Source organism: Komagataeibacter xylinus, from assembly GCF_009834365.1.
GTDB classification, from domain to species: domain Bacteria; phylum Pseudomonadota; class Alphaproteobacteria; order Acetobacterales; family Acetobacteraceae; genus Komagataeibacter; species Komagataeibacter xylinus_D.
Window position 1 is genome coordinate 1,198,778 of the sequence record NZ_CP041348.1, and the last position, 55,792, is coordinate 1,254,569.

Below are 55,792 nucleotides of genomic sequence, written 5' to 3' on the forward strand. Positions count from 1 at the left end.
CACCTTGGTGGTGACCTTCTGCTTGAGGTTGCCCTTCAGCGTGGCGAGCGAGAAGGTATTGCCATTGCCGGTATCAAGAACGCCGTTCTGACCGTTGGAATACTGGCTGCTCGAGGTATCGAGCCCGGCCTTCTGCTTGAGAGAGGACAGCAGGGTGGAGGGGCTGTTGCCCTGCAGGTAGTTGTTCTGCACGCAGTAGCTCAGCAGGCCCGTGACGTTGGAAGGAGCCAGCGAGGACACGGAGGGCATGCTCATGCCACTGCCCGACAGCAGGCTGGATGCGTTACCACCCAGGCCACCGAGCCCGCCAAAGCCTTCTGCATGTGCCGGGGCGGCTGCGAGGGCTGCGGTCAGGGGCAGGGCGGCGAGAAGTGCCAGGAAACGGTTCGATTTTTTCATGTGAATATTAACTCCTGAAAATGCGGTCCGAGTAAAAAAGCAGGGCCCGTGCTCTCATTATAGGCCGCACGGCGGTGGCGGGGATAGCCTGCTTACATCGGTGAGGTGAGCAGCATGTACTCAAGCTGTCGCATGAGTGGCACCACCACGTACTGGATCAGCAGCAGCAGGACCAGCGGGCTGAAATCCATGTTGCCAAAATCGGGCAGCACCCTGCGGATGGGGCGCAGCACCGGTTCGGTCATGCGATACAGGAAATTGCCGATATTCCATACGATCTGGTTGCGCTGGTCGAGAATGCCGAAGGCCAGCAGGAAGCTGAACAGGCACGAGACCAGCACCACATAGGTATAAAGCTGTATCAGTTCAGCCAGCAGGCTAAAGATTATGGGGATCAACGGGCCAACTTTCATAGGTGACGACACACGGGAATCTAGTGTTGTCAGGGGGCGCATACAACTGCCGTGAACCGCCAGTTCATTGCACGAAATGATATGGGGCCCCAAATTTGGCCTTGACTTGCGCCCGTTGCAGGTTATCTATCGCGCGAGGATTGTGGGGCTGTAGCTCAGATGGGAGAGCGCCTCGTTCGCAATGAGGAGGTCAGGGGTTCGATTCCCCTCAGCTCCACCACGATCCCCCCTGATTTCATGAAAATTGCAGTAACCCGTTCAGGCCTCCGTGTCGCCCAGTCCGGCTGTGGCGAGCAGTTCGATCTCGGCCAGCTGGCCCGGCTGTTCAAACTCCTTGACCAGGCGCAGCGTTGTGGCGGGGCAGGTGCGGCCGAAGAGGTCGTTGAGTAGTGGAAAACAGGCGGCAAATCCTGCCGTGTCGTGCAGCATGAAGATGATGCGCGTGACGTTCTGCGCCCCCATGCCCTGACTGGCCAGCTGCTCCATGCCCATCACCAGTGCCTGGCGGATCTGGCCGAACAGTTCAGGGGGGAAGCCACCGGTCTGCGCGTTGATCCCGGTCAGATGCCGGAGGTGAAGTTCGGGCTGCGGGCGCAACGACGTGTTTTCTTCCATATGTAAAAGAATCATGAAGTCGCCATGTTTTGTCCATAAAAATTTTTCCTTTCCCGAAACAACGCCCTGTCCGGTAAAGCACGGACATGAACGCTGCCCTCCACATCCATGCCTCCTGTGCCGCGCGCGGTGCGCAGGGCGTCATGCTCATGGGGCCATCGGGGTCGGGCAAGTCGGACCTGCTGCTGCGCCTGATCGATGCGGGCTATGCCCTTGTAGCCGATGACCAGGTCTGCCTGCACGCGGGGTGGGCCAGCCCGCCTCCCGCCCTTGCGGGCTTGCTCGAGGTGCGCGGCATCGGCATCATCCGCATGGCGTGGCAGAAGCGGGTGCGGGTGGTGGCCCTTGCAAGGCTGGTGGCGCCGCCCGATTATGCACCCCGCCTGCCACCGGCACCCGAACCCGATGCGCTGACCGGCGTGCCCGCGTTCCGCCTCGACCCGGCCCAGCCCTCGGCCGTGGCGCGCGTGGGGCTGATCCTTGACTGCGTTGCCGGACGCAGCCAATTGCTGGATGAAAGACAGATGTGATGCGGCTGCCACTTTCCATGATTGCCCTTTCGGGGGAGAATGGGTTCAGGAAAAGGTTTCGATCCCGCCATGATACAGCGATCTGTCACCCGGCAAATGGCTGAGAGAAGTCAGGGTTTTGCGTGACTGACACCATGCATGAAGACACACCTCTCCCCCGTCGCATCCTGCTTGTGACCGGCCTGTCCGGGGCAGGAAAATCCTCGATTCTGCGCATTCTGGAGGATCTGGGCCACGAGGTGATCGACAATCCGCCGCTGGGCATGCTCGATGAGATCGTGGCCCGTGCCGAACGCCCGGTCGCCATTGGCGTGGATTCGCGCACGCGCGGTTTCGATGCTTCCGCCGTGCTGGCAGCCCTGGCCCGGCTGCGCGTCAACCCCGCCCTTAATGCCGAACTGATCTACGCCACGGCGGAGGAAAGCGTGCTGCTCAGCCGCTATACCGCCACCCGCAGGCGCCACCCGCAGGCCGTGCATGGCACGGTCAAGGAAGGGATCGAGGCCGAGATCCGCCTCACCTCCTCCCTGCGTGAGGCCGCCGATGTGGTGATCGACACCTCCGACCTGCCCCCGCCCGAGCTGCGCCAGCTTGTCGAGGCCCGGTTTGGCGAATGGTCGGCAGGCGGCCTCGACGGGCTGACCGTCGCCCTGATGTCCTTCGCCTTTCCCGCTGGTCTCCCGCGGGAGGCAGACATGGTGTTCGATGCCCGTTTCCTCACCAACCCGTATTACGACCCGGCCCTGTCGGCCATGACCGGGCTTGATGCGGCCGTGGCGGATTATGTGGGCAATGACCCCGATTACGCCGAATTCCTTGATCGTATGGCCGGCCTGCTCGAACTCGTGCTGCCGCGCTTCGTGCGTGAGGGCAAGAAATACGCCACCATCGCCATTGGCTGCTCGGGCGGGCGGCACCGCTCGGTTACCCTTGTCGAGGCACTGGCGCAGCGGCTGGCGCAGCGTGCCGACAGTGCCCACCCCCAGGATGCATGGCCCGTCGTGATCATGCACCGTGAACTGGCCCGCCAGGGTCGCAGCAGCTGGCGCTGGGCAAACCGCCCGCGCGGGCTGGCCGAACCAACGGAGCAGGCGGACCCCAAATGATCGGTCTTGTATTCGTGATGCATGGCGTTCTGGGCGAGACCCTGAAGGCGGAACTCGAACATGTGGTAGGCCCGCAGGCGCAGGCTACGGTGTTCAATGTTACGGCGGCTTCGCTGCCCGGTACCTGCCACGCGGCATTGCGCGCGGCCATCGACTCGGTTGATAGCGGGCAGGGCGTGATCCTGCTGACCGACATGTTCGGCAGCACGCCGTCCAATGTTGCGATTTCGGTGTTGGAGAACAACCGCGTGGAGGTGCTCGCCGGCGTCAACATGCCCATGCTGGTCAAGCTGGCGCAGATGCGCGGCCAGGCGGCACTGCAGGAGTGCCTGCACGGCGCGGAAGAGGCAGGCAGGCGCTATATTTCGGTCGCATCCCACCTGCCTGCCGCCTGCCTGTCCGGCGTGGGGGCCTGCACGGGCGAGGCGGCGGATAGCGTGGTGGGCCATGGTGGCTGAGCCCGTGGCGCAGGCGGCACCCCGGCGGGCGGATGTGGGCATTGTCAACCAGCGCGGGCTGCATGCGCGGGCAGCGGCCAAATTCGTCACGGTGGCGGAAAAATTTGATGCCAGCATCGACGTGACCCATGCGGGCATGACCGTTTCGGGCCATTCCATCATGGGGCTCATGATGCTGGGGGCCGGAAAAGGCGAGACAATCGGCATCGCGGCCCAGGGACCGCAGGCGGCACCAGCACTTGCGGCCCTCGTGCGGCTGGTCGGGGCCGGGTTTGATGAAGACGACTGAACGCAAGCCCCCCCGTCGCCCCCGTCCTGGTGAGGTGCGGCTGGAGGGCCAGCCCGTTTCATCGGGCGTGGCCATCGGGTATGCCGCCATCGCGCATGATCCGGCACTCCCCGCCATCGATACCACGCGGCGCGATTGCGACCCCGCCCATGAACGTGCCCGCCTGCATGAGGCCATAACCCGCTCCACCGCCCAGCTACGCCGCCTGCATGACCGCCTGGCCCTGCTGCCGGAAGATGGGCAGGTGGAAATCGGTTCCCTGCTTGAAGTCTATCGCCGCATGCTCGGCCCCTCGCGCCTGCGGCGTGGCATCGAGGCACGGCTTGGGCTGGGCATGCTGGCCGAGGCCGCCGTGCAGCTTGAAACCGAGACCCTGGCCGCCTTCATGCTCAGCCCCCCCGGACGCCCCGCGCCCGAAGGGGAGGATGCGGTGGCGGCAAGACGGCGCGCGGGTGAGTTCCGCGAGATCGGGCGCAGGCTGGTGCGCAACCTCAGTGGCACGCCTTACCGGTCGTTCTCCGCCATTCCTGATGGCGCGATCCTTGTGGCCGAGCAGTTGCGCCCCGCCGATGCCGCCCTGATCGATCCCTCGCGCATCGCCGCCGTGGTGACGGAAGAGGGCGGCAGCACCGGCCATACCGCCATCCTGCTGCGTGCCCTTGGCATTCCCGCCGTGCTGGCCACCCATGGGCTTCTGGCCCAGATAGGGCGGCGCACGCGGCTGGTGGTCGATGGCTCGACCGGGCATGTCATCATCCGACCTTCCACCCGCACGGCGGCGGCAGCCCGGGTGGAGGTGGCGGCCTATGCGCGTGAACGCCAGGCGCTGGGCCGCCTGCGCCGCCTGCCGGCCCGCCTGTCGAGCGGAGAGGTGCTGACATTGCAGGCCAATCTGGAAATCCCGGCCGAACTGCCCATGATCGCGCAGTCAGGTGCGGCCGGCATCGGGCTGCTGCGCAGCGAGTTCCTGTTCATGAATGCCGAGACCCTGCCCGATGAAGCGCGGCAGGAAGCGCTCTACCGCCCCCTTGTCGAGGCCATGGCAGGCGACCCGGTCACGATCCGCGTGGTGGACTGGGGCAGCGAGAAGAACAGCGATGCCCTGACACAGGCAGGCATTGGCACCGGCAGCGATGTCAATCCGGCGCTGGGCCTGCGCGGCATCAGGCTGCTCCTGCGGCATCGCGCCCTGCTGGAGATGCAGTTCGCCGCCATCCTGCGCGCGGCCACCGCAGGCCCGGTGCGGGTGCTGCTGCCCATGGTGTCAGACCCGGCGGAACTGCATGAGGCGCGTGAAATCTATGCCCGCGTGGGGCGCAGGCTGCGGCGCAGGGGGGTGGACATACCCGATCCGCTGCCGCCGCTTGGCATCATGATCGAAACGCCGGCCGCCGCCCTCATGGCCGATGTGCTGGCGCAGGAGGCCGAATTCCTCGCCATCGGCACCAATGACCTGACCATGTACACCCTTGCGGCAGACCGGGCGGCAACGGATGTGGCGGGGCTGTATGACCCGCTGCACCCTGCCGTGCTGCGGCTTGTGCGGCTGGCGGCGGATGCGGGGCTGCGCCAGCGCAGGCCGGTCTCGCTATGCGGCGAGATGGCATCCGACCCGCTGGCCGTGCCGTTGCTGGTGGGGCTGGGGGTGCGGTCGTTTTCCATGCATGCCTCCGCCGTGCCGCGTGTGAAGCGCGCCGTGCGGGCAGCGGCGATGGATGACTGCCGCCGCATGGCCTGCCGCGCGCTTGAAGCGGCTGGCGGGCCGGAAGTCAGCGCCATGCTCATGGCTTATGCCGCTACCCTGCATCATGCCGGTGATGGTTAGCAGCACCTGCCTGCCTGTGGCCTGGCGGAATGTGGATGACGTGCTGGCCGCATGGGGCGACCGCCCGGGCTTTGCCTGCCTTGACAGTGGCGGCCCGGTCGGCCCGCGCGCGCGCTGGACCATCATCTGCCGCGACCCCGTGCACTGGATCGAGCAGAATGATGGCGCGTGCTGGCTGGATGGCACGCAGGTGGCGCAGGACCTGCCCAACCTGCTGCGGCAGTGCGTGCCGGGTGGTGGCTGCCCGCCCGAGGTGCCTTTTGCCGGGGGGGCGATCGGTTTTATCGGCTATGGCGCGGGTCAGCGCATGGAGGGGATCATCTCGCGCCATGAAGCAGGCGGTGATGGCCTGGAGGCTGCTTTCGGCCTGTATGACCATGCCTTTGTGCTTGATCGCGAGATGGGCCACGCCTGGCTGGCGGGTATGGGCCTTGATGGCCCGCGCATGGTGGCACTGGCGGCGCAGTGGACGGCGATTGGCCCGGCAGGAAAACCCTCTCCGCTGCCTGCGTTGCGTTTTTGGCCCGATCAGGATGCGGCAGCGTATCGCGCCGCCGTGGCGCAGGCCGTGGCCCGGATCGCGGCGGGTGAAGTATTTCAGGTCAACATCACCGGGCGCATGCAGGCTGCCCGTCCGTCCGGGCTTTCGGCGGTTGATGCCTACCGCACGCTGCGCGTCACATCGCCCGCGCCATTCGGGGCCTTTTTGGTGGGTGCGGGCGGGTTTGCGCTGCTCGGTGCCTCGCCCGAGCGTTTTTTGAGCCTTGATGGCACCGGCCGGGTCAGCACCCGGCCCATAAAGGGCACCGCCCCGCGTGGCGACACGGCGCAGGACGATGTCCGACTGGCCCACGCCCTGCGCCATGACCCCAAGGAGCAGGCCGAGAACCTGATGATCGTTGACCTCATGCGCAACGATATCGGGCGCGTGGCACAGTTGGGCAGCATTGCGGTGCCGGAACTTTTTGCGGTCGAGCAATTTGCGCATGTGCATCATCTGGTATCCGAAATAACGGGGCGGCTGGCACCGGGGCGCGATGCGTGTGACCTGCTGGCCGCCACCCTCCCGCCCGGCTCGGTCACCGGCGCGCCCAAGCACCGCGCCATGCAGGTGATCGATGCGCTCGAGGCTTCGCCCCGGGGAGCCTATTGCGGCACCGTGGTGCGGATCGGCTGCGATGGCGCGATGGATAGCGCCGTCATCATCCGCACGCTGGTGCTTACGAGCGAGCACGTTACAGCGGCGGCAGGGGGCGGCATTACCGTGGAGTCCGACCCGGAGCGCGAATACCGCGAAATGCAGCTTAAAATCGCAGCCCTGCTGGCCCTGTTCGGACCGCAGGCCGGTGAAGGAAACACGGCATGACCCTTGCCACCCTGCCCGTGTGGTTCAATGGCCGAATCATCAATCAGGCCGAAACCCGCATCGACCCGGCGGACCGGGGGCTGCTGCTCGGCGATGGCCTGTTCGAGACCATGCGTGTGGCGAACGGTGCGGTCCGGCATTTCGCGCTTCATATGGACCGACTGGCGCACGGCGCCGGCGTGCTCATGCTGCCATCACCCGACAGGAACCTGATCGCGCAGGCGGTGCGTGACCTGCTGGCTGCCTGCGGGCTGCAAAGTGGTTCGCTGCGGCTCACGCTCACCCGTGGTCCCGGCCCGCGCGGGCTGCTGCCTCCAGCTCAGGTGCGACCCACCCTGCTGCTCACCGCCGCCGCCAGCCTGCCGCCAGCAACTCCCATGCGGCTGGTAACGGCCAGCCACCGGCGCGATGAGGACAGCGTGCTCTCGCGCATCAAGAGCCTGAACTATCTGCCGTCCATCCTCGCGTGGATGGAGGCGGCAGGCCTGGGCGCGGATGATGCGCTGCTGCTCAACCGGGCGGGGCATGTGGCCGAGATGAGTGCCAGCACGCTTGTTGCCATCATCGGTGGGGAGGCGCTTACCCCCCCTGTGAGCGATGGCGCCTTGCCCGGCATCGCCCGTGGCGTGCTGCTGGCGGCAGGCATGCTACGTGAGGGCCGCCTCAGCCCCGCCATGCTGCGCGGCGCCGAGGCGGTTTTTGCCCTGAACAGCCTGTGCGCGCGTGAAGTGGTGGCGATTGACGGCCACGAACTGCCGCGCCAGCCCGCTTTGCTGTCCCGGCTGGTGGCGCATCTTGATGGCTGATTTTGCGCCCGTCTGAAAGAAAGTGATAAAAGTTTTCAGGTGCTGCATTTTTTCAAAAAAGTGGTGTTCTTTACGAAGCTTTTTGAAAAAAGCTGCGTCAGAAACTTTTCGATGTTTTCTGGACGGTCTGTTTCAGACAGCTTTTTAAAGAGCCAGCCATAACATTTCGCTTATTGCCCATTCCGGCACGGTTGGACTAATCCAACCCGCATTGGCTCATTTCCAGCTTGCGTGAAAGGTCACTTGCAGATGACCCCCCCCACCACCGTGCCGGTCCGGCGTGCCCTGATTTCCGTGTCTGACAAAAAGGGGCTGCTTGATCTGGCCCGCGCGCTTGTCGCCCACGGGGCCGAGATCCTTTCCACCGGCGGCTCCGCCCGCGCCCTGCGCGAGGCGGGCATTGCCGTGCGCGACGTGTCCGAGCATACCGGCTTCCCGGAAATTCTTGATGGCCGCGTCAAGACGCTGGTGCCGCAGGTGCATGGGGGCATTCTCGGCCGGCGCGACCTGCCCGCCCATGTGCAGCAGATGGAAGAGCACAAGATCACCCCGATCGACCTCGTGGCCGTCAACCTCTACCCGTTCGAGGCTACCGTGGCCTCTGGCGCGGGGCCGGAGGACTGCATCGAGAACATCGATATCGGCGGCCCTGCCCTGATCCGCGCCGCTGCCAAGAATCACGCCCACGTGGCTATCGTGACCGACCCCGCCCAGTATGGCGAGGTGATCACCGCACTCGAAAACGGCGGCACGACGCTGGGCCAGCGCACCAAGCTGGCAGGCGCGGCCTACGCCCGCACCGCTGCTTACGATGCGGCCATCGCTGCATGGTTTGCAGGCCAGGAAGGCGAGGTGCTGCCCCCCCGCATGATCATTGCGGGCGAAAAGCGCGAAAGCCTGCGCTATGGCGAGAACCCGCACCAGAAGGCGGCCTTCTACACCGATGGCTCGACCCGCCCCGGTGTTGCCACGGCCACGCAGATACAGGGCAAGGCGCTGTCCTACAACAACATCAACGACACCGATGCGGCCTTCGAGGCGGTGGCGGAATTCGATGAGCCTGCCGTGGTCATCGTCAAGCATGCCAACCCCTGTGGCGTGGCCACTGCTCCCACACAGGCCGAAGCCTGGGACCGCGCCCTGCGCTGCGACCCGGTCTCGGCCTTTGGCGGCATTGTCGCACTCAACCGCACGCTGGAAGCTGAAGCGGCGGCGCGCATCGCCAGCATCTTCACCGAGGTGATCGTGGCCCCTGACGCAACGGTCGAAGCACGCGAGATCCTGTCGCGCAAGAAAAACCTGCGCCTGCTGCTGACCGGAGCATTGCCTGACCCCGCAGCCGGTGGCGTGGTGGTGCGCTCGGTGGCCGGTGGCTTCCTGGCCCAGACGCGTGATAGCGGCCGCATCACTCCCGATGCGCTGAAGGTCGTGACCAGGCGCGCGCCCACTCCCGCCGAGATGGCGGACCTCATCTTCGCCTTCCGCGTGGCCAAGCACGTCAAGTCGAACGCGATCGTGTACGTGAAGGACCAGAGCACGGTGGGCATTGGCGCGGGCCAGATGAGCCGGGTTGATTCCGCGCGCATCGCCGCCACCAAGAGTGCGGATGCCGCGAAGGAAGCGGGCATCGACCATCCGCTGACCCGGGGCAGTGTCGTGGCATCCGATGCGTTCTTCCCGTTTGCCGACGGGCTTGAGGCCGCGATTGCCGCAGGCGCCACCGCCGTGATCCAGCCCGGCGGCTCGATCCGTGATGATGAGGTGATCGCCGCTGCCGACAAGGCGGGCATTGCCATGGTCTTCACAGGTATGCGCCATTTCCGGCACTGATCCGTCGTCAAGCCCCCTTGTCTGCGGGGCGGGGATGGAATGAGATGGCACGCCCGGCAGCGTGCCGGTCAAGACAGACGAAAGACGGGTACCCGCATGGACATTCATCGACGTTCCTCCTGCCGCCTGCTCGCGGGCGTGCTTGTTGCTGGCAGCCTGGCGGCGGGTAGTGCCCATGCGGCAGGCAAGACGGGCGTGCAGCCCACGGCCCAGGCTCCTGCGGCAACGCAGGTCGCCCCCGTGTTCGACCTTGCCCCGCTACCTGTAACCAGCGGGCAGCTGGTGCAGTACATCCTCAGCCCGGCAGGGCAGATTGCGGGGCTGCTGCTGGCCGATGGCACGCAGGTTTTCTGCCCGCAGGACCTTGGTGAGAACCTGCCCGCCATCGTTCGCCCTGGTGAGCAGGTCTCGATCAGCGGACTCAAGGGTATTGGCCACCCCATCGTGCGGGCCTATGCCATAACCGGCCCGCGCGGGCAGCGGATTGCCGATGTGCGCCCAGCAAGTGCGCCCGCACCCTATGATTCGCCCTCCATCGGTCCCGACGTGCCGGTGGATGGCACCGTGCTCGCCCCGCTCTATGACATGCAGGGCAAGGTGCAGGGCGCCATCATGCGCGATCACAGCGTGGTATATGTAGGCGAGGCCAACGCCACCCGCCTTGCCGCCTGGATCAAGCCGGGTGCCAGCCTGCATGCCATCGGCATTGGCGTGAGCGGGGAGCGCGGCACCGCCATCAACGCGCGTGAAATCGGGCCGGACGTGAACCAGGCCATTCACATCGAGCCCGCCGATGCGCCGCCGCCGGGCGCTTTTCCCGGCAGCGCGGGTTATGACGTGATTCCGGGCAGTGCCACGGCGCAATAAAGGTGCGCCGAACGCACAGAAGGTAAAAAAGATGCGGCGGGAAACGCTTTGTTTGCTCCCCCTTGCTTGACAGGTTATTGCAGCCCCGTTAGCTACCGCCTGCACCCTCAAGGAGGTGCGAGAAGTGGATAAGGATAACGATCCTTCCGGCGAGTCCTTCAACCGGCGACTGGAAGCGGCCCGCGAGCGCATGAAGCCCCGTAAGGCCGCTGAACGCGATACGGGGGGGACAATGTCCGATCTGGGCCTGGTCATCAGGTCGGGAACGGAACTGGTGTCGGCTCTTGTGGTCGGGGTTGGCATTGGCTGGGGTCTTGACCACTGGCTGGGCACGAAGCCCTGGTTCCTCATCGTCTTTTCGCTTCTTGGCGGTGTGGCAGGTGTACTTAATGTCTGGCGTCTTGTCAGGCCCGATGCCATAAGCACTAAGGCAGACGGGCCGGATGGCGGCTCCGGACGGTTATAGGGAAGAACGAAGTTGGCGGCCGGATCATCTATCGACGCGCTCGGTCAGTTCGAGCTCCATCCAGTTCTGGGTGCATTGGGCGAATCCCTGCGGTTCAGCCAGTCCCCCATGATGATGATTGTCGCCGCCTTGCTGGTTCTGGCGTTCCTGTATATGGGCATGCGCCCTGCTGCAGTGGTGCCGGGTCGCCTGCAGGCCGCAGCCGAGATGTGCTACGACTTCATCTACAACATGGCGGTCGACACGATCGGCGTGGAGGGCAAGGCCTTCTTCCCCTTCGTGTTCACGCTGTTCTTCTTCATCCTGGCCGGTAACTACCTTGGCCTGCTGCCTTTCTCCTTCGCCTTCACCAGCCATATCGCCGTGACCCTGGCGCTGGCGCTGATGGTGTTCTGTCTCTCGATCATCGTATCGCTCAAAGTGCAGGGGGCGAAGTTTTTCGCTCACTTCATGCCCGCGGGCGCCCCCAAGGCGCTGGCTCCGCTGCTGATTCCGATCGAGATCCTTTCTTTTCTTTCGCGTCCCGTGAGCCTGTCGATCCGTCTGTTCGCCAATATGGTGGCGGGTCACGTGATGTTCGATATGTTTGCCGCCTTCACGATCATGCTGGCCGGTCTGGGCTTCTTCGGTGATATCATCGCCGTTGGTCCCGTGGTCATCAATATCGCGCTGATGGCACTCGAATTGCTGGTTGGTGCCTTGCAGGCCTATGTGTTTGCAATCCTGACCTGCATCTATCTGAGGGAGGCGGTGGCCCACTAACAGGCCGCATCCGCTTCCATCTATTTCAATCCAGAACGTCTGAAACAAGGAAAACAAGACATGGATATCGCAGCAGCCCGTGAAATTGGTGCCGGTATCGCCGTTATCGCCCTCGCTGGCGTTGGCATTGGCCTGGGTAACATCTTCTCTACGCTGGTCAGCAGCATCGCGCGCAACCCGTCCGCACGCCCGCACGTGTTCGGCCTTGGCATGCTGGGCTTCGCCCTGACGGAAGCCGTGGCCCTGTATGCGCTGCTGATCGCGTTCCTGATCCTGTTCGTCTGATACGCTGGAGGCGAACATGGCGCGCGCCGTGATGTATAACAACATCCGAAGGGCGAAGTCTTTCCTGGCTTCGTCCGCGCTGGCTCTGCCGCTGATGGCCATGGCAGCCCCTGGCGCGCGCGCCGAGGGCATGCCCCAGCTTGATTTTGGCAATCCTTATGTCATCGGTCAGGTGATATGGGGCGCTGGCATTTTTCTGGTTCTCTACCTGCTGCTGAGCCGTTCGGCCCTGCCCAAGGTGGAGAAGGTTCTCTCGCTGCGTCGTCAGACCATCGAGACCGACCTTGGCATCGCGCACAAGGCCAAGACCCGCGCTGATGAAGCCGTGGCCGACCTGCACGCCGCACGCCGCAAGGCGCTGGCCGATGCACAGGCCAATGTGGACAAGGTTGTCGAGGAGGCCCGTCTGGCCGCCGCCCGGCAGACCGAGGAAATGAACGCACGCCTTGCTGCCGAGATCAGTGATGCCGAGACCCGCATCGCGCAGGCCCGGACACAGGCACTGGCATCCGTTCGCGAGATTTCCACAAACACGGCGGAAACGCTGATCAATCAGTTATCTGGCATTGCCGCCCCGGCCGATTTCGTGACGGCAAAGGTCGGTTCTGCTGCGGCAGCACGTGGTCTCTGACCCGCTGCCCAAGACAGACAGGTCATAATCATGTTTCATGATCCCCGTTTCTGGTCGGCTGTTGCCTTTGTCCTGTTTTTCGTCCTGTTCGGGCGTTCACTGTGGAAACCCCTGGTGAGCGCGCTGGACGGGCGGGCAGAGCGCATTCGTGCCGAGCTTGATGAGGCAGCCCGCCTGCGCCGCGAGGCCGAGCAGATGCTGGAGGACGCAACGCGAGACCGCGAGGCGGCTCTCGCCGAAGCCAAGGAACTGGTCGAGCACTCCCTGCGTGAAGCCGCGAACATCGCAGAAAAAGCCCGCAAGGACGCCGATGATATCGCCGCACGACGTGAGCAGATGGCCAAGGACCGGATCGCATCGGCCGAGCGTTCCGCCCTGCGCGAAGTGCGCGAGACGGCAGTTGACATCGCCATCCAGGCCGCCCGCGAGACGCTGGCTGCCAGCCTGCCTGCGGATGCTGATGGAAAGATCATCGACAAGGCGATCGGCGATCTGCCGGCAGCCCTTTCCCAGCGCGCTGCCTGATTGCCTTTGCAGCCGCCCGTCATGCAGGACAGTGATAACGGGGCGTCTTCACGCCCCGTTTTGTCCATTATCGCCGCTGTTCTGAACGAGGGCGGCAATATCCGCCCGCTCTGTCAGGAAATCGCGGCCGTGCTCGACCGCCTGCCCCCGGCTGAAATCATCTTTGTGGATGATGGCAGCACGGATGGCACCATGGCGGAACTTGAAACAGTCAGGCGCGATGGTATCCTGCCGCATCTGCGTATTCTCAGCCATGAGGCAGCCTACGGCAAATCCGCAGGGCTGCGTACCGGCATTGAGGCTGCGCGTGGCGAGTGGGTCATCGTGCTTGATGGCGACGGGCAGGATAATCCCATCGACTTCATCAACATGCTCGCACTGTGCCAGGAGGCAAGCGGGCGTGCACCCCTGGTGGTGGGCGTGCGTACCAAACGGCGCGATACCCTGTCGCGCAGGCTGGCCTCGCGTTTTGCCAATGGCCTGCGCCGCCGCCTGCTTGATGATGGCTGCCCCGATACGGGGGCCTCGCTCAAGGCGTTCCGGCGGGAGGATTTCCTGCAACTGCCGCAATTCGAGGGCCTGCACCGTTTCCTGCCTTCTTTAATGGGGCAGCGCGGTGTGCCGCTGGTGTGCATGCCGGTGCATCATCGCAACCGGCTGCATGGTTCCTCCAAATACACCAATTTCAACCGGGCGATTGTTGGCATCCGCGATATACTGGGTGTCATGTGGCTCAATAACCGCGCCAGGATACCGAAACGCGTTACCGAACGCTGAAGGGACCGTGCCATGACGCGCCTGACACTGCGCCACTATGTTTTTGTGGCGCTGTCCGTGTTTGTCCTGTTCCTGCCCGGACGGGCCTCGCTGCCGCCGCTGGACCGTGACGAACCCCGCTACATGGAAGCCACGACCCAGATGCTGCATAGCGGCAACTACGTCGATGTGCGGTTTCTTGATCAGCCCCGCTACCATCAGCCTGCAGGTATTTACTGGCTGGAGGCGGCTGCCGTAAGGCTGACCGGCATGCAGGACCAGCATGCAACTTGGCCGTACCGTATTCCCTCGCTTCTTGCTGTAACCGCTGCGGCCGTGTTGACGGCCTGGATCGGCGCTGCCCTGTTCGGCCCGCAATGTGGCCTGCTGGCGGCAGCCCTGCTGGCTGTCTCGGTGCTGATGACGGCCGAAGGCCGCATGGCCACGATCGACACCACCCTGCTTTTGTTTGTGCTGCTGGCGCAATGCGGCCTGCTGCGTGCCTATCTTGACCGCGAGCGCGATCTGGCCACGCCGCTGGCGGCGGCGCTGTTATACTGGATCGCGCTGGGTTGTGGGCTCATGCTCAAGGGGCCGGTGGTACTGATTCCCGGCTTTGGCACGCCGCTGGCGCTGGCGCTGGTGGAGCGGCGCATTGACTGGTGGCGCCGGCTGCGCCCGGCCTGGGGCTGGCTGCTCATGCTGGCTATCGTGCTGCCGTGGTGCATTGCCATCGGGGTCATCAGCCATGGTGATTTCTTCTCGCGCGCGGTGGGGCGCAATTTTCTGGGCAAGGTGGCGAGCGGGCAGGAAACGCATGGCCTGCCGCCGGGCTATCATCTGGCCGTGTTCGCGCTTGCCTTCTGGCCCGGCTCGCTTTTTGCGGCCATGAGCCTGCCCTTTGTGTGGGCGCAGCGTTTTCAGCCGCATGTGCGCTACCTGCTGTGCTGGATCGTGCCGCACTGGCTGGTGTTCGAGGCTATCGCGACCAAACTGCCGCATTATGTGCTGCCGACCTACCCGGCCATTGCCATCCTGACGGCTGCGGCCGTGGTCTCTTTTCCCACGGAGTGGGCATGGCCCCGCGCCTTGTGGGCGCGTGGCCTGCTCGCGGCCTATGCGCTGATCTGGTTTACGGTGGGTTCCATACTGGCTTTTGCCGGGCCGGTGCTGCTGTGGCGCATGGAAGGTACGCTGTCACCCGCCGCCATGCTGATCCCGGTTGGAGCGCTGCCGGTGCTGGGGCTGTCGGCCTATCTCATTTTGCATCGTGAGGTGCTGCGGGCGGTCATGGCGGCGGTTGCTGCGGCGGTCATCATCCATGTCGGCCTGTTTACAACCGTCATTCCGCACTTGCAGACCATATGGCTCAGCCCACGCCTGGCCGCCATGGTGGATGATCACCGCCGCTGCGGGCGCGAGAGCATTGTTGCCTCGACATCGGATTCAGAACCCAGCCTTGTCTTTCTGCTTGGTGAAAACACCCGGTTGATTACGCCTGCGGCGGCAGCTGATTTCCTGCAGCAGAACCAGAAATGCGGCATGGTTCTGGTGGGTGCGCATGAGCTTGCGGCTTTCAGCACCCGGGCGCTGCAAGATGGCCTGGACCTGCATGAACTCGGGCAGCAGACGGGGTTGAACTATTCAAACGGCAAGCATCTGGAAATCGGGCTGTATGTGGTGATGCCGCCTACGGCACCGTAATAAATAAAAGTTTTTGGGTGCTGCCTTTTTCAAAAAAGATAGCACCCAAAACTTTTTACACTTCAGAACTTTTTGCTTCAGGCATCATTACAAAAAAGGCGCTGCGCGGGTTCTGCCCGGCAGCGCCTTTTGCTTTTGGAGGGATGGCCTCAGAACAGCAGGATCATACCACCCGAGGCACTGTTGTCGCTTTCCTTGTAGGGGCCGTGGGCTGCGGAACTGGTATGGGCGTATTCGGCCACAAGGTTCAGCCAGTCGGTCATCTTGTAGTAAGCAGCACCCACTTCGGATTCGTTGCGGCGCACGAGGTCAGGATCTTTCTCGCCCGGTGCCAGATACAGGTTACTGACACCATAGCTGCCCACGAGTTTGAACTTCTTGGTGAAGTTATACATCATCTGGACATAGTAGCCTTCCGATGCGCGCTTGCGGCCGTTACTGGCCACGCCATCAAAGAACAGGCCGGTCGTGCCAAGGCCGCTGCCGCGATAGTAGTAGCCCACAAACTGCGCCGGGCCATAGGTCAGCTTCGTGCCGATTTCGCCCGCTTCCGCCGTGACACCATGCTTCTGGCCCGGAATGACGGAAACATCCGCAGTACTGGTAGTAGAGTAGGGAAATGCCGTTACGCCATCTGCTTCAAGTAATTGGGTGGTGACCGTTGTCGTCTTGCTGACCGTCAGGTCCTGCTGGTGCTGCGTCAGGAAGCTGGCCCAGATGCGGGCACTCAGGCCGCCAATCTTGAAGTCATATGTCACCTTGCCCTGGATCATGGGCGAGCTGTGCTGCGTGGAGGCTGCCGAATAGGCATTGCCATTGCCATCCGCGCCCGAGAAATCGAACTCATCAAGCGGCTGCAGGATGCCGATCGTGCCCTGGAAGCCCTTGATGGTGGGCGACTGGTAGGAAATCTGCGGAATCCAGTCGGCATAGACATAACCGACGCCAATACGGCCAAGCGAGGTGTTGCCCGGCGCCGAGTTGCTGCCGGTCGAGCCCACGCTGAGCAGCGTGGCGTCATCAAGGATGGCGTCGCCACCAAAGATGCCAAGGTCACGACCAATCTTGAACGTGCCCCATTTCTTGTTGCCCGCCGTCACGTAAACCTGACGAAAATCGATGCCGGCCGTGCCAAGGCCCACCGGGCTGCCGCCGGTATTGGCGTTGAAGGCGCCGTTCTTGGCATTGTTGATGCCGGGATACATGCCCATCACGGCGGCAAGGTCGATGCCGTTCTGCGTGGTCGAGAGCTTGAGAATCAGGCCCGCGGGCAGCAGGCCGTTACGCAGCGCCGAGGAATCGAACCCGCTCGACCCCGTCGAGACACCACCAGCCACCGGCATGCCGCCAGCAGGGCTGTTATAGGTATAGAAACCGTTGATGAAGCCCGACAGGTTGATGTCGATCGGCCCGGCCTTGAAGGTCAGGCCCTTGCCGGGCACGTATTTTTCCATCCGCACAAGCGACATGCCGCCGCCAAGGCCCATGGAATGCTGGGCGGCAAGCCAGGTGGACTCAGCCGAGGCCGCGCTGGCCTGCGCGCTGGCCGCTGCCTGCTGCGCCTGGGCAAGAACATAGTCGGGATCCATGCCGTTGCCGCCAATCTCGATCTGGCCGGGGGGCTGGACCGCCTGGCCCATCGCGGTGCGCATGGGCGCATGGGCGGCTGTCGTGCCCATGTGGCGCGCGGCGGGCACGTATTGCTGCGTGCGGGCCGCACTGGTTGCGGCCTCGTGCACATGCTGCAGGTGATGGGCGAGCAGGCCGCGATATTCACCCTGCGTCAGGCTGCCCTTCGCCTTCAGGATATCGAGAAGTTCACTATAATCGTCAGCCCATGCGTCATCGACGCAGACAAGCGACGCCCCTCCGCTTGCCATAACAACCACCGCGCCAATACGCGCCAATTTTCCTGCCGACATAGTATTAAACTCCCTATGCGCATTCCTGTTGTATAAAACCCGGCGGGTCAATGGCCCCCAATGGCCGCAGCAGGGGCCAGGGCAGGGGCCGCAGGGCGCGGAACTGTGCAGGGATTCCTCCCCTCAGGGTGGGAGGAACAGGAGGCGCAGGGTGGGTTGCGTTATGGATTCGTTGGTTAATCTTCCTTTTTTTTCATACAATGTTCAAAAAATGGTCATAACACAACACATGTGCGTTTTTGGTCTTGTGGTGTGCGACAGGGCAGTACGTCATGGTGCCCGGCAGACTGGAATGGTCCGGTTTCGCAAAGAACGTAAAGATCCATCAAACAATCGTGTGCGGCGCAATTCGTGGTTTCTGTTCAATAAAACGGCATGAGCAGGTCGATTGCCGCCGCAGCAATACACAGTAGAGCCTCACAAAGCTGTGTTTGTATTTTATTAACTTAGTTCTTGACCGTCTCTTCCATGCCAGTCGGGGTTCAGGCCAGCAGGGTGCGGGCCTGCCGCCAGGCCTGCTCCAGCGCATCGACCATGGTGGGCGCGGGCGCGGTCCATTCCTGTGCACCCTGTCCGGGAACGTCGAGGCGCGCGAGCCAGCGCTCGGCATCAGGCGATCCGGGCAGGCGCTCGATATTGATCCCCCAGGGGGCGGGAATGCGCGACAGCACGCGGGCCAGCCTTTTCTCGGGCGTAAGCGGCGTTGCGTAATTATGGGACATGGGTGCCTCCTTTTTTCAAAAAGCGTTCCGCACAAACGTCCTTATGATTGCTTGATGTTTGTGGAACGGGCTTTTCAACCAGCCTTCAGGGCGTAAGTCTGCCCCTTGACGGAGCAGCGGATAACCCCAAAAAACGCACGGTTGCCCGCAGCCAAGGATATGCCTGCCCGTGTCGCCTTTTCCCGGCCTTGTGCCTGATGAATCTGTTGATGGCGTTGCCCATCTGATCCAGACGGCGCTGACGCCGGTGTTCATGCTGTCAGGCATCGGCACGTTGCTCAACATGTTCAACACGCGGCTTGCACGGGTCAGCGATCATATCGAGACCGTGCGCGACAAGCTGGAAAATGCCGATGACAAGGGCAGCAACAGCGCCGCCGTGCTGCTGCGCCGGCTGACCCACCTGCATTACCGCACCCTGCTGCTTGATGCCGCCATACTGTTTGGCGGGGTGGGCGGCGCTTCGGCCTGCGGGTCGGCTTTCGCGCTCTTTCTGGGCAGCGTGCGTGACTCTGCCATAGCGTGGTGGCTGGTGCTCATGTTTGGCAATGCGCTGGTGTGCACGGTCATTGCGCTGGGCATGTTTTTAGGTGACAGCATCGTTGCGTGGCATGGCCTGCGCGTGACCACCTTCCTGCCGCACAAGCAGGAAATGCTTGAAAGCCAGGTAGACTGAAAACAAAGAAGTTTTTTTCAAAAAGCTTCGAGGAATGCCGCCTTTTTAAAAAAGGGCGGCGCCCGAAAACTTTTATTATCAGGGCGCGGCAGCACTGAACGGATCGAGCGCGTACTGCCCTAACGCAATGTCATGCGTCATCAGCCCATGGGCGTGCAGGAAGGCGGCGAAGGCCTCGTAGCGCGGCCGGTTGAGCAGGGCAGGCTGCTTGCACAGGCGCGGCAGCGTGGCCTGCCAGGCCGCGCGGTTGAGCGGCGTGTCGAGTTCCGGATGGTCATGAATGGCCTGCGCCAGAATGGCGTCGGGGTGATTGATAAGCGTGTTCGTGCCCTCGGCCAGCGCCTCCATGAAGGCTTTGACCCAGGCATCATGCCCATGGGCGCGCGCGGCGAGAAAGATCAGTTCATCGGAGATCGGCACGCCGTGTTCCTCGGGGTAGAAGGCCGAAACCCTGATCCCCTTCTGCTGCAGGTCGAGCAGTTCATAGGTGCGCACGGCACCGATCACGCCATCTACCGCATGGCTGATCAGGGCCTGTTCAAGCTGGAAATTGACATTCACCTGCCTGACATCATTCACACCAAGGCCCACCGAATGCAGCATGGCGTCAAGCGAGGCATCATCCACGCCTGGCATGGAAATGCCGATGGTTTTGCCTTTCAGGTCTGCAAGGCCGTGAATATCAGCGCCAGTAATCAGCACGTTCAGCGGCGTGTCGATCAGCGTGCCCACGCGCACCAGCGGAATATCTTGGTCAGCCAGCATGCCAAGCTGCGCCTGATAGGACACGGCAAGGTCAGCCTGCCCCGCCGCGACGAGGCGCGGGGGCGAGCCGGGATCGGCAGGGGCAATGAGTTTGACATCCAGCCCGTGGCGGGTAAACGCCCCGCTGTACTGCGCGGCCAGAAGGCTGGCATGGTCGGCATTGAGGAACCAGTCCAGCACGACCGTGACCTGTTGCCCCGCAGCCAGGGCAGGGCGGGTCATGAGCATACAGGCCACAATGGCTATCATGCCCGGCGCGCGCCTGAAGATTTGCATGGTAGGAAAGCCCCCCTGGCCAGCATGGACGTGGAGCACGCGGCAGGCAGGGAGCGGCATCATGGCCCGTGGCGGGGCCGTGCTGTCTCCCTTCGCTGGCATGACCCAGATCAGGTTCAACGGGTGTGATCTCAGCCCATCAATGATGGGCACCCCGGTCAGGCGGCACAGTGTGGGCAGGTGAGCCCTGCGTCAAGTCACGGATGCAGGACCGCGCGGGCTTATGCGCTGGGCTGGCTCATTTCACGCCGCGCGCACAGCGGCAGCAGCACGAGGAAGTAGCTGAAGTAGTAAAGGGCCGCGATCCGTCCTGCGATCATCCAGCCCCCTTCGGCATGGTGGCGGCCGACCAGCCCCATCATCACGAAGGCGATGACCAGCCCCGCCATGCCAATGCGGCAGGCCGGGCGTTCGCGTGCCGAGCGGATGGGCGAGCGGTCAAGCCACGGCACGATGAACAGGATGAGGATGGAGCCCGCCGCCGCCAGCAGCCCGCCGAATTTGGAGGGCACGGATTGCAGCAGCCCGTAAAACGGCAGGAAATACCATTCCGGTTCGATATCGGCAGGCGTGTGCATGGGGTTGGCGGGGCGGTAGTTTTCCGGCTCGCTCAGCAGGTCGGGCCACAGGAAGGCAAGGGCCACGAACACCAGCGCGAACAGTACGAGCCCGGTCAGGTCCTTGGTGGTGTAATAGGGGTGGAAGGGCACGCTTTCCTTCGCGGGCACGGGCCGGCCGCTGGGGTTGTTCGGCCCGCTGACATGGAGCGCTGCCACATGCAGCGCCACCACCGCCACGATCGCGAACGCCATGAGGAAGTGCAGTACGAAGAAGCGGTGGATGAAGATATCCCCCAGCGTGTCGCTGCCTTCCATGATGTGTTCAAGCGTGGGGCCGATCGATGGTACGGCGCCCACCGCCTTGCCCGCCACGTCAGCGCCCCAGTACGACATCTGTCCCCATGGCAGCACATAGCCCGCAAACGCCGTGACCATGACCATGAGCAGCAGCCCCAGCCCGCTGAGCCACAAAATCTCGCGCGGCTGCTTGTACGAGCCGTAATACAGCCCCCGGAAGAGGTGGATATAAAGCGCTGCCATGAACAGGCTTGCCCCCGTCATGTGCATCGCGCGCAGCATCCACCCGCCGGGGAGCTGGCGCTCGATCATCTCGACCGAGGCGAAGGCCCCGCTGGCCGTGGGCGTGTAGTTCATGGCCAGGAAGATGCCGGTGGCCAGCATGAGCACCAGCACCGCAGTCAGGATCGCCCCGAAATTCCACAGCGCGTTGAGGTTCGCGGGCATAAGGAAATCGATATATTCCTTGCGAAACCCGCTGATGACGGGAAGCCTGCGGTCAATCCATGAAAGGACGCCACCCGATGCAGGCTGCGCAGGGGGGGGGCTGTGTTCGGGGAGGCTGGGCCCGCTCATTCTCGGTTCCTGAATCAGACAACGGAAAAATCAGCCCGCAGCATAGCAGCCCGGTGAGGGGCGGGCACGCTCTCTTTTTCATCAGGTGGCAGGCGGGCCGCGTGATTTTACGGCCCGCGGGTCATTACGCGCCCATACCGGCTTTCTGCACGGCCTGCGCGCACAGGTCGCGGCGCTGGGGTATGTCGAGATCCGTCAGCCGTGCCCGCTCGGGCGTGCCGGGGTGCAGCACGCCCGCCGTGCCATAGGCGTAATCCATGTTGCCTTTTTCATCGGGCGGCACGGCATGGGTCTTTTCAATCAGCGTAACAAGCAGGGGTGTTGCCTCATCATGCTGCGCAAGCCCGTTGCCAATGCAGAAATTGAGATACCCCGCCAGCCGCGCGCCGGGTGTCACCGCCAGGATCGCCTGCGGGCTGAATGCTGCGGGATTCTGCGCCATGGCCACGGGCAGGCCACCCATCAGGCCAAAACCGGTGAGTGCGCCCATCATGACTGAACGGTAGCCCATTGCCTTCATCCTTCATGCCAGAGCGCAGGCATGACCTGCCCTGCGCCACGCCGTAGAACCGCGCGTGGCGGGTGAAGTTGCATGACGCAAGGATGGAATGACACAGGCGATCCGGGCTGTTGGCCCATGCTGCATCAGGTCTTGATAATTTTTAAGGAAAGTGGCGCACCCGAAAGGACTCGAACCTCTAACCCCCAGATTCGTAGTCTGGTGCTCTATCCAGTTGAGCTACGGGTGCGCTGTGAGGCGGTTTCTAGCCGAGGCGCCTGCACCCCGCAAGCCCCTTTTTTCGCTTTGGGAAAATTTTTTTGGGCGGCCTGAAATGCTCCCGCAGAAACCACGCTGCGCCAAGGAAAAAGTTTTTGGTGAAGCTTTTTTCTAAAAGCTTCAAAGAACGCTGCCTTTTTGAAAAAAGGCAGCACCCGAAAACTTTCAATTTTCAAACAGCAGCCTATAACCGCATCCGCGCGCGCAGGCGCTGGCCCAGTCGCCGCGTTCCCAAGCGGATGCGCTCCATGTACAGATAGATGACCGGCGTGGTGTAAAGTGTCAGCAACTGGCTCATCATCAGCCCGCCCACCACCGTAATGCCCAGCGGGCGGCGCATTTCCATGCCGTAGCCGCTATTGGTGATCAGCGGCACGGCGCCAAGGGCTGCGGCAAGCGAGGTCATGAGAATGGGGCGGAAGCGCTGGATGCACGCCTCGCGTATGGCGGAGGCGGGGTCCATGTTCCGGTCACGCTCGGCATGCAGTGCAAAATCCACGATCAGGATGGCGTTCTTCTTCACGATGCCCACGAGCAGGATCATCCCGATCATGGTGATGAGCGAGAACTCCTGCCCCAGTGCCCAAAGCGCAAGTACCGCTCCCACCCCCGCCGAGGGCAGGGTGGACATGATGGTCAGCGGGTGGATGTAGCTTTCATACAATATGCCCAAGGTCACGTAGATCGTGACAAGGGCCGCGATGAAGATCAGCACCTCGTTGATGATGGCAGATCTGAACTGCGCGGCCTGCCCGCTGAAGCCCCCATGGATGGAGGGCGGCACATGCAGCCGGATCATGGTGTCCGCAATGGCGGCCGAGGCATCGCTCAGCGCCATGCCGGGTGCAAGGTCGAAGGAGATGGCCGCCGAGACGAACCCGTCCTGATGCGAGACGGTGATGGGCGTGACCTTTGGCTCAAGGCGCGCCACATCGGAGAGCGGGATCATGGTCTCGGTGCTTGATGAGACGGCCGACCCGTTCGAGGCCCCGGTGCCGCCTGCCAGCCGGTTGGCGATCTGGTTGCGGAAGGACTGCTGGCTGAGCTGCGTGCTGCGGCTGGCCTGCGTGGTGGTGGCCGCGCGCGCGCGCACCGTGTTTGACACCGTGCCACCGCCAGCACTCCCGCCGGAGGTGGAAATGCGCATGGAATTGAGGATCTCGGGGCTGGTGCGGTACGCATCCGCCACCTCCATCACGACATGATAGGTGGTGAGCGAGGTGGATATGTTCGAGGCCGTGCGCTGGCCAAAGGCATCATACAGCGTGTTGCTGACCAGTTGCGGCGTAATCAGGTAACGCGCGGCAAGGTCGCGGATGATGTCGGCATGGATTGCGGCGCCATTGTTCATCACATCGGTGGTGACATCACGCAGCACCGGGTTCTTGCGCAGTGCCGCGGTCAGGATCGGGGCCCATTTATACAGGTCATCGGCGTTGTCGCTGGTCAGCTGGTAGCGGTAGGCGCCCTCCTTCTGCCGCCCGCCGCCACCGCTGATGTCACCAGCCGAGAACAGCGACATGTCCAGCCCCGGTATGGCGGCAAGGCGCTCATGCACGCGCGTGATCATGTCATCTATGGTGTCGCGGCGCTTTGCGCGGTCATGCAACTGCGCGAAGGCCTGTCCCTCGATGTTGGTATCGCCGGAAAAGGCCACGACTTCCTCCGTGTCCGGGTCGGTCGAGAGCGCGTTGCTGATGGCGCGGATCTTCTCCTTCATGGCGGGGAAGGAGGTGGTCTGGTCAGCGCGGAAGAAGCTCATGACCATGGCCACGTCCTCCTTGGGCAGGATGCCCTTGGGCATGAGCACGATCACGCCGATCATCACCGCAAGGCTTGCCGGCAGGGTCAGGGCGGTGAGCACATGGTGGCGGAGTGCGACGTCAAGCGTGCGTTCGTAAAAGCGCAGCAGGTGCCCGTAGCCCACCTCAAGCGTATCGCCCGCCTGGCGCGGCCACCGGCGCCACCACGGTGCCGTGGGGGGCAGGGGGGCGATCTCGCCCACTTCAAGGAACAGGCTGCACATCATGGGGGTGAGGCTGAGGGCGAGCAGCAGCGACACCGTGACCGTGATGGCCAGCGTCATGGAAAACTCGAAGAATACCTTGCCCGGCGTGCCCGCCAGCAAAAGCAGCGGCAGGAATACCGCCACCAGCGAGATGGTGATGGACAGCACCGTGAACCCGATCTCGCGCGAGCCCTTCAGCGCCGCCTCGCGCCGGCTCAGTCCGGCCTCCATGTGGCGGGCGATGTTTTCCAGCACCACGATGGCGTCATCCACCACGAAGCCCGTGGCGATGGTCAGCGCCATGAGCGAGAGAATATCGAGCGAGAAGCCGAACACCGCCATCAGCGCCAGCGTGCCCGCGAGCGAGATGGGCACGGTAATGGCCGGGATCAGCGTCGAGCGCATCGTGCGCAGGAAGGCCAGCACCACGCCCACCACCAGCACGACCGAGGCCAGCAGCGTCCATTTGGTATCGGCGAGGGATGCGCGGATTGTGATGGAGCGGTCCATGACCGGGCTCAGTGTCACCCCGCGCGGCAGCGCCGTGCGCAGGGCGGGGATGCGGGCCTTGATGTCATCGATCACGCGGATGACATTGGCCCCCGCGCGCGGGCGGATGATGGCCATGACCGCCTGGTGCCCGTTGAGGTAGCCGATCTGGCGCTCGTTCTCCACGCCGTTGCGCACGGTGGCGACATCGCTCAGCCGCACGGGGCGGGTGTCGCGGTAGCCGATCACAAGGTCACGGTACTGGGCGGCGGTGCGGGCCTGATCATTGGTGGCCAGCATGATGCGCGTGGTGTCGTTTTCGATGATGCCCTTGGGCGTGTTGGCATTGGCCGAGGCCAGCGCCGAGCGGATATCCTCGAACCCCAGCCCGTATTTGAACAGAGGCCACGGGTTGATGTCCACCCGCACGGCGGGCGCGGAACTGCCCGCGATCTCGACCCACCCCACACCCTGCACCTGCGAAAGCAGGGGCTGCAGGCGTGTCTTGGCAATGTCGTACAGCTCCGATACCGGCTGCGTGTCCGATGTCAGGGCCAGGATCAGGATCGGGTTGTCGGAGGGGTTGGCCTTCCAGTACTGCGGCTGGGACTGCAGGGTTGCGGGCATGTCGGCGCGGGCGGCGCGCAGGGCGGCCTCCACATCATTGGCGGCGGCGTCGATATTGGTCGATTCATTGAAGATGAGCAGGATGAAGGCGCTGTCCTGGCTTGAATCCGATTCGATCGAACTCACTCCCGCCACCTGCCCCAGCCTGCGCTCGAGCGGGGTGGTGACGGAACTGGCCATCTGCTGTGGCGAGGCACCGGGCTGTGTCGCCATGACATAGATGACCGGCACCGCGATGTTGGGCAGGTCGCCCACCGGCAGCAGCCTGTAGGCAAACACGCCCGAAAGCAGGATGGCCAGCGCCATGAGCGTGGTCGCTACCGGGCGCAGGATGAAAACGCGGCACAGGTTCACTTCTGGCGTCCGTTGCCCGTGGCCGTGCGGTTTCTTCTCGTCTCGCGGGTCGTGATGGTCATGAAGATGGGGCAGCGTCCGGCGTCAGCCCGGTTTCGGGCATGGTGCCTGCCTGGCCCGCAGGCTGGCGGAAGTAGTAGTGCTCGGCAATCGAGATGGGCAGCAGGTCCATGAAGCGCGAGCCCGCCGCCAGCCACCACGGGAAAGCAATGCGCCGCCTGCCGCGCGCAATGCCGGACAGGATGGCGCGCACGGCATCATTCGTCTGGGTCAGGCCGGGCATGTGAAAGCTGTTCTGCGCGGTCATTGGGGTGGCTACGAACCCGCAGCTGACACTGGTCATGACAATGCCCGCGCGCTTCATGTTCGCCCCCGTCGCCACCATGAAGCGGTCCACCGCCGCCTTTGAGGCACAGTAGGACGGCGTGCCGGGAAACGACACCAGTCCCGCCACCGAGGCCATGGCGCAGATGCGCCCGCGCACCCCGTCCGTGCCGCGCGGCTGGCCGCGCATGACGTGCAGCGCGGGCAGCACGGTGTTCAGCACGCCATCGACATTGGTGTCGAACATGCGGCGGATCTGGGCATCGGGCTCATAGGGCGCGTCCGCCCCTCCCCGGGTCGAGGCGGTAATGCCCGCACCCGCGAACACGAGGTCGAGCGTGCCGGCGTTCGTGATCCACTCTTCCATGCCACCCGCGTCGCGCACGTCCTGCACCCGGATGCGGGCATCCGCCCCGCGTGCGATGCAGGCGGTGGCCACGGCCTCGAGGTTGCGGACATTGCGCCCGCCAAGGTGCAGCGTGCGGCCAGGGCGCGCGAGGGCAAGGGCGAGACCGCGCCCGATTCCGGACGAGGCGCCTGTGATGAGTATCGAATCCTGTTTCATATTCGCAGAATACATACACCCTGTTAGAACTGCGCTACCCCGTTTGCCTACCCGGCCTGCATTTGCACAGGACCGCCGACCAAGGAGAGCCGCATGAGCCAGCCCGCCACCCCCTCCCGCCCAACCCCAGCGGTGCCGGTCAGGCGCAGGGGGGTCTGCCTGGTCATTTCCGCTCCGTCGGGTGCGGGCAAGTCCACCATTGCCAATGCCCTGCGCGCCTCCGAGCCGCAACTGCTGCACTCGGTCTCGGTCACCACGCGCCAGCCCCGCCCCGGAGAGAGCGATGGCGTGCATTACCATTTTCGCAGCATGGATGAATTCAAGCGCATGGCCGAGACTGGCGAGATGCTGGAATGGGCCACCGTGTTCGGCCGTGGCTACGGCACGCCGCGCGCCCCGGTCGAGCAGGCGCTTGCCGATGGGCGCGACATGGTGTTCGACATTGACTGGCAGGGCCACCGCCAGATCCGCGAAGCGCTGCCTGATGACGTGATCAGCCTGTTCGTGCTGCCCCCCTCGATCGAGGAACTCGAGCGCCGCCTCAATGGCCGCGCCTCCGATGAGGCCGACGAGATCGCGCGCCGCATGCAGGCCGCGCGTGACGAGATCTCGCACTGGAACGAATTCGATCACGTTATCATCAATTCCGACCTCGATCAGGCCATTGCCGAGGCCCGTGCCGTGCTGGTCGCAGCCCGCCTCGAGCGCCACCGGCAGGTGGGGCTGATTGACCTCGTGGCCAGTTTTGGGGTGTGAACCCATGCTTCACCGCGGGATGTGAGGGATAAAGTTTTCGGCGCGCCGTTTTTTCAGGGGAGGCGGTGCTGTCGAGGCTTTTTGAAAAAAACTTCACCAAAAACTTTTTCCGGCACGCAATGCATGTGTTGCATGCAGCCATTCCGCATGGACAACCCGCCTGAAATACGGGGATATGCACCGGCGCCGTCGCGCGCGCCATTGTGTTTCTTCTGCCGTGGATTCCCATGCCTGCCCGTAGCCGTCTTACCCCCGTCATGCCGTTCTGGATGATTGCCCTGCTCGGGCTACTCACGGCCATCGGGCCGCTGGCTACGGATATGTACCTGCCCGCCTTTCCGGTCATGGATCGTGAACTCGTGGGCGGGCATGCGGGCAGCAGCCAGGTCACGCTGGCCGCATGGTTTGCGGGGCTGGCGCTGGGGCAGTTCAGCATGGGCCCCATTTCCGACCGGCTGGGCCGCAGGGTGCCGCTGCTCGGCGGGCTTGTGTTCTTCATCATCGGCTCGGTGGGGTGCGCGCTGGCCGGGGGCTTCGGGCTGTTCTGCCTGTGCCGGTTCATCGCAGCGCTTGGCGGGGCGGCCTGCGCGGTCATTCCGCGCGCCATCGTGCGCGACGTGGCCACGGGGGCAGCGGGCGCGCGCATCATGTCGCAACTCATGCTGGTGTTTGGCGTCATGCCCATCCTTGCACCCTCGCTGGGCAGCCTCGTGCTCTCGTTCGGGCACTGGCGCTGGATTTTCTGGATTGCGGTGGGCTATGGCGCGCTGGGTCTGGTCACGGTCATTGCATGCCTGCCCGACACCATGCCGCCCGAGCGGCGCATCGCGTTCTCGCCCACCGGCATGATCGGCCGCTACGCAGGCCTGGTGCGTGAGCCGGTGTTCATGTCGAGCGCGCTGATCAACAGTTTCTCTTCCTTTGTCATGTTCGCCTACATCACCTCGGCCCCCATGGTGTTCGAGCACCTGCTGGGCTTTACGCCGGGGCAGTTCGGCTTGTTCTTCGGGCTCAATGCGGGGGTGTTTATCGCCTGTGCGCAGATCAACGGGCGGCTGGTGCACCATATCGAGCTTTCCCGCCTGCTTGATTACGGCATCATGGCTGCGATCCTCGCGGCTTCCGCCTGCCTTGCCCTGTCGCTCGCAGGGGTTGCGGGGCCTGCGCACCCGCTGCTGGTCTGCGTGCTGGTGGGCTGCATTACCGGCAGCCTCGGCTTTATCGGGCCGAACGCCACGGTGCTGGCCTTTACCCATCATGGCCACCAGGCAGGCAGTGCCTCGGCGCTGATGGGCACGATCCAGTTCTCGCTCGCGGCAGGCAGCGGCTTCATTCTGGGCCATGTTGCCTTTCGCAGCCCCACGCCGCTGGCGGTGGTGGTGATGGGGGGCGTGTGCTGCACGGTGGCATGCAACATCTGGCGGCATTTCAGTGCGCGCCGGGCGGCGGCAATATCCGCGCCCTGAGGCGGGCCGTCGGGGCCATGCGCTTTCGCTTTGACGTGGGTGGCCTGCCGCGCTACGGCAAGAACAGGCCCGCCACGCCTGCTGTGTGGTCGGGCTATTATTATCCTTATGCGCAGGAGGCATGGTGAACGGCATTCTCGATTTTGTTGCCGGGCTGGGCAGGGCCGTTCTGGACATGGTGCGCATGGCCGGAAAGGTGGCGCTGTTCGGGGCCGTGGCGCTGTCGCATGTTGTCCGCCCTCCCTTCTACTGGCGCACGCTGTGGGGCTCCCTGGTCGAGATCGGGTATTTCTCGCTGCCTGTGGTGGCGCTGACCGCCCTGTTCTCGGGCGGCGTGATCGCGCTGCAATCCTATACCGGCTTTGCCCAGTACCATGCCCAGAACGCCATTGCGGGCATCGTGATCCTTGCGGTCACGCGTGAGCTCGGGCCGGTGCTGGCCGGGCTGATGGTGGCAGGTCGCGTGGGGGCGGCCATGTCGGCCGAGATCGGCACCATGCGCGTGACCGACCAGATCGATGCGCTGACCACGCTCTCCACCAACCCCATGAAATACCTGGTCACGCCGCGGCTGGTGGCAGGCACGCTGGCGCTGCCCTTCCTGGTGCTGGTTGCCGACATACTGGGCGTGCTGGGCGGGTTTACCGTATGCGTGATGAAGCTGGATTTTTCGGCTTCCGCCTATATCGCGGCCACCATCGCCTCGCTCAAGGTGATGGATGTGACGGTGGGGCTGGTCAAGGCGGCCATCTTCGGCTTCCTGATCACGCTCATGGGCTGCTACCATGGCTATCATAGCCGCGGCGGGGCCGAGGGCGTGGGTGCCGCGACCACGGCAGCCGTGGTGGCGGCATCGATCCTGCTGCTGACCTTCGATTACCTGCTGACGGATGTGTTCTTCTCGCAATGACCGAACCAACCCCCAAGATCCGCATTCGCGGCCTGAAAAAGGCGTTTGGCCCCAAGGTGGTGCTCGATGGGGTGGACCTTGATGTCATGGGCGGCACGTCGTTCGTGGTCATTGGCGGCTCGGGCACCGGCAAGTCGGTGCTGCTGCGCTGCATCCTTGGCCTGATCACGCCTGATGCGGGCTCCATCGAGATTGATGGCGTGGACGTGACCACGCTCACGCCGCGCCAGCGCGAGCCCTATATGGCGCGGATCGGCATGCTGTTCCAGAACGGTGCGCTGTTCGACAGCCTGAGCGTGTGGGAGAACGTGACCTTCGGCCTTACCGCTGCCGCCCGCCTTGGCCATGGCCCGCGCCTGACCCGCGCGCAGTCGCGCACGCGGGCGGGCGAACTGCTTGAGCAGGTGGGCATGGACCCTGCCGTGGGCGCGCTTTCGCCCGCCGAACTGTCCGGCGGCATGCAAAAGCGCGTGGGTCTGGCCCGCGCCATCGCCGCACGCCCCGAGATCCTGTTCTTTGATGAACCCACCACCGGCCTCGACCCCATCATGGGGGCCGTGATTGACGGGCTGATTGCCGATTGCGTGCGCAAGCTCGGTTCCACCGCCATTGCCATTACGCACGACATGGCCTCCGCCCAGCGCATCGGGGATAAGGTGGGCATGCTGTATGAAGGCAGGCTGATCTGGCAGGGCGCGCCTGACACGCTGTTCGACAGCGGCAATCCGGTGGTGGACCAGTTCACCCATGGTCGCCGCGAGGGGCCGATCAAGGTGGACGTGCGTACCTGATTGATAAAGAAGCAGAAGTTTTTGGGTGCCGCCTTTTTTTTAAAGGCGGCATTCTTTTTGAAGCTTTTTTAAAAAGGTTTCACCAAAAACTTTTTCCCGTTTGGCTGAAGGGCTTCCCTGACTTTCGCGGCTGGTCGTTCCATATATGATATACACGATCTGTTCTTGCCCAAGGAGCCATCATGGCGCGTCGGCCCGCTAACCGTTTTGTCTGCCAGTCCTGCGGGGCGGTCTTTCCCAAATGGTCGGGCCGGTGCGATGCCTGTGGCGCGTGGAACAGCATTGTTGAGGAAACGGTCGAGCCCACCGCCACCGGCGGCACCAATGCCCGCAGGCGCCCAGGGGCCCGCATCAACCTCGTGGGCCTTGCGGGTGATACGCCGCCGCCACCGCGTATTGAAACGCATATTGGCGAGCTTGACCGCGTGCTCGGCGGCGGGCTGGTGCCGGCCTCGGTGGTGCTGGTGGGCGGTGATCCCGGCATCGGCAAGTCCACGCTTCTGCTGCAGGGCGCATGCGCCCTGGCGCGGGCCGGGCGCAAGGTGATGTATATCTCGGGCGAGGAAGCGGTAGACCAGATCCGCATGCGCGCGCGCAGGCTGGGGCTGGAAGCACCTACGCTGGAACTCGCCGCCGCCATCAACGTGGCCGATATCGTGGCAACGCTTGAGGCGGAAAAGGATCTGGCGCTGGTCGTGATCGACTCGATCCAGACCATGTGGATGGAAACGGTGGAGAGCGCGCCGGGCACGGTCAGTCAGGTGCGGGCCTGTGCGTTCGAACTCATCCGCCTGGCCAAGCAGCGCGGCTTCAGCCTGATCCTTGTGGGCCATGTAACCAAGGAAGGCGCACTGGCAGGCCCGCGCGTGCTCGAGCACATGGTCGATGCCGTGATGTATTTCGAGGGTGATCGCGGCCACCAGTTCCGCATTTTGCGGGCGGCCAAGAACCGCTTTGGCGCGACTGACGAGATTGGCGTATTCGCCATGACCGATCAGGGGCTGGAGGAAGTACCCAACCCTTCCGCCCTGTTCCTGGCCGAGCGGCGTGGGCATATCGCGGGGTCTGCCGTATTCGCGGGCATGGAGGGCACGCGCCCCGTGCTGCTTGAGGTGCAGGCACTGCTTTCCCCCAAGGCGGGCGATGGCGGCGCGCGCCGTGCCGTGGTGGGGTGGGAGACAGGGCGGCTGAACATGCTGCTCGCCGTGCTTGAGGCCCGCTGCGGCATCAAGCTCAACGCCATGGATGTGCATCTCAACATCGCGGGCGGCCTGCGGGTGGGCGAGCCTGCGGCTGACATGGCGGTAGCCGCCGCCCTTGTTTCCGCCGCGACCGGCCAGCCGACCAGCGCGGGCTCGGTCTATTTTGGCGAGGTCGGGCTTTCAGGCGAGGTCCGTCAGGTGTCGCAGCCCGATACGCGGCTCAAGGAGGCGCACAAGCTGGGCTTCGAGCAGGCGTTCCTGCCGCGCCGGATCGCACGCGGCAACCGCAAGCCCTCAGCACCCGATGGGCTGGGCCTGCATGAAATCGGGCATCTGGGCGATCTGGTCAGCCTGTTCACGGGAGCGATGGAGGAGGCGGAGGCGTGAGCGCGCCTGAACGCTTTATGCTCAAAGCCCCCGCCATGCTGGAGCGCGAGGTAAAAAAAAGCATCTTTCTCGCTCAGGCAGCCCCTGTCGCCACCCCTGTCGAGGCCATGGAATTCATCGCCTCCGTCAGCGATCCTGATGCTACCCATAACTGCTGGGCCTACCTGATTGGCCAGACCTATCGCAGCGATGACGCGGGCGAGCCGGGCGGCACGGCGGGCCGCCCCATATTGCAGGTGATCGAGGGGCAGGGCTTTGACCGCACGGTGGTGGTGGTCACGCGCTGGTTTGGTGGCACCAAGCTGGGCGCGGGCGGGCTTGTGCGGGCCTATGGCGGCACGGCGGCGGAATGCCTGCGCACGGCGCCGCGCGTGCCGATTGTGGAGATGGTGGGCCTGAGCTTTGGCTGCGGCTTTTCCGAACACGCGCTGCTGCGCGCGCGCCTTGAGGCCATGGACTGCCAGATCATGGCCGAGGAATTCGGCGCCGATGGCGTTGGCCTGCACATAACCGTGCCTATGGCGCATGAGGCAGCAGTGCGCACGCGCATTACCGATATCACGCGCGGGCAGGCCACCATCCGGGCGGTGGAGGAAGATGGCGCACAGGGTGTTGGAGCGTAACGGCATTGGCGCTATGTCAGACAGCGTTTCACGTTCAGCATACGGAAAAAAACCAGCCATGACCGATACCCCTCCCGATCGCCTGTCCGTCAACCCGACCAGCCCCTTTTATGACGAAGCCCTGCTTGAGCGTGGCATTGGCGTGCGCTTCAAGGGCATCGAAAAGAACAATGTCGAGGAATACTGCATCAGCGAAGGCTGGGTGCGTCTGGCCGTTGGGCGCGGCACCGACCGCTTTGGCAACCCCATGACCATGAAGGTTACAGGGCCGGTCGAGGTCTGGTTCAAGTCCTGAAGATAAAAGTTTTTGGTGAAGCTTTTTTCAAAAAGCTTTGAAAGAACGCCGCCTTTTTGAAAAACGGCGGTATCCAAAAACTTTTATAATAAAAAAGGCCGCATCCCGAAGGATGCGGCCTTTTTTGCTGTCTCCCCGCAGGGTCATTCCTCATCAATCGCACGCTTGGGCAGCAGGGCCGGCACGAAGATCAGGGTCGCAATGAGCGTGCAGGCCAGCGAGAGCAGCAAAAGGCGGCCCATGCTGGCCGTGCCCGGATGGTGCGAGGCCGCAAGTGAGCCGAACGCCGTGCCCGTGGTCAGCGCCGAGAACAGCACCGCGCGCGCCGTGGGGCTCGACAGCGGCGACCTGATGCCCGCCCGCCAGTTCATGACGAAATAGATGTTGAACGACACGCCCACGCCCAGCAGCAGCGGCAGGGCTATGATATTGGCGAAGTTGAGCTGCTCGGGCACCACGATGATCAGGATGACCGTCATCAGCGCCGAGAGCAGCAGCGGGGCCAGCACCAGCGCCGTATCAAGCAGCTTGCGCAGGGCCACGGCCAGGATGATGGCGATCATGACAATGGCCGCCCCGGCAGCGGTAACAAAGGCATGCACCATGGTCGCGGCACTCTGCACGATGTCGATGGCCGAACCCGCCGCCGTGGGGGCAATCTTCTGTATCTCGCCTACATACCGGTGCAGCGCGCTGTTGCCCTGCATGTCATGGCTTGGATGGACCTCGACCAGCGCACGGCCATCAGGCAGCAGGTAGTCACGAGCAAGCTGCTGCGGCACGTCGCTAATGCCCACTTCCTTCACCTGCAGCATGTCGCGCAGCATGTTCAGCTGCATGGGCAGGAAGCGCACCAGCGCCTCGTTTGTGGCCAGCACGCGGGCATCATCGGCCTTCGCCAGTTGTGCCAGCGCCGACTGGATGCGGCGCAGCGGGTCATTGGCGGGCAGCTTGTCCAGCACGCCACCGAGGTCGCCCGCAGTCTTGGCGGCGGCAGCGCGAAGGGCATCGGCATCGGGCGCGGGTTTGGGGTCGGGCACGATCAGGGTGGGCAGCAGGATGTTCGCCGCATCCTGAATGAGTGGCAGTTTGGTCTTCTGGTCGGCGGGCACCATCGAGCCGAGCCACAGCGCGTCATGCACCAAAGGCAGGCCCGACAGCTTGTCCGACATGGCGGCGGCCTGCTTGAGGTCGGGCATCAGTACATCAACCGTATAGGGCGAATACTGCGGCTCGGACATGAGCATGCCCAGCGTGACCATGCCTTCGGATTTGGGGTTCTTGGTATGCAGCGGGTCGGCATCGAAGGTCAGGCGCGGCACCAGTGCCAGCCCGCCAAGCGCTATGACCACGAACACCGCAAGGATGGGCTTGCGATGGTGGCGGATGGCGGTGTCAATCGGCCGCGCGAAGGCGAAGCCGATCGTGCCATGCCCCGCCGTGGGGCGGAACAGGCGCAGGAGTGCAGGCAGCAGCGTGAGCGTGCAGATGAAGGCGAACACCATGCCAAAACCGGCAATCAGCCCCAGTTGGGCTACGCCTACGAACGCGGTGGGCGTAAAGGCCAGGAACCCCGCCGAGGTGGCCATCGCAGCCACGAGGATCTGGTGGCCGGTCTCGTTGCCGGTCTGCTCAAGGGCCGCGGGCAGGCTGAGTGCCGTGCCATCAGGGTTGGCCTGTGCGCGGAAGCGGACGGAGAACTGGATGGCGAAGTCCACCGCGATGCCCACGAACAGGATGGCGAACGCCACCGAGATCAGATTGAGCTTGCCCACCACGATGGCGGCAAACCCGGTGGTGAGCAGCAGCCCCGACACCAGCGTGATGATGATCGGCACGATGATGCGCCACGTATGCACCGCCAGGATCAGCCACAGCGTGACCAGCACCAGCGAGCCGAGCAGGCCTGCCACCATGCCTTCAGCCACGGTGGCGAATTCCTCATCCGCGATCTGGGTATCGCCCGTGATGTGCACATGCGCCCGCCCGCTCTTGACGAAAGGCAGGTCGTTGGCAGCCGCGCGGATGGCGTCCGACGCCGCACCGCCGGGCTGGAAGGAATCATAATCCAGCTTGGGCTGGGTCACGACAAACTGGAACTTGCCACCAAGATCGGCCAGGTCGCCTGCCAGCAGCCGCTCCCATGAAAGGGGTTCGGGCGTGCCATCGACCGAATGCTGCAATGTGGTGGCGAAGCCATCGAGGGCGGCGTGGAAGTTGCCAAGGTTGGCCTGCCCCTGTGCCACGCCCAGCGCAATCAGGTTGAGCGCGCTGAACAGCCCGCGCCCTGAAGGATCAGCCGCAAGCTCGCTGAGGAAGGGCTGGGCTGTGATGGTGGTGTTGAGCACGCGCTCGAGCGCCTTGGGGTCAAGGAACATCAGCCCGTTGCGCACCAGATACGGATCGGTCTGCGGCGTGGTGACGTAATTGAAGTGTTCATGGTCGCCGCGCAGTTTTGCTGCAAGGCCGAGTGCTGTCTGCTGTGCTTCCTCGGGCAGGGCAGCGTCGATCACGGCCACGAGCTGGTCCTGCTTTTGCGGGAACAGGCGGCCCATTTCATCCGAGCGCTTCTTCCAGTCCAGCGAGGACGAGAACATCTGGTCCGTATCGGTGGTGACGCCAAGCAGCGCGTAGCTGGCATAGGTCGCGCCAGCGATCAGCACGGCAAACGCCAGCACGACAGCAATGGCATGGCGGGAACACAAAGCGACAAGACGCCCAAGCGGTACCGATAGCATGACGAGTATTCAGCCCTTCAGAAACCTGACCCGATGCCGCATGAACGCGGCAGCCGGTGAAGACGTACGGTTTGGCCCATGATGCGGTGCCGATGCAAGGTGGTTCTTTACCACTACGGGCTTATGCTGGTGGCGCAGATACCAGCGCGGCTTACGATGCCCGAAAAGCCTGCCCACGAAAAAACTGGCAAATCATAAAGAAGTTTTTGGTAAAGCTTTTTTCAAAAAGCTTTGAAAAGACGCTGCTTTGGTGAAAAAAGGCGACAGATGGACACTTCTGTTTTTCATCAATTATTTGCTGGGTAACACTCTTTTACAAAAAACCGACTCTTCCCGGTCAGGACTGGTGGGGCAGGTGCATCTCCTTGGCGGGACCGGGCCGGACCCAGCGCATTTCCATCACCTGCCACGCCACAAGCGAGGGCAGGCCCCAGGCAATCTCACGCAGGCGCTTGATCAGCGAGAGCGCGATCCCCTCCTGCGGGGAGAGGCCAAACAGCCCGCCAATCAGGATATATCCGCCCTCCGACACGCCAAGCGCGCCCGGCACGGCAAACCCCGCCGATTTCGCGGCCTGCCCCACGCTCTCGATCACGAAACTGTCAGCGAGTGAAAGCGGGTGGCCCATCGCTGCAAGCACCACAAAAACCTCGAACGTGCCAAGCGACCAGCCCAGCAGTTGCAGCACGCCCGCGCGCAGCGAGTTCTCGCGGGTGCGGTACAGGGTCAGGATCTGCGCATGCAGGCCACGGATGTCGTCCACCCCGTCCCACCCCAGATGGGCTGCGATGCGCACCAGCAGTTTTTCCACCAGCGCAATGGCGCCCAGGTACTGGCTGCCAAAGAACACGGCACCAAGCAGCAGGGCAGCGCCAGCGCTTTCCATGAGTTCATCAGTCACCTGCGAGCGGTTGACGAGGCAGAACAGCACCCCGAGCCCGATGAGCGTGAAGGTGACCTGGCTGAGCAGTTCGATGGTGAGGTCGCATATGGTCGAGGCGGCAGCCTGCTTTATGCCCGTGTTGTCACGCCGGGCGAGCAGACGGGTGGTGATGACCTCGCCGCCCACCTGGGCGACCGGCAGCAGGTTGTTGATGCCCTCACGCGCGCAGCGCAGGGCAAAGAAATCGGCAAAGGCCAGCTTGGGCCGCCCGGTCTGGGCCAGCAGGCGCCATGCCTGCGCCGAGGCACAGACCTGGGTTGCGTGGAAAATGATGATGGCAGGAATGCTCCATCCCCCGGCCGCGATCAGCCCGAGGATGTCATGCAGGCCGAAACGCCCCAGCATCCAGATCGTAAGACCGACACCGAATGCCCCGGCGAGGAAGGTAAGCTGCCGCATCCGCCATCCCTGTCACCCAAAACAGGACCGCAGAAAGGCTGTTTTCAGCCATTCATGTGGCCCGATCCTACTTTAACAGCCTCTGATTTTCTGAAGCAATGCGAGACTTTCAACACAGGCTGCCACGGCTTCGCGGCCCTTGTTGTGCACGTCATCACGCGAGCGGACGATGGCCTGCTCATCGGTGTAGGTGGTCAGTACGCCAAAGGCGATCGGCACATCCGTGTTCAGCGATGCCTGTTGCAGGCCAACCGCCGCCCCGAGGCTGATGAACTCGAAATGCGCGGTATCCCCCTTCACTACGCAGCCGAGGCACACCACGCCATCATAGCGGCCGGTCTTTGCCAGCGTCTGGGCGATGAGCGGCAGTTCATATGCGCCGGGTGCATACATCACATCTTCATCACGCATGGAGATGGCGTGTTCCTTCAGCCATGCCAGCGCGCCGTCGCGCAGGCCATGGGTCACCTCCTCATTGAAGCGGCTGACCACGATGGCAAGGCGCGGCGGGTGGGCGAAGTCGAGATCGACTGCGGTGGAGGGGATGTTGGTGCTCATATCCGGCGTTGTCCGTTTTTGGTTATTTGATTTGAAAAAGGATAAAAGTTTTTGGGCGCCTCCGTTTTTCAAAAAGGCGGCGTCTTTGAAGCTTTTTGGAAAAAAGCTTCACCAAAAACTTTTTTCACTCAGCATCTACTGTCGCGGGTTCGCACAGGGCATGACCCATCCGGGTGCGCTTGGCTTCCAGATAGGCACGGTTGAAGGGGTTGGGCGCAATGGCCAGCGCAATGCGCCTGCGCACGTCAAAGCCGTGGCGTTGCAGGGCGTGGACCTTGTCGGGGTTGTTGGTCAGCAGGTCGAGCCGGTTCACGCCCAGCGCGCGCAGGATGTCTGACGCCGCCTGCCAGTCGCGCGCATCGGTCTCGAAGCCCAGCCGATGGTTGGCGTCCACCGTATCCAGCCCCTCATCCTGCAGCGCGTAGGCGCGGATCTTGTTGGCAAGGCCAATGCCGCGCCCCTCATGCCCGCGCACATAGACCAGCACGCCGGATTCCGCCCGGCCAATCTGTTCGAGCGCGCCCTGCAGCTGCGCCCCGCAATCGCAGCGCAGCGAGCCAAGCGCATCGCCTGTCACGCATTCCGAATGCAGGCGCACCAGCGGCACGCTGCCCGGCCTTCCGGGTTCGCCCTTGACCATGGCCACGTGCTCCGTGCCATCAGGCGCGCGGAAGGCGTGGATCATCATGTCCGGCCCGCCAAAGCGGCTGGGCAGACGGGCCTGGGCCACCTGCTCGATGGCGGGCTTTTCCCCAGCCTGTGCCGCAATCGGGTTGTCCTTGAGCCACTTCGCCAGTTCCGCGATGGACAGGATCTGCAACCCGTGGCGCTTGGCGTAGGGGCGCAGGTCGTCCATGCGGGCCATGGTGCCGTCCTCGTTCATGATCTCGCAGATCACGGCAGCCGGGATCAGCCCTGCCATGCGGGCAAGGTCAACCGAGGCCTCGGTGTGGCCGGGGCGGGCTACCGTGCCGCCGGGTACCGCGCGCAGCGGGAAGATGTGGCCCGGCGAGACCAGATCCTCGGGCTTCGCGTCAGGAGCGGCCGCGACCAGTACGGTCTCGGCGCGGTCGGCGGCCGAGATGCCGGTGGTCACCCCCTCGCGCGCCTCGATGGACACGGTAAACGCCGTGCCGCGCGGGCAGGTGTTCACCTGTGTCATCATGGGCAGGTTGAGCTGCGTGATCCGCTCGGGCGACATGGGCATGCACACCAGCCCGCGCGCATGGGTGACCATGAAGTTCATGGCATCTGGCGTGACCAGTTCGGCGGCCATGACCAGGTCGCCCTCGTTCTCGCGGTCCTCGTCATCCACAAGGATGATCATTCCACCATTGCGAATGGTTTCGACGGCCTGCGCCAGTGCCGGCGGCATCAACGATACTGACATACGCTCTCCACATATTTTGCAATGACATCGACTTCGATGTTCACGGCGTCGCCTGGCTTCAGGCTGCCAAGGGTGGTGTGTTCCCACGTGTGCGGGATGATCATCAGGGCGATGCGGAATGTGTCTGCATCGCAGCCATCCTCACCCGGTGCGCCTACTTCGTTCAGGGTGAGGCTGATGCCATCGATGGTGATGGAGCCTTTCTCGACCAGATAGCGGCGCAGCCGGGCGGGAATGGTGAAGGTGATGTGCCGCGCCTCGCCATCCTCGCGCACGGCGAGCAGGCGGCCCGTGCCATCGACATGGCCCTGCACGATATGGCCCGACAGCCGTGTTGCGGGGGTGACCGCGCGTTCGAGGTTGACGGTGTGCCCGGCATCAATGCGGCCAAGCGCGGTGCGGTCCAGCGTCTCGGAACTGATGAAGAAGGTGGCCGTGCCTTTCGCATCAAAGGAGGTCACGGTCAGGCACACGCCATTGACGGCAATGCTCTCGCCAAGGGCAAGGTCGGTCATGCCCGTCTGCACCGTTATGTCCAGATCCCGGTCAAGCCGCCGCGCGGCGCTGACCTGTCCCTGGTGCTCGATAATGCCAGAAAACATGCTTACTCCTTATGCGGCGGCAAGTTCGGGGAACAGGCGCAGCGGTGTGACGTCGCCTTCGCGCACACGCACGCCGTATTGGTCCGTGCCATCGGGGCCTGTGGTTATGGTCAGCCAGTCATGCCACAGCCCGCGGGCGTCGATTTCGGCCAGCAGTTTCGGGCCGGCCTCCACCATTGCCCACGTAACACCTGCCTGGCCGAGCATGTCGGGCAGGGCGGCGATGTCGGTGCAGACCCGTATTTCAAAGCCCCGATTGCGCGCGGCGGTGAGGTAGGCCTCATCCACCTCGCCCGTGCGCGTGCAGATGGCGAGGATGCGCGGCGCACGGTTCGGATGGTCGGGCACACGGCGCACGTCAAGGCCGGGGCGGTCGGCGTTTATGGTGCCGGTAGCGGTAATCACCGCATCGGTTGCCCGGCGCAGGCGGTGCGCCAGGTCGAGCGAGGCAGCGGTGGTGAAGGTGGTCTGGCCCGCGGGCGGCACCATGGAGCCATGGGCATCGAGCGCCTGCTTGACCGTGATCCACGGCTGGCCGGTGCGCATGAAATGGGTGAAGGGCGCAAGCAGGCTGCGGCACAGCGCCTGCATGGCGGCCTGCTGGCCTGCGGGCTGAAGCACATGCACCTTGCAGCCGCGCTGGCGCAGCGTGTCGGCCCCGCCGCCTTCCACATGCGGGTTGGGGTCGCACACGCCAATCCATACGGTGCGGATGGGTGTTGCGAGGAGTGCGAGCGAGCACGGCCCGGTGCGCCCGGTGTGGTTGCATGGCTCAAGGGTGACGACCGCCGTATGCGCGCGTGCGAGCAGACCGCGCTCGCGGCACTGGTTGATGGCCTGCACCTCGGCATGGGGCGTGCCCGCGCGGTGGTGGCCGCCGGTGGCGAGGATGGTGCCTTCGCCGTCAAGGATGGCGCAGCCTACGGGCGGATTGGGAGCGGTGGCGCCCACATGGCGCGCGGCTTCATCCACCGCCGCGCGAAAGGCGTGAGCAATGGCAGGCGGCAGGGCGGTGCCCTGCGTGGCGCTGGCGTGGGAACCCTGTGGCAACGCGTCCAAAACACAGTACTCCATCCATCTGGACGGACCCAGGGCGCGTAAAACCACATGCCTGCCTTCCACGCGGGAAAGCAGGGCCATAGTTTCCGTTCTCTCTCATCCGGACTGTAACCGTCGGTTCCGGAGTTGCACCGGATCTGCTTGACCCCGCCCGCTTTCGCGGCCGGGCGCTCGCGGACTTATGGCCCTGCATGCAGGACCAATTACCGCCGGTGGGGAATTTCGCCCCGCCCTGAGAACGCCTGATAAACCGGGGCAGCACCCCGATTCGTATTCAGTGGCACTGATAGTGGGAACAATTCGCGCCGATTGCAAGCCGTCCCCTGTTCAGGGAACTAGAATGTGTCCTGTTCGCGGTCCTGCCTGTGACGGCCGGGATGGAGCAGCGAGGGAATACGGCCATGATGGCCGAAATTGACCAGCCGCGCCTCTTCCACCTCGATGCGGCCGAGCAGGCGCGAGCGGATGATGGCGATGGCCAGCGCCGCCCCCATGAAAGGTCCGAGCGCATAGATCCAGAAAGACTGCCACTGCCCTGCAATCAGCGCCGGGCCAAAGCTGCGCGCAAGGTTGGAACTGTTGCCCGACAGCCAGGCCGAGATGGGGTTGCACGCCAGAAAAAACAGGCCGCCCGCCCATGGCGTAAGCCATTTCAGCGTGGGGTGGGCGGCAAGGGCGCAGATCATCAGCACCAGCAGCACGGTCAGCACCAGTTCCGTCACCAGGGGCCACAGCACCGATACATGCGGGAACGGGATGGTGGCGGCATAGGCCGAGGCCTGCGCCATCTGCCCCCATACCGGCAGGACATGGCCCAGCCCCGCCAGCAGCACGGTGGCCAGGCAGGCGCCGGTCATCTGGGCTGTGATGTAGCCGCACAGGTCGATCACGCCCAGCCTGCCCGCAAGGCTGAACGCCAGTGACACCGATGGACTGACATGCGCCCCGCTGACCCGCCCGAACGGCGTGAACGCCGCCACCGTGCCCGACAGGCCAAAGAACAGCCCGCACAGCGCGGTCTGCGCCAGCGGGTGTGGCGCGAGCGCGCGGCCAATGGGAGTATAGGGCGTGGTCAGCACCGCAACCGACACGATCCCGCACAGCATGAGCACCGTTGTCGCCACCATTTCGCACGCATACAGCTTCCAGTGCAGCGGGTGGTCGGGGTGGGGTGCGCCGGCAAGGGGCCGGTCCTCCTGGGGTGGGGAGCCGGGCTGCCGGGGTGCGGTCATGTCGTGTTACTCCCTTCGTGGCACATGTAGAGGCCTTGAATTAAAGCAGGGAATGGTGTGAAATAAAGGAAATCATGCGAATATAAGCCGTGCATGAGAATAGTTAATGCATAGCAGCTGAATGTTTTTTCTATAATAGGATGCGCCATCCCTCCTGTATCCCGTCAGGGATCGGGTGTGGGTAAGGGTTTTATCAATCATGTGTTCAGGGGCAGACGCGCCAGGCTGATGGATTGCTGTTGGAAAGAAGGCCGCTGTTCGTGTCGGGCCGACAGGGCGGGCGGACCCCGCATGGTGCTTGGCGGGCTGATGGTCGTGCTTGGTGGCATGGCGGCGCCCGCGGCCGCCTGGGCCGATGACATGGCCGAGATCCGCGCCCTCCATGCCGAGATGCAGCGCCTGGAGGCCAAGGTGCAGCAGCTTGAGGCCCGTCACGGCATGGCAAGCGGCAGCGCGCATGTGCTGGCAGGGCGCACGCTGCGCTCGGGCCCGCGCTCGAGTGCCAGCAGCACGTCGGTCACAAACCCGTCGGGCCAGATTACGGCCATGCCTGACCTGTCACGGCTGACCATTGGCGGCCCCGCCCTGTCGGATGATGCGCAGGCGGCGGCAGCGGCTGAAAATACCATGACCGAATCCATTGTGCCCAGTCAGCCCAAGCTCGACCTTGATTCCTCCAGCCCGCTGGCCATTACCCAGACCGGGGTGGACAGCCTGCCGCCCATTTTCCGCATCGGCGGGGTTTCGGTCAGGCTGGGTGGCTTCATCGATTTCTCGAACATCTATCGCAGCAAGAACCTGACCAGCGGCCCCGCCACGAGTTGGGGCGCGTTCCCCTATGCCAACAGCCCCAACGCCCATACCGGCGAGTACCGCCCCTCCGCCCAGCTTACCCGCCTGAGCGTGCTGCTGCAGGGTTCGCCCACCAAGGACGAGACGCTGTCAGGCTATATCGAGACTGATTTCGGCGGGGCTGCAGGCACCGCCAACAGCTACCAGACCAACAGCTACACGCCGCGCATTCGCCAGGCGTACATGACCTACAGCAACACCAAATGGGGCTTCCACGTGCTGGCGGGGCAGGCATGGAGCCTGACCACGGGCTATACGCAGGGCCTGCTCTCGCGCCATGAGCAGTTGCCGCCGGTGGTCGATAACAACCAGATCCCCGGCATCGTGTTCACCCGCGTGCCGCAAATCCGCTTCATCAAGGATTTCGGGCGCAAATGGTGGCTCGGGCTTTCGCTCGAGGCGCCGCAGGTGGCCTATGCGGCATCGGGCAGCGCGGGCGACCACCCGATGATGACCGGCGCGGATGATGACACGCTGGCCTCATCAGGCACCACGCTGCTCTACAACAATGCAGGCTCGGGCATGCTCAACCCCAATGCCAAATACAGCATGGACGTGGCCCCCGACATCGTGCTCAAGGGCGCGCTCGATACCAAGCCCGCCCATTACGAGATCTATGGCCTCGCGCGCTGGTTCAAGGCGATGGGGCAGGCCCCGGGCGGACCGATCCGCGAGCATGTTTCCTTTGCCGGTGGCGTGGGTGGCGACGTGACGGTGCATGTCATTCCACGCTACCTGCAGTTTACCGGCAACGTGCTGGCGGGCGAGGGGATTGGCCGCTATGGCCCCGCCATGCTGCCCGATGCCACCTTCAAGGCCAATGGCTCGCCTGCCCCCATCCCCGAGATCATCGGCAGCATGGGGCTGATCGGCCACCCGACCTCCAACCTGCTGGTCTATCTGTATGGCGGGGTGGAGAGTGCTGGCAGGCGCACCTATACCGGCAGTGATGGCTTCGAATACGGCTACGGCGTGAATGACCTGGCGCTGAGCAGTTGCAATGTGGAACTGATTACCGGCGGTAGCTGCGATGCCCAGACCCACACCATTGCCGACCTGACCGTGGGTGGCTGGTGGCATGTGCTGCAAGGTGGTTATGGCGCGGTCATGACCGGCGTGCAGTACACCTACCTGCGCAAATTTGCCTATAAGGGTGGTGATGGCGCCAGCCCCACCACGGGTGGCAACACCATTTATGTCACGTTCCGCTATTTGCCTTTCCAGTAACCGTGTTGGCGGCTGAAAGGGCGGCCTGGCAGTCGGCGGCCTGATGGGCGAGGTGGATGTCATGCACGTCGCTTACCGCGCGGATGCTGGTCGTGCGCCAGTGCGCGGTCATGCCATGGGGCGTGCACAGGACGCCTGCGCCAAGCAGCGGCCCGTTGCCCGGGTCAACCACCGCCAGCACGGCGCGCGGGTTGCGCGGCAGGGCCAGGCGCAGCGCGGTGCGCAGGCGTGCCGTCGTCTGGTCATCGGTATGGTTGATCAGTTCGGGTACCAGGTCGATCCAGCCCGACCAGCCCGCGGCCACGGCGCGGCGTAGCTGTGGCCAGGCCTTGTGCTCATCAAGTGTCTTTATGGTTGCGTCCGCCCCGTCTTCATGAAGCTGGCGGGCAAGGGCGCGCGCGCTCAGGCCCATTCCGGCTTCAGTGGGGGCGCCGGCGGGGGGCAGGCTGGCGGCAAGTGCTGTCAGCCCGATGGTGGGGGCAAGCAGGGCAGCAAGCAGCATCAGCCGGGGAAAAGTGCTTGGGCGCATTGTCTTTGTTCTCCCTTCTTACTGGTGTTGCGTTATGGTGAGAAAACACCGCAATCGTGGCGCGGGCGGGGCATGGATGGGGAAAATCATGGGCACGCCGGTTGCAGGGGTGGGCACATGTGCTTATAGCCTGCGCCCATGCCCGCATGTGTCACGGGGCAGCCGCGCGATCCTGACCGGACCTGCCACGCGCGTTGACCAGGGGGCGGACAAGGCCCTGAATTGTTGTTTCTGGCGGGTCTCGCCATTGTGGAGAACAGACGTTTCATGGGTGCCATGTCCTCTTCCGAACTTTCGCGTCTTCAGGTCTGCCTGCGCCGTCTGCTGGGCTCGCCGGGGCTTACCGTCAATGCACCGCCGCGTGCCGGGCTGTCGGTTGAACTCGCGGTCAATGGTGAAGTGGTGGGTACCGTCCATCGCGATGAAGACGAGGGCGAAGTGTCCTACGCCATCCACATGACCGTGCTCGAAGAAGACCTTCCCCCCGCAAAGTAAGGCGCCCGCTGGTAAAGCCCGAAAACATAAAGAAGTTTTTGGTGAAGCTTTTTTCAAAAAGCTTCAGGAAACGCTGCCTTTGAAAAAAGACGGTCCCCCGGAAGCTTCAGTTGTTTTCAGCCTCTCTCGAGGGGCCTGGCCGGCCTAGGGCTGCGTCAGCGGCCGGGGCACGGGGCCTGCCGATGCCTCGACAAGGGGCTGCGGAGGGTGCGCGGGCAGGTCGATTCGGTGGATCTTCCACTGGAAGGCATGAATGCGCATCTGCAGCCGCAGCGGGGTCTCGTTCTCATGGCCGGGCATGAGAACACTCGCCTCGAACACGCCCGGATGGGTGAAATGTGCATGCACGCGCCACAGCAGGCCCAGCATCGTGCCCGCCGAGGCGGGTTTCTGCTCATGCGGCATCAGATGATCGACCAGCATGCCCAGCTTGTCTGGGCGCACTTCCTCGTCAATCGCGTTTGATGCGGCGGATGAGGCGAAGGATGACCCGAAGGCAGGCAGTTCATCATCAGCCACGGGCGGGCCGATCAGGTCATCGACCACCTGCGTCTTGAGCCCGTTGCGCACCGATTCCCATTTGAGGCAGGTGTTGAGGCTGCTCATGTCATGCGTGCGGATGGCTGATGTGATGGACCATAATGTGCAGAAGGGCGAGGCCGCGTACAGCGTGGTGGCGGCGGCCAGCGTACCCGCGCACACCCACCGCGCCTGCTGGCGGCGCAGGATGGACAGGTTGCCAGGAATTTCCATGCGGGAAAGATAAGACATTGATTTATACTCCCCCAGAATGGTTTCACCTTGCCCTCTAGCTTATACTGGAAACATATCGGGCATGCATTGGTTTCATGATTGCGTGACATAATTTTCACGTAATCGTGATCGAAGGCCTGTTTCTCCCGGCTGCGTCGGGGTGGGGCAGGGTGTATTCGCCATGGGTGCGGCAACGGGCGGGGCAGGAGAGAGGAATGAATTTTTCCGACGAGGAGATCCAGCGCTACGCGCGCCACATCCTCCTGCCCGAGGTCGGTGGTACGGGGCAGGAAGCGTTGAAAAACGCCAATGTTCTGGTCATTGGCGCAGGCGGGCTGGGCTCGCCGGTGGCCCTTTATCTGGCCGCCGCCGGGGTGGGCCGCATCGGGCTGGTCGATGATGACGTGGTGGACCTGTCAAACCTGCAACGCCAGATCGCGCATGTGACCGACCGCATCGGGCAGCTCAAGGTCGAGTCGGCAGCCATCGCCATGCGCGCGATCAATCCGGGAACACGGGTGGATTGTCATAACGTGCGGCTTACGGCTGATAACGCCCGCGCGCTGGTGCGGCAATATGACCTGGTGTGCGATGGCAGCGACAATTTCGCCACCCGCTACCTCGTGGCCGATGCCTGCGCGCTGGAGGAGCGCACCCTCGTCTCCGCCGCCGTGCTGCGTTTTGAGGGGCAGCTTTCCACCTTCCGCTCCGGCGGGCCGTGCTATCGCTGCCTCTACCCCGAGGCCCCGCCCGCAGGCACCGTGCCGTCCTGCGCGGAGGCCGGCGTGTTCGGCGCCGTGACGGGCGTGATGGGCACGCTTCAGGCTACCGAGGCGCTGAAGGAAATCCTCGGTATAGGCGAGAGCCTGTCCGGCCGCCTGCTGGTGTGGGATGCGCTGGCCATGCGCTTCCACACCATTACCCTGCCGCCCGATCCTGACTGCGCCCTGTGTGGCGCGCACCCCACCATCCACGACCTTTCGGCCCATGACGGTCCGGCACCCGCCCTGTGTGGCGTGCCCGAAGGGGCTGCACCATGATGCGCGATGACGGGGCTCTGGCCATCCTGCTCTATGATGGCGCCTATGCCCGCGCGCATTATGCCTTTGTGGTGGCGGCGGGCGCGCTGGCCATTGGCCGCCCGGTCATCCTGTTCGCGGCGGGGCGCGGGGTGCATGCGCTGGCGCGTGACTGGCGCGGCCTGCATGATGCGGCAGATGATGCGGGGGTGCGCGCGCGTGGTGTTGCAGGCATGGACACGCTGCGCGAAGCCACGATTGAACTTGATGCGACGCTCATGGTGTGCGAGGCCGCGCTGAAACTGTGCGATCTTGCGCCCGGGCAACTGCTCGATGGCGTGCAGGTGGCCGGTATTCCCACTTTTCTCGAAGCCGCCAGGGGGCGGCAGATCATAACCCTTTAAGGATTGAAGAACACGATGGCGCAGTGCGTGCGGCATGAATTCCTTGCGCGGGTGGCCAGCAGGCCGCTAGTGCGTGGCACCCGGCGGTGGGGGTATCTGGCGGCCTGCGTGGCGGTGCTGGGCATGGAGGCAGGGCCCGTGCAGGCCGCGACGCCCACGGCCCACTATCACGCCCATGCGGCTGCGGACAAGGCTGCCACCAGCCTTGGCCATGCCCATGTGCATGGAGCCAAGGCAGCAAAAACGGCGGAAAAAAAGGCTGAAAAAACCGCCCACGCGGCAGCCCGCCACCACCATGCGGCAGCGGTGGCCGCCGGTGTGGGTGCAGGCGCCGTGGCAGGCGCGGGGGTTGCGGCGGCCAGCGCAGCCCATCCGGCCACCGCCACACCGCCCGCCGCCCCGCCCGATGCCTCGGCACTCGCGCCCGTTGATAACACCAAGGGCAGCGTGACCGGCCTGCCCCTGCCGCGCTTTGCCGCCTTCCGTGCCGATGAGGTCAACCTGCGTACCGGGCCGGGGCAGCGCTACCCCATTGACTGGGTGTACCACCGCCGGGGCCTGCCGGTAAAAATCGAGCGCGAGTTCGATGTGTGGCGCCTCGTCGAGGATTCGGACGGGCAGAAGGGCTGGGTCCATCAGGCAACCCTGGTGGGAACCCGCACGTTTGTCATACCGGGACTGCCCCCCCAGGGTGATGCCCAGCAGGCGGGCCAGCCCACCGCCAAGGAGACCGACGTGATTGGCCGGGCTGATACCCGCATCGTGGGCCATGTGACGGATGTGGCTGATGCGGCGGATATCAAGGGTGCGGTCATGCTGCATGCGGATGCCAACACATCATCCGCCGTGGTGGCCGTGCTGCGCCCCGGCGTGGTGGGCACGCTGCGCCAGTGCCAGGCGGGCACGCCATGGTGCAAGGTCTCGGTCAAGCAGTACAGTGGCTGGATCGAACGCAGTGCCATGTGGGGGCTGTTGCCGCAGGAGGTCATAGCCCCCTCCTGAGAATGACGTGAACAGGCGGAGAAAGAAATGCCGGATACACCCTACCGTGCCATGCGCCGGACCAAGATCGTCTCGACCCTTGGCCCGGCCACGACCGACCATGCCACCATCCGCGCGCTGGCCGTGGCGGGGGTGGATGTCTTCCGGCTCAATTTCTCCCACGGCACCCATGAAGATCACGCCGCCCGTCATGCGGTCATCCGTGATGTGGAGGCCGAGCTTGGCCGCCCCATCGGCATTCTGGCCGATGTGCAGGGCCCCAAGCTGCGGGTGGGCAATTTCGCCAGTGGCCGGGTGCAGCTGACGCCGGGCGCATCCTTCCGGCTCGATCTTGACGGGGCACCGGGCAACGAAAAGCGCGTGAACCTGCCCCACCCCGAAATCATTGCGGCAGCGCAGGTGGGCAGCACGCTGCTGCTTGATGATGGCAAGCTCGCCCTGCGCGTGTGCGAACGCGGCCCCGACTTCCTGCTGACCGAGGTTGTGGTGGGCGGCCCGCTTTCTGACCACAAGGGCGTGAACGTGCCCGATGTGGTGCTGCCCATTCCCGCCCTGACCGACAAGGATAGGGTGGACATGGCGTTTGCCCTTGATCTGGGCATTGAATATGTCGGGCTGTCGTTCGTGCAGCGGCCGGAGGATGTCCGCGAGGCCCGTGCGCTGGCTGGTGGCCGGGCGTGGATCATGACCAAGCTCGAGAAACCGCAGGCGATGGACAACCTGCACGAGATCATAGCCCTGTCGGATGCGGTGATGGTGGCGCGTGGCGACCTGGGCGTGGAACTGCCACCCGAGCGCGTGCCGCTGGCGCAAAAGCGCATCATCCGTATCGCCCGCCAGCTTGGCCGCCCCGTGGTGGTGGCGACCCAGATGCTCGAAAGCATGATCCACGCGCCCACCCCCACCCGTGCCGAGGCCTCCGACGTGGCGACGGCGGTGTTCGATGGTGCCGATGCGGTCATGCTCTCGGCCGAGACGGCGGTGGGTTCCTACCCGCGCGAGGCGGTGGCGATCATGGACCGCATCGTGCGCCGTGTTGAGGAGGATGAAGTCTGGCGCACCCAGATGGAAACCTCCAGCCCCGAGCCGGACCACAGTGTTGCGGGTGCGATTGCCGCGGCGACCCGGCAGGTCGCCGCCACGGTTGATGCCGCCGCCATCGTGGCCTTTACCCTGTCGGGCCGGACGGCGCTGCGCATTGCGCGTGAGCGACCGACCTGCCCCATCCTTGGCCTGACCCCCAATGATGAGATTGCCCGCAGGCTGGCGGTGGCCTGGGGCGTGCAGGCGATCTCGGTCGGGCAGGAAACCCCGGTCCATACCGTGGAAAGTGTGGTGGATCAGGCGCTGGCCGTGGCCAAGGGTGATGGCTATGGCGCCGCGGGCGATGCGGTGGTGATCGTGGCCGGGCTGCCTTTTGGGGTAGCGGGCAGCACCAATACGTTGCGGGTCGCCACGCTGACCTGAAGAAAAAATGATGGAAGTTTTTGGGTGCCGCCTTTTTTCAAAAAGGCGGCGTTCTTCTGAAGCTTTTTGAAAAAGGCTTCACCAGAAACTTTATCTGTCTGTTTTTTTCAGGCCTGCCGGTTCTCGATCAGGCTGCGGCGGATGGCGCGCCCGCGCTGGATGCGGCTGACAATCACATCCTCGTTGCCGGTGCGGATGGCCTGGCCCATGGCCTGCGCATCGGCAATGAAGCGGTCGAGCATATCGAGCAGCGCCTCGCGGTTGTTGAGAAAGATGTCGCGCCACATCGTCGGGTCCGATGCCGCGATGCGCGTGAAGTCACGGAAGCCCGAAGCCGCGAAATCCAGCACTTCCGAGCGCGTTTCATCCGCCAGATCATCTGCCGTGCCGCATATGGTAAAGGCCAGCAGGTGCGGCAGGTGGCTGACAATGGCGCACACCCGGTCATGGTGCTCCACCGTCATGTCGCGCACGCGGGCCCCCATCATCTCCCACAGGGTCGTGATGCGGGCGAGGGCTGTGGCGGGCGTGCCCGCAGGCGGCGTGAGCAGGCACCACCGGTCCTCGAACAGGGTGGCGAAACCGGCATCAGGGCCGGAAAACTCCGTGCCCGCCATCGGATGCGCGGGCACGAAGGCAATGTCGGGATAGGCCGTCAGCAGCGGCGCCATGGCCTCCATTACCGTGACCTTGACCGAGCCGACCTCGCTCAGGATCGCGCCTTTTTTCATGGCGGGCAGGACCTGTGCTGCGACCATGGCAATCGCGCCCACCGGCACGCAGATGATCACGCAGTCCGCATCGCGCACGGCCGTTGCCAGATCGGCCTCGACGTCATCGGCAATGCCCAGTTCCGCCACGCGGGCGCGCACGGCGGGGCTGATGTCGCACGCGACCAGCCTGCGCGCGATGCGCCTGTCCTCATGCGCGCGGCGCAGGATGGAGGAGCCGATCAGGCCGGGGCCGATAATGACCAGCGTATCGAACAGGGGGGCGGGCTTGTCCGTCATGGGGCGGTCTGTCTGGCTGTTGGGTTTGCTAAAAGGGGCGCGCAATCAGTCCTGCGGCGGCTTGGCAGGTTTGCGTGCGGGCACGGTGGCGGGCGCTTCTTCCGGCTGTGCGGGGGCCTTGTGGCGCAGGGCCCGCATTTCCATGGCCTGCCACAAAAGCAGCATGGGAATGCCGATGACCAGCTCCCGACCACGCCGCAGCAGTGACAGCCCCAGCGAGATGGACGGCGCAATGCCAAAGGCCGAGCCAAGGGTAATGTAGGCTGCTTCCTGCACGCCAAGGCCCGCGGGTACGAGGAACGAGACGGACATGATGCCGCACGCAACGCCCTCGATCGCAACCGCCCCCCCAAAGCTCAGATGCGCGCCCAGGAAGTAATAGGCCACCCAGATCGTGGCAGCGCTGCCCAGCCAGCCCACGTAATGGAGCAGCGCGCCCTCCATGATGCGGCGCGGGTGCGACCAGATGGCGTCGAAACGCTCCTGTATGCTGTCAGCGCTGCTCACCATCGCATCCTGCCACTGGGCGGCCATGTTGTTGCCCAGCATCTTGCCCGCGCGCTTGAGCAGGTCGCCACCCCGGCGCTGGGTATAGACGAAGCCCGCAATACCCATGGTCAGCAGCACGAGCCCGATGATGACCGGGCGCGCGAACGGGCTGGACTGCTGGTGGGCCACGAGGCACAGCACGGCAGTCAGGATGAACAGGATCTGGCCCATTACCTCGGTGGTGATGTCGACAAGGTTTGCGCAGGCCGCCTCGCTGCCATCTATGGCGCGGCCCTTGCCGCGCGGCGCGAACAGGTCGCTCGAGCAGGTGGCGCGGATGCCGAGCACCATGCCGCCAAGCTGCGAGAACGGCAGGCATGACGCGGCTGCATCGCGGATCATGCGCGACACCACCAGCTGCACGAAGGGAATGTCCCGGCAAGCCGCGTGCCAGGCAAGACCCAGTATTGCATCGACTGCAAGCTGTGCCACCACGGTCGCCATGAACCCGACCACCCCGATGGAGACGATGGCCTTCATCACCGATCCGGCTCCGAACCAGGCGGTGCAGCCAGTCAGCAGGGCCAGGCCGAGGAGGGCCAGCAGGATTGTGAGCTTTCTCAAAAAAGATCCGTCTTGGTCTGTTGGCGTCAGGACACCGGGGAAAATTGATGCCGCCGTGGCTGGTTTTGCCTGACTTACACTACAGCAGGGTCTGGCGCCACCGGGAGGTGTCGGGATAAATGGAACGCCCGCCGGTTGCGAGTCCGTATCGCAATCGTGAATTCTGTCCCCTGACGGAGTGATCGTTCAGACCATGACTGCCCCAACCCTTGTAACCGGTGCGACCGGTTTTGTCGGCTCGGCCGTTGCCCGCAATCTGGTGGAGCGTGGCCATACGCTCAGGCTCATGGTGCGCAAAGGCAGCGACCTGACCAACCTGCGCGATCTGCCCGCAGAACTGGTGGAAGGCGATCTCTCCACCCCCGAAAGCTTCGATGCCGCCGTAAAAGGCTGCCGTTACGTGTTCCATGTCGCGGCGGATTACCGGCTGTGGGTGCCCGACCCGGTGCCGATGATGGTCGCCAATGTGGAAGGTACGCGCGGCCTGATGCTGGCGGCGCAGAAGGCGGGGGTCGAGCGGATTGTGTACTGCTCCTCGGTTGCGGCGCTGGGGCTGATTGGCGATGGCACCATCTCCGATGAGGAAACGCCGGTGCATGAACATGGCGTGATCGGCATCTACAAGCGCTCCAAATACCGCGCCGAGCAGGAAGTGCTGCGCCTGGTGCACGAGCGCGCGCTGCCCGCCGTGATCGTGAACCCCTCCACCCCCGTTGGCCCGCGCGACATCAAGCCCACGCCCACGGGCCAGATGATCCTGGACTGCGCGGCGGGCCGCATGCCGGCCTATGTCGATACCGGCGTGAACATCGTGCATGTGGATGACGTGGCCGAGGGTCACGCCCTGGCGCTCGAGCGCGGGCGCATTGGCGAGAAATACATTCTGGGCGGGCAGAACTACCTGCTGCGCGACCTGTTCGCCATGACTGCCGAGATTGCGGGTGTGGCGCCGCCGCGCATCAGCCTGCCGCAGGCGGTGATCTGGCCGGTGGCGGTGGCGAGCGAATGGCTGTCCCGCGCTTTTGGCATTGCGCCCCGCGTCACGCGCGAGATGCTGGCCATGTCGCACAAGAAGATGTTCTTCTCATCGGACAAGGCGATCCGTGAACTCGGCTATGCCCCGCGCCCCGCGCGGGAGGCGGTGACGGACGCAATCGACTGGTTCCGCCAGCACGGCATGCTGGATTGAGCAGCCGGTCATGCTTCTGCTTCCCCTTTCCATTCTGACAGTTGTCATCTGGCTCGGGCTTATTTTCTGTCATGGCCGCTTCTGGCAGGCGGGGCCGGTGCTCGCTCCGGTGGCAGGCCAGAAGCTTGACGCCGCTACCTGCCCCGATGTGTGCGTGGTGGTGCCTGCGCGTGATGAGGCGCCATCGGTCGCGGCGTGCATCGGCTCGCTGCTGGCACAGGATTATCCTGGCGCGCTGCGTGTCGTGCTGGTTGATGACAACAGCACCGATGGCACGGGGCGGCTGGCGCGCGCCGTGCCCGACCCGCACAGGCGGCTGACCGTGGTTACGGGCAAGGCGCGGCCTGCGGGGTGGAGCGGCAAGCTGTGGGCGGTGGCCCAGGGTGTGGCCCGCGCGCGTGAACTCGCACCTGATTCCGGCGGTTTCGTGCTGCTGACCGATGCCGACATCATCCACGACCCGCGCCATGTCTCGACCCTTGTGGCCAAGGCGCAGTCAGGCGGGCTCGATCAGGTATCGGAGATGGTGGAGCTGAACTGCGCCAGCCCCGCCGAGCGCATGCTGGTGCCAGCTTTCGTTTTCTTTTTTGCCCTGCTCTACCCGTTTGCCAGCGTGAACAACCCGCGCAGCCGGGTGGCGGGGGCGGCAGGCGGCACGGTGCTGGTGCGCTGGAGTGCCTTGGCGCGCATTGGCGGCATCGAGAGCCTGCGCGGCGCGCTGATCGATGACTGCACGCTGGCCGCCCACGTCAAGCATAGCGGAGGGCGGATCTATCTGGGCCATAGCTGCCTGGCCAGATCCATCCGGCCCTATCCGCATCCATCCGACATCTGGCGCATGGTGGCGCGCACGGCCTATGTGCAGCTTGGCTATTCGCCTTTCCTGCTCGCGGGCACGGTTATCGGTATGGTGCTGGTATGGATGCTGCCGCTGCAGCTTGCGCTGTTCACCCATGGGCTGCCCTGCCTGCTTGGCGCAGGGGCTTGGGTGCTGTCCATGGCATCCTACACGCCCACGCTGCGCCGGTTTGGCCAGTCGCCGGCCTGGGCAGTGTTGCTGCCGGTCATTGCGGGGTTCTATACGCTGGCCACCATCGGCTCGGCGCTCGATCACCATCGGGGGCGGGGCGTGGTCTGGAAAAGCCGCGCCTATACCGAACCGGATGGTGCGATCTCGACACATATGCGCAGCGAAGGTACTGCTACGGTAATGAACCGCACCATGGGGGATGACGTAGGGTGAAAACGGATGAGCAGGACGTATGGGGCAGCGCGGATGTCTCGTCGGGCAAGGATGCCGGGGATGAAAACTTTCCCGTAGGCTCGCTGCTGATCAGCCGCAGGCTGCGCCCGCATGTGCATGCCTATTACGATTTTGCCCGCGTGATCGACGATATCGTCGATACCGACCAGCTTGATGCGCCCGCCAAGATCGCACGCCTCGACGCGATGGAGGAGGTGGTGCTCGGCACGCGCCTTGCCCCCCCGCGGCCTGATGCCCAGACGGCGGTGCGTGTGGGCCAGACATTGCGTGAGACAGGCGTGCCTGCCTCCACGGCGACCGACCTGATCGTGGCATTCCGGCAGGATGCAGTGAAGAACCGCTACGATTCGTGGGAGGAACTGGAGGAATACTGCCGTTATTCCGCCAACCCCGTGGGCCGCTTCCTGCTCGAACTACATGGCGAGGACCCGGGCACGTTTGGCCCGTCGGATGCGCTGTGCACGGCGCTGCAGGTGCTCAACCACCTGCAGGACTGTGCCGATGACCTGCGCAATCTTGACCGCTGCTACCTGCCACGCCCCTGGCTGGAACAGGCGGAGGCCACGATCGATGACCTGCGTGGCCGCCATGCCAGCCCCGGCCTGCGCCGGGTGTTCAACCAGTTGCTTGACCGGGTGGATGAACTCAACCGCCGCGCCTCGCTGCTGCCCGGCCTGATCCGTGACCGGCGCATGCGCATGGAGGCGGCCGTGATCGTGGGGCTGTCAAAGCGGCTGGCTGTGCGGCTGCGCGGGGAAGATCCGGTGGCAGGCCGGGTCAAGCTGTCACGCGGGGATGTGCTCGCAGCCCTTGCGGGGGCGGTGCGAACGCTGGTCTGATAGGGCGTGATTTTGTCCTTGGGGGTGATTGCCGCTAAGAACAGGCGCAACTGTTAATTCGTAAAGTGAACGGAACACGCGGGAATGGGTTTTTTGCGCGCGCGGCATGATGAGGCGCCGGTACTGGGCTGCGATGCTGCCGACCTCGCCGAGGTCGAGCAGATCGTGGTGCGGTCGGGCACGTCCTTTGGCAAGGGCATGCGTATCCTGCCGCCCGACCGCCGATATGGCATGTATGCCGTCTATGCCTTCTGCCGCCTTGTCGATGACGTGGCCGATGACGAGGGTGAGGCGGAGGACAAGAGCCGCAGGCTCGAGGAATGGCGCGCCCGTATTGCCCGGCTTTATGCCGGTGAGGCGCGTGACGGCATCGACCGCGTGCTCATGGCCACCATCCGCCACTTTGATCTGCGCCAGGATGACTTTAATGCCGTGATCGACGGCATGGAGATGGATGCGCGCGGCCCCATCGTGGCCCCCGATGAAGCGACGTTCGACCTGTATTGCGACCGCGTGGCCTCCGCCGTGGGGCGGCTTTCGGTGCGGGTGTTTGGCGATTCCTCACCTGCGGCCGACCAGGTGGCCTACCATCTTGGTCGCGCGTTGCAGATCACCAACATCCTGCGCGACGTGGCTGAAGATGCCCGCCTTGGCCGCCTCTACCTGCCGCGCGACCTGCTCGAGCGCTTCAACATCACTCCAAAGC

Annotated in this window: 57 protein-coding genes, 2 tRNA genes and 2 riboswitches (2 of these 61 cut by a window edge); of the genes, 36 read left to right on the forward strand and 23 right to left on the reverse strand. The window is 64.2% G+C overall.

Features of this window, described 5'->3' with window-relative positions; all coding sequences use genetic code 11:
* A protein-coding gene (locus FMA36_RS05660; protein WP_159261440.1) for a YjjA family protein crosses the window boundary here: on the reverse strand, positions 1-399 show its 5' portion. It extends 39 nt beyond the left edge of the window; the window shows 399 of its 438 coding nt (coding positions 1-399); the start codon lies at positions 397-399; the stop codon falls past the left edge of the window.
* Positions 400-491: 92 nt separating this feature from the next.
* Positions 492-812: a YggT family protein gene (locus FMA36_RS05665; protein WP_159261441.1), complete on the reverse strand. Its 321-nt coding sequence runs from the start codon at positions 810-812 to the stop codon at positions 492-494.
* Between the two features lie 144 nt (positions 813-956).
* Here FMA36_RS05665 and FMA36_RS05670 point away from each other — a divergent pair.
* Positions 957-1,032: transfer RNA gene (locus tag FMA36_RS05670), tRNA-Ala, on the forward strand.
* 38 nt (positions 1,033-1,070) lie between these two features.
* Here FMA36_RS05670 and FMA36_RS05675 read toward each other — a convergent pair.
* A complete protein-coding gene (locus tag FMA36_RS05675; RefSeq protein ID WP_159261442.1) occupies positions 1,071-1,442 on the reverse strand; it encodes a RidA family protein in 372 nt (123 codons plus the stop codon).
* A gap of 71 nt (positions 1,443-1,513) precedes the next feature.
* On the opposite strand from FMA36_RS05675, the gene FMA36_RS05680 reads away from it, so the two are divergent.
* From FMA36_RS05680 to FMA36_RS05755, 16 genes are all read left to right on the forward strand, one after another.
* Positions 1,514-1,957, forward strand: coding sequence for an HPr kinase/phosphorylase (locus FMA36_RS05680; RefSeq protein WP_159261443.1), 444 nt, complete (start codon positions 1,514-1,516; stop codon positions 1,955-1,957).
* A gap of 134 nt (positions 1,958-2,091) precedes the next feature.
* Complete coding sequence (gene rapZ / locus FMA36_RS05685; protein WP_206065188.1) at positions 2,092-3,063, forward strand: RNase adapter RapZ; 972 nt, start codon at positions 2,092-2,094, stop codon at positions 3,061-3,063.
* The gene (locus FMA36_RS05690) at positions 3,060-3,521 is read left to right on the forward strand and encodes a PTS sugar transporter subunit IIA (protein WP_159261444.1); all 462 of its coding nucleotides are present in this window, start codon (positions 3,060-3,062) and stop codon (positions 3,519-3,521) included. Before rapZ ends, FMA36_RS05690 begins: the two co-directional genes overlap by 4 nt.
* Entirely contained in the window at positions 3,511-3,810 is a 300-nt protein-coding gene (locus FMA36_RS05695; RefSeq protein ID WP_206065190.1) for an HPr family phosphocarrier protein, read from the forward strand. Before FMA36_RS05690 ends, FMA36_RS05695 begins: the two co-directional genes overlap by 11 nt.
* Positions 3,797-5,635: a phosphoenolpyruvate--protein phosphotransferase gene (gene ptsP / locus FMA36_RS05700; RefSeq protein WP_159261445.1), complete on the forward strand. Its 1,839-nt coding sequence runs from the start codon at positions 3,797-3,799 to the stop codon at positions 5,633-5,635. The genes FMA36_RS05695 and ptsP overlap by 14 nt, the downstream gene beginning before the upstream one ends.
* Positions 5,619-7,001 carry an anthranilate synthase component I family protein gene (locus FMA36_RS05705; protein ID WP_240906490.1) on the forward strand — a complete coding sequence of 461 codons (1,383 nt, stop codon included), beginning with the start codon at positions 5,619-5,621 and terminating at the stop codon, positions 6,999-7,001. The genes ptsP and FMA36_RS05705 overlap by 17 nt, the downstream gene beginning before the upstream one ends.
* A complete protein-coding gene (locus tag FMA36_RS05710) occupies positions 6,998-7,807 on the forward strand; it encodes an aminotransferase class IV (RefSeq protein WP_159261446.1) in 810 nt (269 codons plus the stop codon). The genes FMA36_RS05705 and FMA36_RS05710 overlap by 4 nt, the downstream gene beginning before the upstream one ends.
* Before the next feature lie 249 nt (positions 7,808-8,056).
* Positions 8,057-9,637, forward strand: coding sequence for a bifunctional phosphoribosylaminoimidazolecarboxamide formyltransferase/IMP cyclohydrolase (gene purH / locus FMA36_RS05715; protein WP_159261448.1), 1,581 nt, complete (start codon positions 8,057-8,059; stop codon positions 9,635-9,637).
* Positions 9,638-9,733: 96 nt separating this feature from the next.
* Positions 9,734-10,504 (forward strand): hypothetical protein, encoded by a 771-nt coding sequence (locus FMA36_RS05720; protein ID WP_159261450.1) that lies wholly within the window; start codon positions 9,734-9,736, stop codon positions 10,502-10,504.
* A gap of 124 nt (positions 10,505-10,628) precedes the next feature.
* Complete coding sequence (locus FMA36_RS05725; protein WP_159261452.1) at positions 10,629-10,970, forward strand: AtpZ/AtpI family protein; 342 nt, start codon at positions 10,629-10,631, stop codon at positions 10,968-10,970.
* Between the two features lie 12 nt (positions 10,971-10,982).
* The gene (locus FMA36_RS05730) at positions 10,983-11,732 is read left to right on the forward strand and encodes a F0F1 ATP synthase subunit A (RefSeq protein ID WP_130730849.1); all 750 of its coding nucleotides are present in this window, start codon (positions 10,983-10,985) and stop codon (positions 11,730-11,732) included.
* A 60-nt stretch (positions 11,733-11,792) separates the two neighbouring features.
* Positions 11,793-12,017, forward strand: coding sequence for an ATP synthase subunit C family protein (locus FMA36_RS05735; RefSeq protein WP_003616715.1), 225 nt, complete (start codon positions 11,793-11,795; stop codon positions 12,015-12,017).
* 16 nt (positions 12,018-12,033) lie between these two features.
* Positions 12,034-12,648 carry a F0F1 ATP synthase subunit B family protein gene (locus FMA36_RS05740; RefSeq protein WP_061275558.1) on the forward strand — a complete coding sequence of 205 codons (615 nt, stop codon included), beginning with the start codon at positions 12,034-12,036 and terminating at the stop codon, positions 12,646-12,648.
* A gap of 30 nt (positions 12,649-12,678) precedes the next feature.
* Positions 12,679-13,173, forward strand: a complete 495-nt coding sequence (locus tag FMA36_RS05745) for a F0F1 ATP synthase subunit B family protein (protein WP_159261453.1) — start codon at positions 12,679-12,681, stop codon at positions 13,171-13,173.
* 21 nt (positions 13,174-13,194) lie between these two features.
* Entirely contained in the window at positions 13,195-13,950 is a 756-nt protein-coding gene (locus tag FMA36_RS05750; RefSeq protein ID WP_159261455.1) for a glycosyltransferase, read from the forward strand.
* 12 nt (positions 13,951-13,962) lie between these two features.
* Entirely contained in the window at positions 13,963-15,633 is a 1,671-nt protein-coding gene (locus tag FMA36_RS05755; protein ID WP_159261457.1) for an ArnT family glycosyltransferase, read from the forward strand.
* Positions 15,634-15,782: 149 nt separating this feature from the next.
* On the opposite strand, the gene FMA36_RS05760 is transcribed toward FMA36_RS05755, so the two are convergent.
* On the reverse strand, positions 15,783-17,555 hold the full coding sequence (locus FMA36_RS05760; RefSeq protein WP_206065192.1) for a porin family protein: 1,773 nt from the start codon (positions 17,553-17,555) through the stop codon (positions 15,783-15,785).
* A 482-nt stretch (positions 17,556-18,037) separates the two neighbouring features.
* Positions 18,038-18,277: a PDDEXK family nuclease gene (locus tag FMA36_RS05765; protein ID WP_159261459.1), complete on the reverse strand. Its 240-nt coding sequence runs from the start codon at positions 18,275-18,277 to the stop codon at positions 18,038-18,040.
* A 169-nt stretch (positions 18,278-18,446) separates the two neighbouring features.
* On the opposite strand from FMA36_RS05765, the gene FMA36_RS05770 reads away from it, so the two are divergent.
* Positions 18,447-18,953 (forward strand): DUF2721 domain-containing protein, encoded by a 507-nt coding sequence (locus tag FMA36_RS05770; protein ID WP_167518011.1) that lies wholly within the window; start codon positions 18,447-18,449, stop codon positions 18,951-18,953.
* 78 nt (positions 18,954-19,031) lie between these two features.
* Here FMA36_RS05770 and FMA36_RS05775 read toward each other — a convergent pair whose 3' ends face one another.
* The 7 genes from FMA36_RS05775 to FMA36_RS05805 all read right to left on the reverse strand — a co-directional run bounded on the left by FMA36_RS05775 (position 19,032) and on the right by FMA36_RS05805 (position 26,572).
* Complete coding sequence (locus tag FMA36_RS05775) at positions 19,032-19,967, reverse strand: ABC transporter substrate-binding protein (protein WP_159263665.1); 936 nt, start codon at positions 19,965-19,967, stop codon at positions 19,032-19,034.
* 97 nt (positions 19,968-20,064) lie between these two features.
* Positions 20,065-20,161: riboswitch (TPP riboswitch) on the reverse strand.
* A 54-nt stretch (positions 20,162-20,215) separates the two neighbouring features.
* Entirely contained in the window at positions 20,216-21,427 is a 1,212-nt protein-coding gene (locus FMA36_RS05780; RefSeq protein ID WP_159261461.1) for a cytochrome b, read from the reverse strand.
* 124 nt (positions 21,428-21,551) lie between these two features.
* Entirely contained in the window at positions 21,552-21,938 is a 387-nt protein-coding gene (locus FMA36_RS05785) for a hypothetical protein (RefSeq protein WP_240906491.1), read from the reverse strand.
* A gap of 161 nt (positions 21,939-22,099) precedes the next feature.
* Positions 22,100-22,176: transfer RNA gene (locus tag FMA36_RS05790), tRNA-Arg, on the reverse strand.
* Positions 22,154-22,381 (reverse strand): hypothetical protein, encoded by a 228-nt coding sequence (locus tag FMA36_RS05795; RefSeq protein ID WP_159261465.1) that lies wholly within the window; start codon positions 22,379-22,381, stop codon positions 22,154-22,156. The genes FMA36_RS05790 and FMA36_RS05795 overlap by 23 nt, the downstream gene beginning before the upstream one ends.
* 8 nt (positions 22,382-22,389) lie before the next feature.
* On the reverse strand, positions 22,390-25,683 hold the full coding sequence (locus FMA36_RS05800; RefSeq protein WP_159261466.1) for an efflux RND transporter permease subunit: 3,294 nt from the start codon (positions 25,681-25,683) through the stop codon (positions 22,390-22,392).
* A gap of 58 nt (positions 25,684-25,741) precedes the next feature.
* Positions 25,742-26,572 (reverse strand): SDR family NAD(P)-dependent oxidoreductase, encoded by an 831-nt coding sequence (locus tag FMA36_RS05805; protein WP_167518012.1) that lies wholly within the window; start codon positions 26,570-26,572, stop codon positions 25,742-25,744.
* Between the two features lie 93 nt (positions 26,573-26,665).
* Between FMA36_RS05805 and gmk the strand changes: the two genes are divergently transcribed.
* From gmk to FMA36_RS05840, 7 genes are all read left to right on the forward strand, one after another.
* Complete coding sequence (gene gmk, locus FMA36_RS05810; protein ID WP_159261470.1) at positions 26,666-27,328, forward strand: guanylate kinase; 663 nt, start codon at positions 26,666-26,668, stop codon at positions 27,326-27,328.
* A 227-nt stretch (positions 27,329-27,555) separates the two neighbouring features.
* The gene (locus tag FMA36_RS05815; protein WP_159261472.1) at positions 27,556-28,794 is read left to right on the forward strand and encodes a multidrug effflux MFS transporter; all 1,239 of its coding nucleotides are present in this window, start codon (positions 27,556-27,558) and stop codon (positions 28,792-28,794) included.
* A 124-nt stretch (positions 28,795-28,918) separates the two neighbouring features.
* Positions 28,919-29,704 (forward strand): MlaE family ABC transporter permease, encoded by a 786-nt coding sequence (locus FMA36_RS05820; protein ID WP_078527865.1) that lies wholly within the window; start codon positions 28,919-28,921, stop codon positions 29,702-29,704.
* Positions 29,701-30,495, forward strand: coding sequence for an ABC transporter ATP-binding protein (locus FMA36_RS05825; RefSeq protein ID WP_159261474.1), 795 nt, complete (start codon positions 29,701-29,703; stop codon positions 30,493-30,495). The genes FMA36_RS05820 and FMA36_RS05825 overlap by 4 nt, the downstream gene beginning before the upstream one ends.
* A gap of 182 nt (positions 30,496-30,677) precedes the next feature.
* A complete protein-coding gene (gene radA, locus FMA36_RS05830; RefSeq protein WP_159261476.1) occupies positions 30,678-32,084 on the forward strand; it encodes a DNA repair protein RadA in 1,407 nt (468 codons plus the stop codon).
* Positions 32,081-32,707 (forward strand): IMPACT family protein, encoded by a 627-nt coding sequence (locus tag FMA36_RS05835; RefSeq protein WP_159261478.1) that lies wholly within the window; start codon positions 32,081-32,083, stop codon positions 32,705-32,707. The genes radA and FMA36_RS05835 overlap by 4 nt, the downstream gene beginning before the upstream one ends.
* Before the next feature lie 58 nt (positions 32,708-32,765).
* Entirely contained in the window at positions 32,766-33,002 is a 237-nt protein-coding gene (locus FMA36_RS05840) for a DUF3297 family protein (protein WP_061275528.1), read from the forward strand.
* A 143-nt stretch (positions 33,003-33,145) separates the two neighbouring features.
* Here the strand turns inward: FMA36_RS05840 and FMA36_RS05845 are convergent, their stop codons facing one another.
* Positions 33,146-35,740 (reverse strand): MMPL family transporter, encoded by a 2,595-nt coding sequence (locus FMA36_RS05845; RefSeq protein ID WP_159261480.1) that lies wholly within the window; start codon positions 35,738-35,740, stop codon positions 33,146-33,148.
* A 56-nt stretch (positions 35,741-35,796) separates the two neighbouring features.
* Between FMA36_RS05845 and FMA36_RS05850 the strand changes: the two genes are divergently transcribed.
* Positions 35,797-35,994 (forward strand): hypothetical protein, encoded by a 198-nt coding sequence (locus FMA36_RS05850; protein WP_159261482.1) that lies wholly within the window; start codon positions 35,797-35,799, stop codon positions 35,992-35,994.
* Positions 35,995-36,077: 83 nt separating this feature from the next.
* Here FMA36_RS05850 and FMA36_RS05855 read toward each other — a convergent pair whose 3' ends face one another.
* From FMA36_RS05855 to FMA36_RS05880, 6 genes are all read right to left on the reverse strand, one after another.
* Positions 36,078-37,082, reverse strand: coding sequence for a lysylphosphatidylglycerol synthase domain-containing protein (locus tag FMA36_RS05855; RefSeq protein ID WP_159261484.1), 1,005 nt, complete (start codon positions 37,080-37,082; stop codon positions 36,078-36,080).
* A gap of 72 nt (positions 37,083-37,154) precedes the next feature.
* Entirely contained in the window at positions 37,155-37,640 is a 486-nt protein-coding gene (gene ribH / locus FMA36_RS05860) for a 6,7-dimethyl-8-ribityllumazine synthase (protein WP_159261486.1), read from the reverse strand.
* A 124-nt stretch (positions 37,641-37,764) separates the two neighbouring features.
* Positions 37,765-39,015, reverse strand: coding sequence for a 3,4-dihydroxy-2-butanone-4-phosphate synthase (gene ribB, locus FMA36_RS05865; RefSeq protein WP_159263667.1), 1,251 nt, complete (start codon positions 39,013-39,015; stop codon positions 37,765-37,767).
* Complete coding sequence (locus tag FMA36_RS05870; protein WP_159261488.1) at positions 39,015-39,632, reverse strand: riboflavin synthase; 618 nt, start codon at positions 39,630-39,632, stop codon at positions 39,015-39,017. The genes ribB and FMA36_RS05870 overlap by 1 nt, the downstream gene beginning before the upstream one ends.
* Before the next feature lie 9 nt (positions 39,633-39,641).
* Positions 39,642-40,640, reverse strand: coding sequence for a bifunctional diaminohydroxyphosphoribosylaminopyrimidine deaminase/5-amino-6-(5-phosphoribosylamino)uracil reductase RibD (gene ribD / locus FMA36_RS05875; protein WP_159263668.1), 999 nt, complete (start codon positions 40,638-40,640; stop codon positions 39,642-39,644).
* A gap of 135 nt (positions 40,641-40,775) precedes the next feature.
* Positions 40,776-40,935, reverse strand: a riboswitch (FMN riboswitch).
* 91 nt (positions 40,936-41,026) lie between these two features.
* Positions 41,027-41,923, reverse strand: a complete 897-nt coding sequence (locus FMA36_RS05880) for an MIP/aquaporin family protein (RefSeq protein ID WP_159261490.1) — start codon at positions 41,921-41,923, stop codon at positions 41,027-41,029.
* A 291-nt stretch (positions 41,924-42,214) separates the two neighbouring features.
* On the opposite strand from FMA36_RS05880, the gene FMA36_RS05885 reads away from it, so the two are divergent.
* Complete coding sequence (locus tag FMA36_RS05885; RefSeq protein WP_240906492.1) at positions 42,215-44,002, forward strand: hypothetical protein; 1,788 nt, start codon at positions 42,215-42,217, stop codon at positions 44,000-44,002.
* On the opposite strand, the gene FMA36_RS05890 is transcribed toward FMA36_RS05885, so the two are convergent.
* A complete protein-coding gene (locus FMA36_RS05890) occupies positions 43,974-44,531 on the reverse strand; it encodes a hypothetical protein (RefSeq protein WP_240906493.1) in 558 nt (185 codons plus the stop codon). The genes FMA36_RS05885 and FMA36_RS05890 overlap by 29 nt on opposite strands.
* Positions 44,532-44,798: 267 nt before the next feature.
* On the opposite strand from FMA36_RS05890, the gene FMA36_RS05895 reads away from it, so the two are divergent.
* Positions 44,799-45,026, forward strand: coding sequence for a DUF3126 family protein (locus FMA36_RS05895; RefSeq protein ID WP_110568538.1), 228 nt, complete (start codon positions 44,799-44,801; stop codon positions 45,024-45,026).
* A gap of 144 nt (positions 45,027-45,170) precedes the next feature.
* Here the strand turns inward: FMA36_RS05895 and FMA36_RS05900 are convergent, their stop codons facing one another.
* A complete protein-coding gene (locus tag FMA36_RS05900) occupies positions 45,171-45,797 on the reverse strand; it encodes a DUF2939 domain-containing protein (protein ID WP_159261492.1) in 627 nt (208 codons plus the stop codon).
* Between the two features lie 197 nt (positions 45,798-45,994).
* Here FMA36_RS05900 and FMA36_RS05905 point away from each other — a divergent pair, with 197 nt between their 5' ends.
* Genes FMA36_RS05905 through pyk form a run of 4 tightly spaced genes read left to right on the forward strand, consistent with a single transcriptional unit; the run spans position 45,995 to position 49,671 of the window.
* The gene (locus tag FMA36_RS05905) at positions 45,995-46,819 is read left to right on the forward strand and encodes a HesA/MoeB/ThiF family protein (protein ID WP_159261493.1); all 825 of its coding nucleotides are present in this window, start codon (positions 45,995-45,997) and stop codon (positions 46,817-46,819) included.
* Positions 46,816-47,202, forward strand: a complete 387-nt coding sequence (locus FMA36_RS05910; protein ID WP_159261495.1) for a DsrE family protein — start codon at positions 46,816-46,818, stop codon at positions 47,200-47,202. Before FMA36_RS05905 ends, FMA36_RS05910 begins: the two co-directional genes overlap by 4 nt.
* A 15-nt stretch (positions 47,203-47,217) precedes the next feature.
* A complete protein-coding gene (locus tag FMA36_RS05915; RefSeq protein WP_159261497.1) occupies positions 47,218-48,204 on the forward strand; it encodes an SH3 domain-containing protein in 987 nt (328 codons plus the stop codon).
* Positions 48,205-48,231: 27 nt separating this feature from the next.
* A complete protein-coding gene (gene pyk, locus FMA36_RS05920) occupies positions 48,232-49,671 on the forward strand; it encodes a pyruvate kinase (RefSeq protein ID WP_159261498.1) in 1,440 nt (479 codons plus the stop codon).
* 107 nt (positions 49,672-49,778) lie between these two features.
* Here pyk and FMA36_RS05925 read toward each other — a convergent pair whose 3' ends face one another.
* Positions 49,779-50,681 carry a prephenate dehydrogenase/arogenate dehydrogenase family protein gene (locus FMA36_RS05925; protein ID WP_159261500.1) on the reverse strand — a complete coding sequence of 301 codons (903 nt, stop codon included), beginning with the start codon at positions 50,679-50,681 and terminating at the stop codon, positions 49,779-49,781.
* A 45-nt stretch (positions 50,682-50,726) separates the two neighbouring features.
* Positions 50,727-51,794, reverse strand: coding sequence for a lysylphosphatidylglycerol synthase domain-containing protein (locus tag FMA36_RS05930; RefSeq protein ID WP_159261502.1), 1,068 nt, complete (start codon positions 51,792-51,794; stop codon positions 50,727-50,729).
* Between the two features lie 193 nt (positions 51,795-51,987).
* Here FMA36_RS05930 and hpnA point away from each other — a divergent pair, with 193 nt between their 5' ends.
* From hpnA to hpnD, 4 genes are all read left to right on the forward strand, one after another.
* Positions 51,988-52,983 carry a hopanoid-associated sugar epimerase gene (gene hpnA, locus FMA36_RS05935; protein ID WP_061273926.1) on the forward strand — a complete coding sequence of 332 codons (996 nt, stop codon included), beginning with the start codon at positions 51,988-51,990 and terminating at the stop codon, positions 52,981-52,983.
* Positions 52,984-52,993: 10 nt separating this feature from the next.
* Positions 52,994-54,226, forward strand: coding sequence for a glycosyltransferase (locus tag FMA36_RS05940; protein ID WP_159261504.1), 1,233 nt, complete (start codon positions 52,994-52,996; stop codon positions 54,224-54,226).
* Positions 54,223-55,086: a squalene synthase HpnC gene (gene hpnC / locus FMA36_RS05945; protein WP_159261506.1), complete on the forward strand. Its 864-nt coding sequence runs from the start codon at positions 54,223-54,225 to the stop codon at positions 55,084-55,086. Before FMA36_RS05940 ends, hpnC begins: the two co-directional genes overlap by 4 nt.
* Before the next feature lie 84 nt (positions 55,087-55,170).
* Positions 55,171-55,792: the 5' portion of a presqualene diphosphate synthase HpnD gene (hpnD, locus tag FMA36_RS05950; RefSeq protein ID WP_159261508.1), read on the forward strand. The gene runs 260 nt beyond the window's last position; the window shows 622 of its 882 coding nt (coding positions 1-622); its start codon is at positions 55,171-55,173; the stop codon falls past the right edge of the window.

Coding starts and splice junctions, on each gene's coding strand:
- FMA36_RS05735 (WP_003616715.1), top strand. CDS start 11,793: ATGGATATCGCAGCAGCCCGTGAAATTGGTGCCGGTATCGCCGTTATC.
- radA (WP_159261476.1), top strand. CDS start 30,678: ATGGCGCGTCGGCCCGCTAACCGTTTTGTCTGCCAGTCCTGCGGGGCG.
- ribB (WP_159263667.1), bottom strand. CDS start 39,015: ATGCCGCCGGCACTGGCGCAGGCCGTCGAAACCATTCGCAATGGTGGA.
- FMA36_RS05845 (WP_159261480.1), bottom strand. CDS start 35,740: ATGCTATCGGTACCGCTTGGGCGTCTTGTCGCTTTGTGTTCCCGCCAT.
- FMA36_RS05765 (WP_159261459.1), bottom strand. CDS start 18,277: ATGTCCCATAATTACGCAACGCCGCTTACGCCCGAGAAAAGGCTGGCC.
- FMA36_RS05680 (WP_159261443.1), top strand. CDS start 1,514: ATGAACGCTGCCCTCCACATCCATGCCTCCTGTGCCGCGCGCGGTGCG.
- purH (WP_159261448.1), top strand. CDS start 8,057: ATGACCCCCCCCACCACCGTGCCGGTCCGGCGTGCCCTGATTTCCGTG.
- FMA36_RS05940 (WP_159261504.1), top strand. CDS start 52,994: ATGCTTCTGCTTCCCCTTTCCATTCTGACAGTTGTCATCTGGCTCGGG.
- FMA36_RS05840 (WP_061275528.1), top strand. CDS start 32,766: ATGACCGATACCCCTCCCGATCGCCTGTCCGTCAACCCGACCAGCCCC.
- FMA36_RS05855 (WP_159261484.1), bottom strand. CDS start 37,082: ATGCGGCAGCTTACCTTCCTCGCCGGGGCATTCGGTGTCGGTCTTACG.
- FMA36_RS05815 (WP_159261472.1), top strand. CDS start 27,556: ATGCCTGCCCGTAGCCGTCTTACCCCCGTCATGCCGTTCTGGATGATT.
- FMA36_RS05675 (WP_159261442.1), bottom strand. CDS start 1,442: ATGATTCTTTTACATATGGAAGAAAACACGTCGTTGCGCCCGCAGCCC.
- FMA36_RS05880 (WP_159261490.1), bottom strand. CDS start 41,923: ATGACCGCACCCCGGCAGCCCGGCTCCCCACCCCAGGAGGACCGGCCC.
- FMA36_RS05705 (WP_240906490.1), top strand. CDS start 5,619: ATGCCGGTGATGGTTAGCAGCACCTGCCTGCCTGTGGCCTGGCGGAAT.
- FMA36_RS05740 (WP_061275558.1), top strand. CDS start 12,034: ATGGCGCGCGCCGTGATGTATAACAACATCCGAAGGGCGAAGTCTTTC.
- gmk (WP_159261470.1), top strand. CDS start 26,666: ATGAGCCAGCCCGCCACCCCCTCCCGCCCAACCCCAGCGGTGCCGGTC.
- FMA36_RS05885 (WP_240906492.1), top strand. CDS start 42,215: ATGGTGCTTGGCGGGCTGATGGTCGTGCTTGGTGGCATGGCGGCGCCC.
- FMA36_RS05695 (WP_206065190.1), top strand. CDS start 3,511: ATGGTGGCTGAGCCCGTGGCGCAGGCGGCACCCCGGCGGGCGGATGTG.
- FMA36_RS05905 (WP_159261493.1), top strand. CDS start 45,995: ATGAATTTTTCCGACGAGGAGATCCAGCGCTACGCGCGCCACATCCTC.
- FMA36_RS05690 (WP_159261444.1), top strand. CDS start 3,060: ATGATCGGTCTTGTATTCGTGATGCATGGCGTTCTGGGCGAGACCCTG.
- FMA36_RS05910 (WP_159261495.1), top strand. CDS start 46,816: ATGATGCGCGATGACGGGGCTCTGGCCATCCTGCTCTATGATGGCGCC.
- FMA36_RS05900 (WP_159261492.1), bottom strand. CDS start 45,797: ATGTCTTATCTTTCCCGCATGGAAATTCCTGGCAACCTGTCCATCCTG.
- FMA36_RS05925 (WP_159261500.1), bottom strand. CDS start 50,681: ATGACGGACAAGCCCGCCCCCCTGTTCGATACGCTGGTCATTATCGGC.
- FMA36_RS05890 (WP_240906493.1), bottom strand. CDS start 44,531: ATGCGCCCAAGCACTTTTCCCCGGCTGATGCTGCTTGCTGCCCTGCTT.
- rapZ (WP_206065188.1), top strand. CDS start 2,092: ATGCATGAAGACACACCTCTCCCCCGTCGCATCCTGCTTGTGACCGGC.
- FMA36_RS05760 (WP_206065192.1), bottom strand. CDS start 17,555: ATGTCGGCAGGAAAATTGGCGCGTATTGGCGCGGTGGTTGTTATGGCA.
- FMA36_RS05825 (WP_159261474.1), top strand. CDS start 29,701: ATGACCGAACCAACCCCCAAGATCCGCATTCGCGGCCTGAAAAAGGCG.
- FMA36_RS05745 (WP_159261453.1), top strand. CDS start 12,679: ATGTTTCATGATCCCCGTTTCTGGTCGGCTGTTGCCTTTGTCCTGTTT.
- FMA36_RS05805 (WP_167518012.1), bottom strand. CDS start 26,572: ATGAAACAGGATTCGATACTCATCACAGGCGCCTCGTCCGGAATCGGG.
- ribH (WP_159261486.1), bottom strand. CDS start 37,640: ATGAGCACCAACATCCCCTCCACCGCAGTCGATCTCGACTTCGCCCAC.
- FMA36_RS05780 (WP_159261461.1), bottom strand. CDS start 21,427: ATGAGCGGGCCCAGCCTCCCCGAACACAGCCCCCCCCCTGCGCAGCCT.
- FMA36_RS05915 (WP_159261497.1), top strand. CDS start 47,218: ATGGCGCAGTGCGTGCGGCATGAATTCCTTGCGCGGGTGGCCAGCAGG.
- FMA36_RS05710 (WP_159261446.1), top strand. CDS start 6,998: ATGACCCTTGCCACCCTGCCCGTGTGGTTCAATGGCCGAATCATCAAT.
- FMA36_RS05755 (WP_159261457.1), top strand. CDS start 13,963: ATGACGCGCCTGACACTGCGCCACTATGTTTTTGTGGCGCTGTCCGTG.
- FMA36_RS05720 (WP_159261450.1), top strand. CDS start 9,734: ATGGACATTCATCGACGTTCCTCCTGCCGCCTGCTCGCGGGCGTGCTT.
- hpnA (WP_061273926.1), top strand. CDS start 51,988: ATGACTGCCCCAACCCTTGTAACCGGTGCGACCGGTTTTGTCGGCTCG.
- FMA36_RS05750 (WP_159261455.1), top strand. CDS start 13,195: ATGCAGGACAGTGATAACGGGGCGTCTTCACGCCCCGTTTTGTCCATT.
- ptsP (WP_159261445.1), top strand. CDS start 3,797: ATGAAGACGACTGAACGCAAGCCCCCCCGTCGCCCCCGTCCTGGTGAG.
- FMA36_RS05775 (WP_159263665.1), bottom strand. CDS start 19,967: ATGATAGCCATTGTGGCCTGTATGCTCATGACCCGCCCTGCCCTGGCT.
- FMA36_RS05665 (WP_159261441.1), bottom strand. CDS start 812: ATGAAAGTTGGCCCGTTGATCCCCATAATCTTTAGCCTGCTGGCTGAA.
- FMA36_RS05870 (WP_159261488.1), bottom strand. CDS start 39,632: ATGTTTTCTGGCATTATCGAGCACCAGGGACAGGTCAGCGCCGCGCGG.
- pyk (WP_159261498.1), top strand. CDS start 48,232: ATGCCGGATACACCCTACCGTGCCATGCGCCGGACCAAGATCGTCTCG.
- FMA36_RS05895 (WP_110568538.1), top strand. CDS start 44,799: ATGGGTGCCATGTCCTCTTCCGAACTTTCGCGTCTTCAGGTCTGCCTG.
- FMA36_RS05785 (WP_240906491.1), bottom strand. CDS start 21,938: ATGGGCTACCGTTCAGTCATGATGGGCGCACTCACCGGTTTTGGCCTG.